This window comes from Burkholderia sp. A2 (assembly GCF_001729305.1).
GTDB lineage: Bacteria > Pseudomonadota > Gammaproteobacteria > Burkholderiales > Burkholderiaceae > Burkholderia > Burkholderia sola.
This window is the reverse complement of record NZ_LZXX01000090.1, coordinates 1-57671: the sequence shown is the minus strand read 5'-3', so window position 1 is coordinate 57671 and position 57671 is coordinate 1. Positions and strand designations below refer to the sequence as shown.

Annotated in this window: 46 protein-coding genes and 1 pseudogene (1 of these 47 running past the window's edge); 20 read left to right on the top strand and 27 right to left on the bottom strand. The window is 67.5% G+C overall.

Annotation, left to right across the window (positions count from 1 at the left end; all coding sequences use genetic code 11):
• The 7 genes and pseudogenes from A9Z05_RS12295 to A9Z05_RS12265 all read left to right on the top strand — a co-directional run.
• Positions 1-3247, top strand: partial view of an ABC transporter ATP-binding protein gene (locus tag A9Z05_RS12295; protein ID WP_069618329.1) — the 3' portion only. Its footprint begins 293 nt before the window's first position; the window shows 3247 of its 3540 coding nt (coding positions 294-3540); the start codon falls outside the window, past its left edge; it ends in the stop codon at positions 3245-3247.
• A 395-nt stretch (positions 3248-3642) separates the two neighbouring features.
• A pseudogene (locus A9Z05_RS12290) lies at positions 3643-3951 on the top strand (transporter substrate-binding domain-containing protein); the annotation flags it as partial.
• A gap of 68 nt (positions 3952-4019) precedes the next feature.
• Positions 4020-5069, top strand: a complete 1050-nt coding sequence (locus tag A9Z05_RS12285; RefSeq protein WP_069618328.1) for a C45 family peptidase — start codon at positions 4020-4022, stop codon at positions 5067-5069.
• 15 nt (positions 5070-5084) lie between these two features.
• Complete coding sequence (locus A9Z05_RS12280) at positions 5085-6419, top strand: aspartate aminotransferase family protein (RefSeq protein WP_069618327.1); 1335 nt, start codon at positions 5085-5087, stop codon at positions 6417-6419.
• Between the two features lie 24 nt (positions 6420-6443).
• Positions 6444-6998 carry a carboxymuconolactone decarboxylase family protein gene (locus A9Z05_RS12275; protein ID WP_069618326.1) on the top strand — a complete coding sequence of 185 codons (555 nt, stop codon included), beginning with the start codon at positions 6444-6446 and terminating at the stop codon, positions 6996-6998.
• Positions 6999-7206: 208 nt separating this feature from the next.
• A complete protein-coding gene (lpxO, locus tag A9Z05_RS12270) occupies positions 7207-8106 on the top strand; it encodes a lipid A hydroxylase LpxO (RefSeq protein ID WP_069618325.1) in 900 nt (299 codons plus the stop codon).
• A 166-nt stretch (positions 8107-8272) separates the two neighbouring features.
• On the top strand, positions 8273-9052 hold the full coding sequence (locus A9Z05_RS12265; RefSeq protein ID WP_069618324.1) for an extensin: 780 nt from the start codon (positions 8273-8275) through the stop codon (positions 9050-9052).
• Between the two features lie 95 nt (positions 9053-9147).
• Here the strand turns inward: A9Z05_RS12265 and ahpF are convergent, their stop codons facing one another.
• From ahpF to A9Z05_RS12240, 5 genes are all read right to left on the bottom strand, one after another.
• On the bottom strand, positions 9148-10746 hold the full coding sequence (ahpF, locus tag A9Z05_RS12260) for an alkyl hydroperoxide reductase subunit F (RefSeq protein WP_069618323.1): 1599 nt from the start codon (positions 10744-10746) through the stop codon (positions 9148-9150).
• A 123-nt stretch (positions 10747-10869) separates the two neighbouring features.
• A complete protein-coding gene (ahpC, locus tag A9Z05_RS12255) occupies positions 10870-11433 on the bottom strand; it encodes an alkyl hydroperoxide reductase subunit C (RefSeq protein WP_034179823.1) in 564 nt (187 codons plus the stop codon).
• A gap of 228 nt (positions 11434-11661) precedes the next feature.
• Positions 11662-12027, bottom strand: a complete 366-nt coding sequence (locus A9Z05_RS12250) for a type II toxin-antitoxin system VapC family toxin (protein WP_069618322.1) — start codon at positions 12025-12027, stop codon at positions 11662-11664.
• Positions 12021-12239 carry a CopG family transcriptional regulator gene (locus A9Z05_RS12245; protein WP_069618321.1) on the bottom strand — a complete coding sequence of 73 codons (219 nt, stop codon included), beginning with the start codon at positions 12237-12239 and terminating at the stop codon, positions 12021-12023. Before A9Z05_RS12245 ends, A9Z05_RS12250 begins: the two co-directional genes overlap by 7 nt.
• Before the next feature lie 90 nt (positions 12240-12329).
• Positions 12330-13226 carry a LysR substrate-binding domain-containing protein gene (locus tag A9Z05_RS12240; protein ID WP_069618320.1) on the bottom strand — a complete coding sequence of 299 codons (897 nt, stop codon included), beginning with the start codon at positions 13224-13226 and terminating at the stop codon, positions 12330-12332.
• A gap of 178 nt (positions 13227-13404) precedes the next feature.
• On the opposite strand from A9Z05_RS12240, the gene A9Z05_RS12235 reads away from it, so the two are divergent.
• Genes A9Z05_RS12235 through A9Z05_RS12225 form a run of 3 tightly spaced genes read left to right on the top strand, consistent with a single transcriptional unit; the run spans position 13405 to position 16372 of the window.
• Positions 13405-14571, top strand: coding sequence for a branched-chain amino acid ABC transporter substrate-binding protein (locus A9Z05_RS12235; RefSeq protein ID WP_069618319.1), 1167 nt, complete (start codon positions 13405-13407; stop codon positions 14569-14571).
• 30 nt (positions 14572-14601) lie between these two features.
• Positions 14602-15123 (top strand): L-2-amino-thiazoline-4-carboxylic acid hydrolase, encoded by a 522-nt coding sequence (locus A9Z05_RS12230; RefSeq protein WP_069618318.1) that lies wholly within the window; start codon positions 14602-14604, stop codon positions 15121-15123.
• Positions 15116-16372: a Zn-dependent hydrolase gene (locus tag A9Z05_RS12225; RefSeq protein WP_069618317.1), complete on the top strand. Its 1257-nt coding sequence runs from the start codon at positions 15116-15118 to the stop codon at positions 16370-16372. The genes A9Z05_RS12230 and A9Z05_RS12225 overlap by 8 nt, the downstream gene beginning before the upstream one ends.
• A 36-nt stretch (positions 16373-16408) precedes the next feature.
• On the opposite strand, the gene A9Z05_RS12220 is transcribed toward A9Z05_RS12225, so the two are convergent.
• From A9Z05_RS12220 to pgaA, 7 genes are all read right to left on the bottom strand, one after another.
• Entirely contained in the window at positions 16409-17245 is an 837-nt protein-coding gene (locus tag A9Z05_RS12220) for a cytochrome c (protein WP_069618316.1), read from the bottom strand.
• A 276-nt stretch (positions 17246-17521) separates the two neighbouring features.
• A complete protein-coding gene (locus A9Z05_RS12215) occupies positions 17522-18787 on the bottom strand; it encodes a hypothetical protein (protein WP_069618315.1) in 1266 nt (421 codons plus the stop codon).
• Positions 18784-20607, bottom strand: a complete 1824-nt coding sequence (glmS, locus tag A9Z05_RS12210) for a glutamine--fructose-6-phosphate transaminase (isomerizing) (protein WP_069618314.1) — start codon at positions 20605-20607, stop codon at positions 18784-18786. Before glmS ends, A9Z05_RS12215 begins: the two co-directional genes overlap by 4 nt.
• A gap of 119 nt (positions 20608-20726) precedes the next feature.
• The gene (locus A9Z05_RS12205; RefSeq protein ID WP_069618313.1) at positions 20727-21215 is read right to left on the bottom strand and encodes a Biofilm PGA synthesis auxiliary protein PgaD; all 489 of its coding nucleotides are present in this window, start codon (positions 21213-21215) and stop codon (positions 20727-20729) included.
• The gene (gene pgaC, locus A9Z05_RS12200; RefSeq protein WP_069618312.1) at positions 21193-22464 is read right to left on the bottom strand and encodes a poly-beta-1,6-N-acetyl-D-glucosamine synthase; all 1272 of its coding nucleotides are present in this window, start codon (positions 22462-22464) and stop codon (positions 21193-21195) included. Before pgaC ends, A9Z05_RS12205 begins: the two co-directional genes overlap by 23 nt.
• Complete coding sequence (gene pgaB / locus A9Z05_RS12195) at positions 22461-24554, bottom strand: poly-beta-1,6-N-acetyl-D-glucosamine N-deacetylase PgaB (RefSeq protein WP_069618648.1); 2094 nt, start codon at positions 24552-24554, stop codon at positions 22461-22463. Before pgaB ends, pgaC begins: the two co-directional genes overlap by 4 nt.
• 18 nt (positions 24555-24572) lie before the next feature.
• Positions 24573-26435 (bottom strand): poly-beta-1,6 N-acetyl-D-glucosamine export porin PgaA, encoded by a 1863-nt coding sequence (gene pgaA / locus A9Z05_RS12190; protein ID WP_256121965.1) that lies wholly within the window; start codon positions 26433-26435, stop codon positions 24573-24575.
• A 172-nt stretch (positions 26436-26607) separates the two neighbouring features.
• On the opposite strand from pgaA, the gene A9Z05_RS37740 reads away from it, so the two are divergent.
• Complete coding sequence (locus A9Z05_RS37740; RefSeq protein ID WP_256121964.1) at positions 26608-26937, top strand: hypothetical protein; 330 nt, start codon at positions 26608-26610, stop codon at positions 26935-26937.
• A gap of 253 nt (positions 26938-27190) precedes the next feature.
• Here the strand turns inward: A9Z05_RS37740 and A9Z05_RS12185 are convergent, their stop codons facing one another.
• From A9Z05_RS12185 to A9Z05_RS12175, 3 genes are all read right to left on the bottom strand, one after another.
• Positions 27191-27949, bottom strand: coding sequence for a hypothetical protein (locus A9Z05_RS12185; RefSeq protein ID WP_069618310.1), 759 nt, complete (start codon positions 27947-27949; stop codon positions 27191-27193).
• A 52-nt stretch (positions 27950-28001) separates the two neighbouring features.
• On the bottom strand, positions 28002-28427 hold the full coding sequence (locus A9Z05_RS12180) for a hypothetical protein (protein WP_069618309.1): 426 nt from the start codon (positions 28425-28427) through the stop codon (positions 28002-28004).
• Positions 28428-29058: 631 nt separating this feature from the next.
• Positions 29059-30054, bottom strand: a complete 996-nt coding sequence (locus tag A9Z05_RS12175; RefSeq protein ID WP_069618308.1) for a LysR substrate-binding domain-containing protein — start codon at positions 30052-30054, stop codon at positions 29059-29061.
• A 582-nt stretch (positions 30055-30636) separates the two neighbouring features.
• Between A9Z05_RS12175 and A9Z05_RS12170 the strand changes: the two genes are divergently transcribed.
• The 7 genes from A9Z05_RS12170 (at position 30637) to A9Z05_RS36890 (ending at position 41898) form a co-directional block, all read left to right on the top strand.
• The gene (locus A9Z05_RS12170; RefSeq protein ID WP_069618307.1) at positions 30637-32052 is read left to right on the top strand and encodes a circularly permuted type 2 ATP-grasp protein; all 1416 of its coding nucleotides are present in this window, start codon (positions 30637-30639) and stop codon (positions 32050-32052) included.
• Positions 32053-32116: 64 nt separating this feature from the next.
• The gene (locus tag A9Z05_RS12165) at positions 32117-33058 is read left to right on the top strand and encodes an alpha-E domain-containing protein (protein WP_069618306.1); all 942 of its coding nucleotides are present in this window, start codon (positions 32117-32119) and stop codon (positions 33056-33058) included.
• An 8-nt stretch (positions 33059-33066) separates the two neighbouring features.
• Positions 33067-34074: a transglutaminase family protein gene (locus A9Z05_RS12160; RefSeq protein ID WP_069618305.1), complete on the top strand. Its 1008-nt coding sequence runs from the start codon at positions 33067-33069 to the stop codon at positions 34072-34074.
• A 93-nt stretch (positions 34075-34167) separates the two neighbouring features.
• Complete coding sequence (locus A9Z05_RS12155; protein ID WP_069618304.1) at positions 34168-37581, top strand: DUF2126 domain-containing protein; 3414 nt, start codon at positions 34168-34170, stop codon at positions 37579-37581.
• Positions 37582-37795: 214 nt separating this feature from the next.
• Positions 37796-40402 (top strand): circularly permuted type 2 ATP-grasp protein, encoded by a 2607-nt coding sequence (locus A9Z05_RS12150; RefSeq protein ID WP_069618647.1) that lies wholly within the window; start codon positions 37796-37798, stop codon positions 40400-40402.
• Entirely contained in the window at positions 40396-41445 is a 1050-nt protein-coding gene (locus A9Z05_RS12145; RefSeq protein WP_069618303.1) for a transglutaminase family protein, read from the top strand. The genes A9Z05_RS12150 and A9Z05_RS12145 overlap by 7 nt, the downstream gene beginning before the upstream one ends.
• A 180-nt stretch (positions 41446-41625) precedes the next feature.
• Entirely contained in the window at positions 41626-41898 is a 273-nt protein-coding gene (locus A9Z05_RS36890) for a hypothetical protein (RefSeq protein ID WP_069618302.1), read from the top strand.
• A gap of 61 nt (positions 41899-41959) precedes the next feature.
• On the opposite strand, the gene pip is transcribed toward A9Z05_RS36890, so the two are convergent.
• Entirely contained in the window at positions 41960-42892 is a 933-nt protein-coding gene (gene pip / locus A9Z05_RS12135; protein ID WP_069618301.1) for a prolyl aminopeptidase, read from the bottom strand.
• Between the two features lie 331 nt (positions 42893-43223).
• Between pip and A9Z05_RS12130 the strand changes: the two genes are divergently transcribed.
• Entirely contained in the window at positions 43224-44375 is a 1152-nt protein-coding gene (locus A9Z05_RS12130; RefSeq protein WP_069618300.1) for an acyltransferase, read from the top strand.
• A gap of 28 nt (positions 44376-44403) precedes the next feature.
• Here A9Z05_RS12130 and A9Z05_RS12125 read toward each other — a convergent pair whose 3' ends face one another.
• From A9Z05_RS12125 to A9Z05_RS12080, 10 genes are all read right to left on the bottom strand, one after another.
• Positions 44404-45222, bottom strand: a complete 819-nt coding sequence (locus tag A9Z05_RS12125) for a multidrug ABC transporter ATPase (RefSeq protein WP_069618299.1) — start codon at positions 45220-45222, stop codon at positions 44404-44406.
• Positions 45223-45420: 198 nt separating this feature from the next.
• A complete protein-coding gene (locus A9Z05_RS36100; protein WP_141723404.1) occupies positions 45421-46134 on the bottom strand; it encodes a hypothetical protein in 714 nt (237 codons plus the stop codon).
• A gap of 140 nt (positions 46135-46274) precedes the next feature.
• On the bottom strand, positions 46275-46682 hold the full coding sequence (locus A9Z05_RS12115) for a hypothetical protein (RefSeq protein WP_069618297.1): 408 nt from the start codon (positions 46680-46682) through the stop codon (positions 46275-46277).
• Positions 46683-46872: 190 nt separating this feature from the next.
• Positions 46873-47937 carry a 2-aminoethylphosphonate aminotransferase gene (locus tag A9Z05_RS12110; protein WP_069618296.1) on the bottom strand — a complete coding sequence of 355 codons (1065 nt, stop codon included), beginning with the start codon at positions 47935-47937 and terminating at the stop codon, positions 46873-46875.
• On the bottom strand, positions 47937-49118 hold the full coding sequence (gene aepY, locus A9Z05_RS12105; protein WP_069618295.1) for a phosphonopyruvate decarboxylase: 1182 nt from the start codon (positions 49116-49118) through the stop codon (positions 47937-47939). Before aepY ends, A9Z05_RS12110 begins: the two co-directional genes overlap by 1 nt.
• Positions 49115-50800, bottom strand: coding sequence for a phosphoenolpyruvate mutase (gene aepX, locus A9Z05_RS12100; RefSeq protein WP_069618294.1), 1686 nt, complete (start codon positions 50798-50800; stop codon positions 49115-49117). Before aepX ends, aepY begins: the two co-directional genes overlap by 4 nt.
• Entirely contained in the window at positions 50797-51564 is a 768-nt protein-coding gene (locus A9Z05_RS12095) for an NTP transferase domain-containing protein (protein ID WP_069618293.1), read from the bottom strand. The genes aepX and A9Z05_RS12095 overlap by 4 nt, the downstream gene beginning before the upstream one ends.
• 35 nt (positions 51565-51599) lie before the next feature.
• On the bottom strand, positions 51600-52601 hold the full coding sequence (locus tag A9Z05_RS12090) for a TIGR00374 family protein (RefSeq protein WP_069618292.1): 1002 nt from the start codon (positions 52599-52601) through the stop codon (positions 51600-51602).
• Entirely contained in the window at positions 52598-53407 is an 810-nt protein-coding gene (locus tag A9Z05_RS12085) for a 2OG-Fe(II) oxygenase (RefSeq protein ID WP_069618291.1), read from the bottom strand. The genes A9Z05_RS12090 and A9Z05_RS12085 overlap by 4 nt, the downstream gene beginning before the upstream one ends.
• Complete coding sequence (locus A9Z05_RS12080; RefSeq protein ID WP_069618290.1) at positions 53404-54099, bottom strand: CDP-alcohol phosphatidyltransferase family protein; 696 nt, start codon at positions 54097-54099, stop codon at positions 53404-53406. The genes A9Z05_RS12085 and A9Z05_RS12080 overlap by 4 nt, the downstream gene beginning before the upstream one ends.
• 656 nt (positions 54100-54755) lie before the next feature.
• Here A9Z05_RS12080 and A9Z05_RS12075 point away from each other — a divergent pair.
• The gene (locus tag A9Z05_RS12075) at positions 54756-56270 is read left to right on the top strand and encodes an acetyl-CoA hydrolase/transferase family protein (protein ID WP_069618289.1); all 1515 of its coding nucleotides are present in this window, start codon (positions 54756-54758) and stop codon (positions 56268-56270) included.
• A 59-nt stretch (positions 56271-56329) separates the two neighbouring features.
• On the opposite strand, the gene A9Z05_RS12070 is transcribed toward A9Z05_RS12075, so the two are convergent.
• The coding region (locus A9Z05_RS12070; protein ID WP_141723403.1) for a DHA2 family efflux MFS transporter permease subunit at positions 56330-57671 on the bottom strand (1342 nt) is incomplete at its 5' end.

Sequence of the window (57671 nt, the reverse complement as noted above, 5' to 3'; positions counted from 1 at the left end):
GATCGCCGCGCTCGGCCCCGCATGGTTCAGCGGCGAACGCACGGGCGGCGTGATGCTCGCCGTCGTCGACGGCGTCGAGCAGTTGCAGACCTTCTTCGGCGTCTATCTGCCGCAGCTCGTGATCGCCGCGTGCGCGCCGCTGATGATCTTCGCGGTGCTCGCATGGTGGGACGTGCCGACGGCCGCGATCCTGCTGGTCGCGGCGCTCGTCACGCTCGCGCTGCCGCAGCTCGTGCATCGCGCCGACAAGCGCGCGGCGCTCGCGCGTTCGGCCGCGTTCAAGGCGTTCGGCGAGGAGTTTCTCGACGCGGTGCAGGGCCTGCCGACGCTGAAGGCGTTCGGGCAGAGCACCGCGTTCGGCGCGAAGCTGGCCGCGAAGGCGCGCGCGCTGTCCGACAGCACGTTCTGGGTGCTCGCGCTCGGGCTGCTGACGCGGCTGTTCACGGATCTCGGCACCGGCCTCGGCGCGGCCGCGGCGATCGCGGTGGGCGCGTGGCGTGTGCAGCACGGCGACATGAGCCTCGAGGCGCTGCTGATCGTGCTGATGGCCGGCAGCGAGATCTTCCGGCCGCTGCGCGACCTGCGTGCGGTGCTGCATCAGGGGATGATCGGCCAGTCGGCGGCGAATGCGATCCATGCGCTGCTCGACGCGGGCAGTCAGGCGCCGGCCGCCGACGCGCCGCGCGTGACGGGCCTGCGGCCGGAGATCGCGTTCGACGACGTCAGCTTCGCGTATCCGGGGCGCCGCGCGGACGCCCATGCGGCGCTGAGTTTCTCGGTGCGCGAAGGCGAGACGGTCGCGATCGTCGGGCCGAGCGGGGCCGGCAAGTCGACCATCGTGCGCCTGCTGCTGCGCCAGCACGACGCGCAGGGCGGCGCGGTCCGGATCGGCGGCCACGACGTGCGGACGCTCGATGCCGATCAGGTGCGCGAGATGATCGCGGTCGTCGCGCAGGATGCGACGTTGTTCGACGGCAGCGTCGCCGACAACTTGCGGCTCGGCCGCCCGGACGCGAGCGACGCGGACATGATCGCGGCCGCGCGCGCGGCCAACGCGCACGATTTCATCTCGGCGCTGCCCGACGGCTACGCGACGCGCATCGGCGAACGCGGGCTGATGCTGTCGGGCGGCCAGCGCCAGCGCATCGCGATTGCCCGCGCGCTGCTGCGCGATGCGCCGATCCTGCTGCTCGACGAGGCGCTGTCCTCCGTCGATGCGGAAAACGAAGCGTTGATCCAGCAGGCGCTCGACCGGCTCACGCGCGGGCGGACGACGCTCGTGCTCGCGCACCGGCTGTCCAGCGTGATCGGCGCCGATCGCATCCTGGTGCTCGATCAGGGGCAGGTCGTCGACGAAGGGACGCATGCGGCGCTGATCGCGCGCGACGGCCCGTATCGCCGGCTGATGGGGCCGCAGCTGGAAGCGGTCGCCGAATCCGTCGGCGCGACGGCGGCGGTCGGCGCGAGCGCGCGAGCGTCGTCGGGCCCGCAGGTGCGGCCGCTGAACGACGACGCGGCGACGATCGGCTGGCCGGAGACGGTGCAGACGCTGCTGCGCTTCGTGCGGCCGTGGAAGGGCAAGGTCGTGTTGACCGTGCTGTTCGGGATCGGCCGCGTGCTCGCGTTCATCGGCGTCGGCGTGATCGGTGCGCGGGTGGTCGGCGCGGTGCCGACCGGTCACGTCGGTACCGGGCTCGTGACCGCGCTGCTCGTGATCGCGCCGGTCGCGGCCGTGCTGCACTGGCTCGAATCGTGGCTCGCGCACGACATGGCGTATCGGCTGCTCGCGGAAATGCGCATCGCGCTGTTCGCGACGCTCGAACGGCTCGCGCCGGCCGGGCTGCTGCGCCGCCGTTCCGGCGATCTCGTGGCGCTCGCGACGCAGGACGTCGAGACCGTCGAATATTTCTACGCGCATACGCTCGCGCCCGCGTTCGTCGCGGTGCTCGTGCCGGCTGGCGTGCTGGTGCTGCTCGCGTCGGTCGCGTGGCCGCTCGCGCTCGTGCTGCTGCCGTTCCTGCTGTGGGCCGGGCTCGCGCCCGTGCTGGCCCGGCGCGACGTCGACCGGCTCGGCACCGGCGCGCGCGAAGCGCTCGGCCAGCTCGGCGCGCATCTGACCGAAACGATCCAGGGGCTCGCGGAACTCACCGCGTTCCAGGCGATCGCGCGCCGACGTGCGGCCTTCGTCGCCGAAGTCGATGCGTACCGCCGGCAGCGCGCGAAGCTGCTCGACGATCTGTCGACGCAAAGCGCCGCGCTGGAAGTCGCGAGCGGGCTCGGCGGGCTGGCCGTCGCGGCGCTCGGCGCGTGGTTGTGCGCACGCGGCGGGTTCCCGCGCGAGTCGTTGCCGCTGCTGGTGCTGATCGCGGTGGCCGCGTTCATGCCGGTGGCCGAGATCGGCCAGGTCGCGCGCCAGCTTGCCGACACGATCGCGTCGACGCGTCGCTTGCGCGCGCTGGAGAAGGAGCCCGTGACGGTGACGGACGGCGCGCACGCGATGCCGGGCAATTCGGCGGTGCGGTTCGACGCGGCGTCGTTCACGTATCCGGGACGCAGCGTGCCCGCGATCGACCGCGTGAGCTTCGAGGTGCCGGCCGGCAGCACGGTCGCGCTGGTCGGCGCATCGGGCGCCGGCAAGTCGACGATCGCGAGCCTGCTGCTGCGCTTCTGGGATCCGCAGCAGGGCCGCGTGACGCTCGGCGGCGTCGACCTGCGCGACCTGCGGCTCGACGATCTGCGGCAGCACATTGCGCTCGTTGCGCAGGATACCTACCTGTTCAACGATACGCTCGAAGCGAACATCCGGCTCGCCGCGAGCGACGCGTCCGACGCGGACGTGCGGCGCGCGATCGACCACGCGGCGCTCGGCGATTTCGTCGCGCGGCTGCCGGACGGGCTCGCGACGCGCGTCGGCGAGCGCGGCGTGCAGTTGTCGGGCGGCCAGCGTCAGCGTGTAGCGATCGCACGCGCGTTTCTGAAGGACGCGCCGGTGCTGATCCTCGACGAGGCGACGTCGCACCTCGACACGATCAGCGAGCAGCAGATCCGCGCGGCGCTGGAGGATCTGATGACGCGACGCACGTCGATCATCATCGCGCACCGCCTGTCGACCGTGCGCAACGCCGACCTGATCCTCGTGATCGAGCAGGGCGCGGTGATCGAGGCCGGCCGCCACGCGGAGCTGATGGCGCGGCACGGCGCGTATGCGCGGCTCGTGTCGCATCAGGCGAGCGGGGTCGCGGCGTGAACGACGAGGAATCGGCGCGCCGTCGTTCGGCGATGCCGCGCGCATTCCGCAACATGTGTTGAGACGGGCAGGCGGTTGCCGGCTTCGCGCGCACGGCCATCCCGGCACGGCGCGCCGTCTTCTTTCCACGTACCGCCATCCACCGCGCGCCACGCTCGCGCGGGGCGTTCTGCTCCGCCATTTTCCGGCATTCCTCCGATCTATCCGCACCGCGCGGCCCGGGCCTGTCTCGACGCATTTTTTTGTTGCGGACTTTTTTGTTGTCGTAGTATCGCCATTGACAACACTTGTTGCATTAAGGTCTAATTCAACATCGCATGTTGCGGTGCGGCTTGATGTCGTCGTTCCGCCGGCCCGTTGGCCGGTTACATCGCTCAATCATGCGGAGAGAAACCATGAGTCGCCGTTCCTTCCTGAAAGCCGTCGCGGTCGTCGCCGCGCTCGGCGCCAGCCTCGCGCACGCGGACACCAAGACGCTCGTCGTCGGGACCGATACGTCGTTCATGCCGTTCGAGTTCAAGCAGGGCGACAAGTACGTCGGCTTCGATCTCGATCTGTGGGCCGAGATCGCGAAGGACCAGGGCTGGAAATACACGATCCAGCCGATGGATTTCGCGGGCCTGATCCCCGCGCTGCAGACGCAGAACATCGACGTCGCGCTGTCCGGGATGACGATCAAGGGCCATCCGGTCGAGCTGATCGACCGGCCGCCGACGCCGCGCCTGAAGGAATTCCTGAAACACGTGTCCTGAACGGAACCGAACCCTCCGACATGCCGCTTTCCCTTTCCCCCGTCATCGCCGGCACGCCGTTCGACATCGGCGTGCGCCTGGGCGAGCTTGCCCGCCCGGTATTCGATGCGTACATGCAGCAGAGCAGTGCATGGCAGGCCGTGCGCCGCTGGCGCGGCCATCCGTTCGTCGATGCGCTGCGGCAGGCCGCGCTCGCCGCGTACCCCGATCTCGTCGCGGAACTGGACGGGATAGCGGCGGGCGTCGGCTGGCCGGCCGAGGACATCTTCCTGTGGAATTGCCGCGGCGAGCTGATCCACAACGCGCCGGACGGCTGCACGACGCTCGCCGCGCGCGACGCGAACGGCACGCGCTGGATCGCGCACAACGAGGACGGCGATCCGTACCTGCGCGAACGCTGCCTGCTCGTCGACGTGCAGCCGGCGGGCAAGCCGGGCTTCATCAGTTTCTACTACCCCGGCTCGCTGCCGGGCCATACGTTCGCCGCGAACCGCGCGGGCATCGCGCAGGCGATCAACAACCTGCGGATCCGCACGCCGGCGCCGGGCGTGCCGCGCATGATCCTCGCGCGTGCGGTGCTCGACGCGACGTCGCTCGACGCGGCGGCCGACGTGCTGCGATCGCATGCGCGCGCGAGCGGCTTTCATCACACGATCGGTGCGACCGGCGATGCGCGACTGCTGAGCATCGAGGCGAGCGTCGCGCGCTGTTCGGTCGTCGATGTCACGCGCCTCACCGGCCACGCGAATCATCTCGTGCATCCGGGGTGCGACGCGGATGCGCAGATCGTCACGCAGTCGTCGGCTGACCGCCAGCGCCGCGTCGACGCGTTGACGCCCGGCATCGACACGATCGACGAAGCCCCGCTGTTGCGCGTGCTCGGCGATCGGGCGCCGGAAGGGCTGCCGATCTACCGCGACGATCCGGCCGATCCCGACGACGAGAACACCCTGGCGACCGCGGTGTTCGCGATTCATGACACCGCGATCGACTTCACCGTCCATCAACACGGCGCGCAGCGCTTCGCGACGCGCATCGTGCCGTCCGGACACGCATCCAGCGCGTCCTGATCCATGAGGCCACGCATGACGACCGTTTTCCATCGCGCCCCGCGCGCCACCTTGCCCGTTGCCGTCGCAGGCGACGGCATCGAGATCATCGATTCGACCGGTAAACGCTACATCGACGCGTGCGGCGGCGCGGCCGTATCGTGTCTCGGCCACAGCAACCAGCGCGTGATCGACGCGATCAAGCGGCAGGCGCAGCAATTGCCTTACGCGCATACGTCGTTCTTCACGACCGACGTGGCGGAGGAACTGGCCGACCGGCTCGTTGACGGCGCGCCGGCCGGGCTCGACCACGTGTATTTCGTGTCGGGCGGCTCCGAGGCGATCGAGGCCGCGCTGAAGCTCGCACGCCAGTATTTCGTCGAGAAGGGCGAGCCGCAGCGCCGCCATTTCATCGCCCGGCGCCAGAGCTATCACGGCAATACGCTCGGCGCGCTCGCGATCGGCGGCAACGCATGGCGGCGCGAGCCGTTCCTGCCGCTGCTGATTGAAGCGCACCACGTGAGCCCGTGCTATGCGTACCGCGACCAGCAGGCGGGCGAAACCGACGAAGCGTACGCGCAGCGTCTGGCCGACGAGCTCGAACGGAAGATCGTCGAACTCGGCGCGGAAAACGTCGCGGCGTTCGTCGCGGAAACGGTGGTCGGCGCGACGGCCGGCGCGGTGCCGCCGGTGCGCACGTACCTGAAGAAGATTCGCGCGGTATGCGACAAGTACGGCGTGCTGCTGATCCTCGACGAGATCATGTCGGGGATGGGGCGCACGGGTTACCTGTATGCATGCGACGAAGACGGCGTCGCGCCCGATCTGCTGACGATCGCGAAGGGGCTCGGCGCGGGCTACCAGCCGATCGGGGCGACGCTCGTCAGCGACCGCATCTATCGCACGATCGTCGACGGCTCCGGCTTCTTCCAGCACGGGCACACGTACCTCGGCCACGCGACCGCGTGCGCGGCCGCGCTCGAAGTGCAGCGCGTGATTGCGGAAGACAAGCTGCTCGACAACGTGAAGGCGCGCGGCGAGCAACTGCGTGCGTCGTTGCGCGAGCACTACGGCGCGCATCCGCATGTCGGCGACGTGCGCGGCCGCGGGCTGTTCGTCGGCGTCGAACTCGTGCGCGATCGCGACACCAAGGCGACGTTCGACCCCGCGCTGAAGCTGCATGCGGCGGTCAAGCGCGAAGCGATGCAGCGCGGGTTGATGGTGTATCCGATGGGCGGTACGATCGACGGCGTGCACGGCGATCACATCCTGATCGCGCCGCCGTTCGTGTGCACCGCGCAGCAGATCGACACGATCGTCGAGCGGCTGTCCGGCGCGATCGGCGCGGCGCTCGCGTCGGCCGGCGCGTGAACCCGACCTCACCGATTCCTCACCATGACGGACAGACTGCCTCCTTTCGATCCCGCGTCGGCCACCGACGAACAGAAGGCCGTGCTCGCTGATATTCTCAGCGGCCCGCGCGGCAATCTGAACGGGCCGTTTCTCGGCTGGATCGCGAGCCCCGAGCTGGCCCAGCATGCGCAGAAGCTCGGCGCGTTCTGCCGCTATCGCACGGGGCTGCCGCTGCGCCTGTCGGAGCTCGCGATTCTCGTGACGGCCGCACGCTGGCGCTCGCAGGCCGAGTGGCACATCCATCATCCGATCGCGCTCGAGGCCGGCGTGCCGGCCGCGACGGCCGACGCGATCCGGCTTGGCGTCGCGCCCGCATTCGAAGCGGACGACGACGCGCTGATCCATGCGTTCGCCACCGAGCTGTACGATACGCGCCGCGTGAGCGATGCGACGTTCGCACGTGCGCGGGCGCGCTTCGGCCACGAGACCGTGGTGAATCTGGTTGCGCTGCTCGGCTATTACGCGTTCGTCGCGATGACGCTCAACACGTTCGATATGCGCGCAGACGGACAAACTGCTTTGCCGTTTCCGGAATAATCGCCGCAGGCGCGTGCGTCGGTAGCCTGCCGCGCCCGCATGCGGATTGCGTGGAAAAGCCCGGATACACGGGCTTTTCTGCGTTTCGGCACGGATCGATCGGCCATCGCGCCGCGCTGTGAGGTATACACCACACGACCTCACCGTCAGAGCAAGAAATTTTTCCCGTATCTAGAATTCCGGCAAACGGCTTACGGGGGAAATATCGATGCGCTGGGTCCTGTTGATCGTGTTCATTGCGTGTGTCGTGTACACGCATCGGCGCGGCAAGGTGCGGCACCGGTTGTTCAGGCAACTATCCGACCACTCGACCTTTACCGCACCGCTGAACTGCTTTTCGTACGCGTTTTCGTCGGTGCCGACTACGCCGTTTCTCGACACCGATCATTTTCCGGAGCTCGCGGTGCTGCAGCGCGAATGGCGCACGTTTCGCCGCGAAGCGCTCGCGTTGCGCGACGCGAGCCGGATCAAGGCGTCGGGGGAGTACAACGACATCGGCTTCAATTCGTTCTTTCGCCACGGCTGGAAGCGTTTCTACCTGAAGTGGTACGACGCGCCGCATCCGTCCGCGCAGGCGTTATGTCCGCGCTCGGTCGAGATCCTGTCGCGGATTCCGTCGATCAAGGCGGCCATGTTCGCGCAGTTGCCGCCGGGCGGGAAGCTCGGGCTGCATCGCGATCCGTATGCGGGCTCGCTGCGCTACCACCTCGGCCTCGATACGCCGAACGACGATGCGTGCCGGATCGTCGTCGACGGCGAGTCGTATGCGTGGCGCGACGGCGACGCCGTGATGTTCGACGAGACGTACCTGCACTGGGCCGAAAACCGCACCGTGCACGATCGCGTGATCCTGTTCTGCGACGTCGCGCGCCCGATGAAATATCGCTGGGCGCAACGCGTCAACGATGCGGTCGGGCAACTGCTGATGCGCGCGGCCGCATCGCCGAACGAAACGGGCGATCGCACGGGCGGGCTCAATCGCGCGTTCCGGTACCTGTATGCGATTCGCCGCGCCGGCAAGCGGCTGAAGGCGTGGAATCGCACCGTGTACTACATCGTCAAGTGGCTGCTGTTCGGCGGGATCGCGGTCGCGATCTTCTGCATCTGACCGGCGAGGGAGGGCGCTCCTTCTCGTCTGACGATAGCGCGGCGCGGCGTCGCACGGCGTCGACGGCCTGGCGCCGTCAACAATGCAACCAAATGTATTCGTGCGAGATCAACGCGGATTGGCCGCGTATGATGGCTTGTTCACGTCGATATGTCGGTGAGCAAGCATGACGAGTACCCGTAAAACCATGATGATCGCCGGCGGGCTCCTGGTCGCCGCGGCCGGCACCGCGTACGTGATGCTCCTGCGCGCGGACCACCGCGCGATCGAAGACGCCGGCATCGGCGATTCGGCCGCGCCTGTTGCCGCGGCGCCCGCGAGCAACGATCACGCGGTGCAGGGCGCGATCGCGCCGCCGGCACCGGCTGCTGCGACAGCACCGAAACAGGCGGCTGCCATGCCGCCTCCCGCCGTGCCAACACCCCCGCCGGCCCCAACCGCGCGCGTCGCCGCCGCGCCGGCTCCCGCTCCCGCGATTCCAGTCGTCAGCGACAAGCCGCAACGCGTGACGAAGCCGGCTGCGCCGCCGCCGAAGGTCAATGTCGTGACGGTGGATGCGCAGGATTCGACCCCATCGGCACCGGCCCCGGCCGCGAAATCCGTTCAGTCCATGCCACCCGCGCAAGTCACGCAACGCGCGCCGCGCAAGCGCGACGGCCTCGAACGCCACGCCGCTGCCGCGCCGGCGGCCGCGACGAAATCCGAAACGCCGGAGACCGCCGCGCTCGTCAGGGAATCGGCGAAGCTCGACCCGTCGTTGCCGCCGCCGTCGATGTCGTCGATTTCTGCGATGCCGGCGAGCACCGGTTCGTACCGGCACGGAAGTGGGTCGTCCGGCGCGAATCCGGTGGCGGCCGCGATGACCGAACAGCTGGTCAGGCAATCGAGCAGTTTCAAGTCGACGGCCCCTGCGCCGGCGGACGGCAGCCCGGGCGCGACCAAGTAACCGCGAACGCCTTCGGCATAAAAAGCGCCCCGCACGCCGACCAAAGCATGCGGGGCCAAGAGAGACAAACCTTGATGTCGTCGGGCTGACGTCCGTCAGGCTGCGACCGCTTCCTCGGCTTGCGATTGAGCGGTTGCCACCGGCGCCACGTCTTGCCGGATCAGGTGGTCGAATGCGCCGAGCGACGCCTTCGCGCCTTCGCCGACCGCGATCACGATCTGCTTGAACGGCACCGTCGTCACGTCGCCGGCCGCGAACACGCCCGGCACCGACGTCGCGCCGCGCGCATCGACGACGATCTCGCCATGCTTCGACAGTTCGACCGTGCCTTTCAGCCATTCGGTGTTCGGCACGAGGCCGATCTGCACGAACACGCCTTCGAGCTCGATACGCTGCGTGTCGCCCGAGCGCAGATCCTTGTACACGAGCCCGTTCAGCTTGCTGCCGTCGCCGGTCAGCTCGGTCGTCTGCGCCTGCGTGACGATCGTCACGTTCGGCAGGCTGCGCAGCTTGCGCTGCAGCACTTCATCCGCGCGCAGTTGCGCGCCGAATTCGATCAGCGTGACTTCCTTCACGATGCCGGCGAGGTCGATCGCGGCCTCGACGCCCGAGTTGCCGCCGCCGACCACCGCGACGCGCTTGCCCTTGAACAGCGGACCGTCGCAGTGGGGGCAGTACGCGACCCCGCGGTTGCGGTATTCGCGCTCGCCCGGCACGTTGATTTCGCGCCAGCGTGCGCCGGTCGCGAGGACGATCGTCTTCGCCTTCAGCACCGCGCCGTTCGCGAGGCGGATCTGGTGCACGTCGCCCGGAATCAGCGCGTCGGCGCGCTGCACGTCCATGATGTCGACGTCGTACTGCTTCACGTGCTGTTCGAGTGCGGTCGCGAACTTCGGCCCTTCGGTTTCCTGTACCGACACGAAGTTCTCGATCGCCATCGTGTCCAGCACCTGGCCGCCGAAACGCTCGGCCACGACGCCCGTCGCGATGCCCTTGCGTGCCGAGTAGATCGCCGCGGCGGCGCCTGCCGGGCCGCCGCCGACGATCAGCGTGTCGAACACCGGCTTGTTTTCGAGCGACTTCGCCGCGCGTTCGCTCGCGCCCGTGTCGAGCTTCGCGAGGATTTCCTTCACGCTGCTGCGGCCCTGCCCGAACGATGCGCCGTTCAGGAACATCGTCGGCACGGCCATGATCTGGCGCGACTCGACTTCATCCTGGAACAGTGCGCCGTCGATCGCGACGTGGCGGATGCGCGGGTTGATCAGCGACATCACGTTCAGCGCCTGCACGACTTCCGGGCAGTTCTGGCACGACAGCGAGAAATACGTTTCGAACGCGTAGTCGCCGTCGAGCGCGCGAATCTGTTCGATCACGTCGTCGTCGAGCTTGATCGGATGGCCGCCCGTCTGCAGCAGCGCGAGCACGAGCGACGTGAATTCATGGCCCATCGGGATGCCGGCGAAACGGATGCCGGCCGGCTTGCCGGGCTCGCCGATCGAGAACGACGGCTTGCGCTCGGCGTCGTCGCGGCGTTCGGCCACGGTCACGCGATCCGTCAGCGACGCAATCTCGGTCAGCAGCGCCAGCAGTTCCTGCGATTTCGCGCTGTCGTCGAGCGAGGCGACGAGTTCGATCGGGCGCGTGATCTTTTCGAGGTACGCTTTGAGTTGGTTCTTGAGATTGGCGTCGAGCATGGCGTTTCGGATTCCGTATTGATCATTCTGGTCGGGCACGTCGTGCCGGAGGAGGGCACGGGCCGCGCGAGGCGGCCCGTGGCGATGCGTGTCGCGCGCCCCGTACAAGGCGCGCTGCGACCCTTAGATCTTGCCGATCAGGTCGAGCGACGGGGTCAGCGTTTCCGCACCCGGCGTCCACTTGGCCGGGCACACTTCACCCGGGTGAGCGGCGATGTACTGCGCCGCCTGGACCTTGCGCAGCAGTTCGCCTGCGTCGCGGCCGATGCCGTTGTCGTGGATTTCGCACAGCTTGATCTCGCCTTCCGGATTGATCACGAACGTGCCGCGCAGCGCCATCCCTTCTTCCTCGATCAGCACGTCGAAGTTGCGCGACAGCGTGAGCGTCGGGTCGCCGATCATCGGGTACTTGATCTTGCCGATCGTGTCCGACGTGTCGTGCCATGCCTTGTGCGTGAAGTGCGTGTCGGTCGACACGCCGTAGATTTCGACACCCAGCTTCTGGAATTCCGCGTAACGGTCGGCGAGGTCGCCCAGTTCGGTCGGGCAGACGAACGTGAAGTCGGCCGGGTAGAACACGACGACGGACCACTTGCCCTTGAAGTTCTCTTCCGAGACGGGCACGAATTCGCCGTTGTGGTAAGCGGTTGCCTTGAACGGCTTGATTTGGGTGTTGATGATCGGCATCTGGACAATTCCTTTTCGTCAGTGGTGAGTGGAGTGTTGCCAGTATCCGGGTTCACCCTGAACTTGTGAAATTGCTTGTTTCAATCCGCGGCATCGGGATTTTCTATCTGCTTCCGTCCCTTGATTGGCGGGGGCGGGAGGAGGACGTTGACGTGGGTGGCGCCCGCTTGGCATGAGCGCGGGTCGGAGGGATGTGCTGGGAAGGCGTATGCGCTCGCGTACGCCGGCTTAGATCTGATACGGCACGCGAACGCCGGGTTCGGAGGGGGGAAAGTCCTTCGTGTTGCGCGATACGAGCAGCAGACCGTTCACTTGCGCCGATGCCCACACGATCGCGTCGGGCAGGCGTATGCGGCGGTCCTTGCGAATCGTCACGGCGCGATTCGCAACCGTGCTGTCGAGTGCGATGACATCGAACGACGAGAGCCATGCACGAATGGGTGCCTCGTCATTAGCGGACGTGCCGACGAGGACTTCCATCCACGAGATCATGCTGATTGCACGATAGTCGTAGCGGCCTAGCTCCGCACGGGCGGATTCCACGCCGCCCAGATAATCGATCAGGATGTTGGTGTCGAAAAGGGCTTTTACCATTCCGAGCGCAATTCCTCTTGATAGGCGAGCCCGTCGATCGTGCGATCTTTCCAGAGACCGAAGACGTCGTCGGCAAGCCGGTGCTTGTTCAGGGCAATGTAGGCGTCGATCGCGTCGCGAATGATGGCGGCGCGGGGACGGTGTTGAGTCTCGACGATGACGGCCAACTCGTCGAGTTGGCCATCCGACAGATCGACCAGAATCCGGCTCATGGCAACCTCCGATATATGATATGCATATCATATATGCCAAGTTGAAAGCACGCAAGGCTCCCGGCAGGACGACGCGTCTATGGGGCCCGCTCAAATCCCCGCCATCTTCCGCAACCACGCCGCCAGCCGCCGCGCCCCGTCCGGCATGTCCGCGTCCTCGCGCGTGCACAGGTAGTAGTCGCGCCCGTCGTCGAGCGCGTGATCGAACAGTTGCACGAGCTCGCCGTTCGCCAGTTCGCGCTGGACCAGCGGCGCGCGCAGCAACGCGGCGCCGAGATCCGCGCGGGCGGCGCTCAGCGTGAGCTGGCCGTCCTCGAACATCGGCCCCACCGCGTGCGACACGTGCCGCACGCCGGCGCCGTGCAGCCAGTTCACCCACGTGCTGCGATCCTCGTCGTGCACGAGCGGCGCGCGCGCGAGATCGGCCGGCGTGCGGAACGGCCCGTGACGCTTCAGGAACGACGGGCTGCACATCGGCACCATCGCGCCCGGCAGCAGCCGCTCGCAGCGATAGCCGGGCCAGTCGCCGGTGCCGAAGCGGATCGACAGATCCGACGCATCGCTTCGGTAGTTGCGGTGGTGCGCGTACAGCACCGTGACGTCGACGTCGGTGTTGTCGGCGAGGAACGCGTGAAGCCGCGGAATGAACCAGCCGATGCCGAGCAGCGGAATGAGGCTGACGGTGATCTGGCGCAGCGACGAACGGTCGCGCACGAAGCGCGTCGCGCTGCGCAACACCGAGAACGCCGCGCTGATCGAGCGGTAGTAGTCGCGTCCCTCGTCGGTGAGCGCGAGCAGCCGGCCTTCGCGTACCGTCAGCGGCGTCTGGATGAACGCCTCGAGCAGTTGCAGCTGATGGCTGACCGCCGACGGCGTGATGTCCAATTCGCCGGCCGCCGCGGTGACCGACCCGAGACGCGCAAACGCTTCGAACGCACGCACCGCGCGCAGCGGCGGATCGTGCGGCAATTGTTCGATATTTTTCATGTATCGAATTTTATAGAAAAGTCAGGGTAAGCAACAGAACAAAAATATTTCGTATTTACATGTAGATACGTTAATGTGTCGGGAACGGTATAAGCATCCAACAATTGGATATTTGGGGTTGGGATGTCGAATATTTAATATTTTTCATGTTTCAGATCCAACCGACCGATCCCCGCACATGAAAATCGCTTTCCTCTCCGTCAGCCTTGCCTTCTCGGCGGCCGCCCTGGTCGCCACCGTTCCCGCGTTCGCGCAGTCCGCGCCGCAGACCGTCCTGATCGGTCTCGCCGCGCCGCTCACCGGCCCGTCCGCGCGGATCGGCAAGGATCTGCAGAACGGCGCGCAACTCGCGATCGACGACGCGAACGCGAAGCATCCGACCATCGGCGGCAAGCCGGTCGTCTACAAGCTCGTCGCGGCCGACGACCAGTCCGACCCGCGTACGGCCGTCGCGGTCGCGCAGCAACTCGTCGACCAGCACGTGATCGGCGTCGTCGGTCACTGGAACACGGGCTGCAGCGTGCCGGCGTCGCGCGTGTACCGCGATGCGGGTATCCCGCAAATCGCGCCGGCGTCCACCGGCCATCAATACACGCAGCAGGGCTACGCGACGGCCTTTCGCATCATGGGTCACGACGATGCGGGCGGCCACTTCACCGGTGCGTACGCGGTGAAGACGCTGAAGGCGAAGCGCATCGCGGTGATCGACGATCGCACGTCGTTCGGCGCGGGGCTGGCCGACCAGTTCATCCAGGGCGTGCGGGCGAACGGCGGCGCGATCGTCGATCGCCAATACGTGAACGACAAGACCACCGACTTCAGCGGCGTGCTGACCGCGATCAAGGGCAAGCGCGCGGATCTCGTGTTCTTCGGCGGCCTCGACGCGCAGGCCGCGCCGATCGCGCGCCGGATGCGCCAGCTCGGCGTGAACGCGCCGCTGCTCGGTGCGGGCGGCTTCGTGAGCCAGACCTTCCTGTCGCTCGCGGGCAAGGACGGCGACGGCGTGACGGCGCTCGAGCCGGGCCTGCCGCTCGACCGGATGCCGGGCGGCAGCGCGTTCGACACGCAATACCAGGCTCGCTTTCACGCGCCGATCGAACTGCATGCGCCGTTCGCGTACGACGCGGCCGCCACGCTGATCGCGGCCGCGCAGAAGGCCGGCACGACTCAGCCGGCGAAGCTGGTCGCGGCCGTTCGTGCGATCGACCGGCCCGGCGTGACCGGGCGCATCGCGTTCGACGCCGAAGGCAACCTGAAGGACCCGGCTTTCACGATCTACCAGGTGCGCGGCGGCAAGTGGGCCGTCGTCGACGTGCTCGGCGGCTCGCGCACCGCGGCCAAGTAACGCCAAAACGACAAAACCAAGACGATTCCCATGACAGAAGCGAACCCGACATCCGCCGCACCCGAGGACACGCGCCTCGGAATCCTCGCGCGGCGCCGCATCGAGGCGGAAATCATCAAGCCGATCTACGAGATCATGAAGCGCGAGTTCGGCATCGAGCGCGCGCAGGCCGTGATCGCGGAAGCCGTGCGCGGCGCGGCCGTCGACGCGGGCCGTACGTTCGCCGCGCAGGAGCCGGACGGCACGAGCGTGAAGTCGTTCATCGCGCTGCAGGTGCTGTGGGAGAAGGACGATGCGCTCGACGTCGAGGTGCGGCGCGCGGACGACGCGCACTACGACTACGACGTGCATCGCTGCCGCTATGCGGAGATGTATCACGCGATGGGGCTCGGCGAGATCGGGCATCTGCTGAGTTGCGCGCGCGACAGCCATTTCATCCAGGGCTATGCGCCGGACATCGCGCTCACGCGCACGAGCACGATCATGCAGGGCGGCGAGCGCTGCGATTTCCGCTATGCGCTGCACGGCGCGCCGGAGAACGGCGATGCGTGACGCTACCGATACCGCGAGCGTGCCGCGCGTCGACGGCGACCGCCTGTGGGCGTCGCTCGAGCGGATGGCGCAGATCGGCGCGACGCCGAAGGGCGGCGTGTGCCGCCTCGCGCTGACCGATCTCGACCGCGAGTCGCGCGACCTGTTCGTGCAGTGGGCGCGCGACGCCGGCTGCACGGTGCGCATCGATCGGATGGGCAACGTGTTCGCGCGCCGCGCGGGTCGCCGTCCCGATGCCGCACCGGTCATGACGGGCTCGCACGCCGATTCGCAGCCGACCGGCGGCCGCTACGACGGCATCTACGGCGTGCTCGGCGGGCTCGAAGTCGTGCGCGCGCTGAACGACGCGGGCATCGAGACCGAGCGCCCGATCGACGTCGTGATCTGGACCAACGAGGAAGGTTCGCGCTTCGCGCCGGCGATGGTGTCGGCCGGCGTGTTCTCGGGCGTCTATACGCTCGAATACGGGCTGTCGCGCACCGACGGCGCGGGCCGGACGATCGGCGAGGAGCTCGAGCGGATCGGCTACGCGGGCACGGAGCCGGTCGGCGGCTATCCGGTGCACGCGGCGTATGAACTGCACATCGAGCAGGGCGCGATTCTCGAGCGGGCCGGCAAGACGATCGGCGTCGTGACCGCCGGGCAGGGGCAGCGCTGGTACGAGGTGACGCTCGCCGGCGTCGACGCGCACGCCGGTACGACACCGATGGCGTTCCGTCGCGACGCGCTGGTCGGCGCGGCGCGGATGATCTCGTTCATCGACGTGCTCGGCCGCCGTTACGCACCGGATGCGCGCGCAACGGTCGGGATGATCGAGGCCCGGCCGAATTCGCGCAACACGGTGCCGGGCGGCTGCTTCTTCACGGTCGAATTTCGTCACCCCGACGATGCGGTACTCGACGAACTGGACGCGGCGCTGCGAGCGGAACTCGCGCGCGTGGCCGACGAAGCCGGCCTCGGCGCGCAGGTCGAGCAGATCTTCACGTATGCGCCGGTGCCGTTCGCGCCGCGCTGCATCGACACGGTGCGTGACGCGGCGCGCTCGCTCGGGTTGTCGCACATGGACATCGTATCCGGCGCGGGCCATGACGCATGCTATGTCGCGCGGGTCGCGCCGACCGGCATGATCTTCGTGCCGTGCGTCGACGGGCTGAGCCACAACGAGGCCGAAGCGATTACCCCCGAATGGGCGACGGCCGGCGCCGACGTGCTGTTGCGCGCGGTGTTGCAGAGCGCACAGGAAGCGTAAGCGCGACGCGCGCGGCCGGGCAGCGGAGCACCCGCGTTACTTCGCTGCGTTGCGCCGCGCTCTATACGCGAGATACGCGACGATCTGGTCGAGTTCGCGGTCGCTCAGCTGATCGGGCGGAAACGCCGGCATGCTGCGGCCCGGCCAGTCGCGCACCGACGCCGGGTTGCGGATGTAGCGGCGCAGCGCGGCGGGCTGGAAGTAGTCGACCGGGTTCATCGGCGTGTTCAGGTCGGGGCCGGCGTGGCTGCTGCCCGCGCCGTCGATGCGATGACACGCGAGGCATTGCGTGACGAACAGCCGCTGGCCCGCGCGGGCCGGATCGTTCGCGGGCAATGCGGCATCGACCGCGAGCGACGGCCAGCGTGCGAGCGGCGACGATTCGATCGTGATGCGCACGATCTGGTACGGCCACTGCTCGCCGCGCACCGACGACGCGTCCGGCCCGAGCCAGACGAGATAGAACGGCCCCGCGCTGACTTGCTTGCCGGGCAGCTTCGGCCACGGACGGGCCGGATCCTCGATCGCGAGCCACGGGGTCGCGCCGGCCGGCGCGCGCCGGCGCACGAGATCGAGCGGCAATTGCGCGGCGAACCCGTCGGCCGCGCGCGTTTCGAGCACACCGTCGTCCGGCAGCGGCGTGTCGCCGAGCAGCGCGGCGAACGGCACCGCGCGGAACGTCATCGGCCGGCCGTATGCGATGTCGCGCGGCACGTGGATGTTGGCCGCATCGGCGCGCGCGAGCAGCGTCTGGCGGGTGACGGCGCGGGCCGTGCCGTCGGTGTCGAGTTCGAGCGTGGACTGGGCCGACGCGGGTCGCCCGAGCAGGCAAACCGTCAGCAGCACGAGCGAAAACCACTGGCGCTTCAGCATTCGTTCTCCGGGAAGGGGCGTTCCGGCGGCGGCAGGAGGCGGGACGCCGCGGCCGATGGAAGGAATCGGGCGACAGTCTATCCGGTACGGGCGGCGCTGGCGAATTCGGCACGGGAAAGGCGCGGCAGTTGTGGTCGGACAGGCGCGCCACAGCGGGCCCGACTGCCGAGTTGCCGAGGTGTTGCCGCCGCACCGTTCGGACGGCGGAAGACGAAGCGCACGGTGCGACGTGCGGCCCGCCCGTGTTCACGACGACATTGCGTTACCGGCCCGCCGTCAATGATTCGAACACGTTACTTCGTTCTTCGGCAGCGGCGTGTCCTGCTTCGGTTCGAAATCGGCTTCGCGCATTCCCGACGGCGTCAGCGACACGAAATGCATCGCCGTGCCGCACGCCGGGAAGCCGGCGACGCCGGTCGAGCCCCACGGAATCGGCGAACGCTGCACGCCGCTCACCGCGATGTCCGCCGGCGCGAGCGCGAGCGTCAGCAGCCGGCCGTCGCGGGTCGGCACGTACGCGTGCGTGCCGGAAACGCCGATGTCCGATTCGCGCACCGACGCGGGCAGGCAATCGAGCGTCGCCGTGCGGCGGCCGTCCGGTGCGATCAGCATCGCGACGCCGCGGTCGTCCGCCGTCGTCGTGACGACGACGAAACGGTCGATCTCCGGCACATAGGCGGCCGAATACACGTAGTACTGGATCGCGCCGTTCAGCGCCCCGAGTGTGTCCAGCTTCGCGGTGACCGGGTCGAACATCGCGTATTCGAGCGTCGCGTCCGTGCTGCCTTCGATGAATTTTTGCCACACCAGCAGCGCAGTGCGCGGCGAGCCCGCGATCACGGGCCACCATTCACGGCGGTGCGGCGCGACCGCGACATGGTTCAGCACGCGCCCGGCCGCGTCGTAGGTTTTCAGGTAGACGCCGTTGCCGCTGCCGAGGTTGTCGACCCCGCCGCCGTTGACCCAGTCGGCGGAATAGAACACGACGAAGCGGTCGCCGACCGTCGCGACGTGCCCCGAATGGCCGCCCGATTCGACGTCGTTCGGATAGGGCTTGATCGGCTTCAGGTCGCGGCGGTAGACGCCGTAGCGCTGGCTGACTTCCTGCGACGTGTTCCAGCCGTCCTCGAACGTGACGAAGATGTCGCCGCGCGCATTCTGCGCGATCGACACGGGTTCCTGCGCCTCGGGGCGGCTGATGAACGTGCGCACGCGCAGCGCGCGCCGCTTGTCGGGCAGCCATTCGCCGACGTACACGTCATGCGGCCAGTTGCCGCTGCGCAGCGCACCGCGCGGCACGATGCCCGAGCTGCTGAAGAATACCCAGCGTTTGCCGTCGCCGGCATCGGCCACGCCGATGCCGTGCATGAAGCGCCGCGGGTCGCCGGTGTCCCGCGGCGACGGGGCGCTCGACACGGTGACCGTGTGCACGGCCGGCGCGCCGGCGAGGGCCGGCGACGCCGCGCCGATGCCGCCCGCGCCGCAGAGCACGGTCGCCGCCAGCCGTGTGATCGCCTGTACCGGGCGCGTTCGCCGCCTCATTCGACGGTCACCGATTTCGCGAGGTTGCGCGGCTTGTCGACGTCGGCGCCGCGCGCGCAGCCGACGTGATACGCGAGCAGTTGCAGCGGGATCACGTTGACGATCGGCGACAGCAGATCGCCCGATTCGCGCACGCGGATCAGGTGCGTGTCGCGGTCGGCGTCGATCTCGAGCTGATTGCCGGCCAGCACGTAGAGCCGGCCGCCGCGCGCACGCACCTCGGCCATGTTGGACTTCAGCTTCTGGAACAGGCGGTCGTCCGGCGCGATCGTGACGACCGGCATCGCGCTCGTGACGAGCGCGAGCGGCCCGTGCTTCAGCTCGCCGGCCGCATAGCCTTCCGCGTGGATGTACGACACTTCCTTGAGCTTCAGCGCGCCTTCCAGCGCGATCGGGAAATGGATGCCGCGGCCGAGGAACAGCGCATTCTCGGTGCGCGCGAATTTCGCGGCCCAGCCCATGATCTGCGTTTCGAGCGCGAGCGCGTGGCCGATGCGGTCCGGCAGCGCGCGCAACTGCTTCAGGTGCGTCGCGACTTGCGCGGCATCGAGCCGGCCGCGCAGCTGCGCGAGCGTCAGCGTCAGCACGAACAGCGCGACGAGCTGCGTGGTGAATGCCTTGGTCGATGCGACGCCGAGCTCGATGCCGGCCCGCGTCAGGAACCGCAGCGGCGCGTTGCGCGCGATCGTGCTGGTCGCGACGTTGCAGATCGCCAACGACAGTTCCTGGCCCATCGCGCGTGCCTGTTCGATCGCGCCGATGGTGTCGGCTGTTTCGCCCGACTGCGAGATACCGACGACGAGCGTGCGCGGATCGGCCACCGTATCGCGGTAGCGGAATTCGCTGGCGATCTCGACCTGGGCGGGCACGCCCGCGATGCTTTCGAGCCAGTATTTCGCGGTCAGGCCCGCGTAGTAGCTGGTGCCGCAGCCGAGCAGCAACACGCTTTTCACCCGCGACAGCAGCGCGCGCGTGTTTTCCGTCGTGTCGAACAGCGACGGCGAGATCGTGTCGATGCCGGCGAGCGTGCTGTCGATCGCCTTCGGCTGCTCGAAGATTTCCTTCTGCATGAAGTGCTGGTACGGGCCGAGCGCGGCGTCGTCCGCGCGCGCCTTCACTTCGCACAACGGGCGCCGTGCGTCCTGCCCGCCCGCATCGACCACGGCGATGCGCTCCGGCGTGATCAGCGCGACGTCGCCGTCTTCCAGGTACACGAAGCGGTCGGTCAGGTCGCCGAGCGCCGCGCAGTCGGACGCGAGGTAGTTCTGCTCGGCGCCGATGCCGATCACGAGCGGCGAGCCGGCGCGCGCGGCGACGAGACGCTGCGGCTCGCGCGCGCCGAGTACCGCGATCGCGTATGCGCCGTGCAGCCGCTTGACGGCGCGCACCACCGCGTCGAACAGGTCGTCGCGATAGAGGCTGTGGATCAGGTGCGCGATGACCTCGGTGTCGGTCTGCCCGCGAAACGTGTAGCCGCGTTGCTTCAGTTCGGCGCGCAGCGTGTCGTGGTTCTCGATGATCCCGTTGTGCACGACGGCGATGGTGTCGCCCGACATGATCGGGTGCGCATTCATTTCAGACGGCGCGCCGTGCGTCGCCCAGCGCGTATGCGCGATGCAGGTCTGTGCTTCGAGACCGAGCGTCAGCACGCGATCCTGCAGGTCCGTCACGCGTCGCAGCGTGCGTTCGCTGCGCAGGCGGCCGTCGCCCTGCACGGCGATGCCGCACGAATCGTAGCCGCGATATTCGAGCCGGCTCAGCGCATTGACCAGTTGCGGCACCTGATTGTTCAGGCCGCTTGCTCCGACGATTCCGCACATGATTCACCTCGTCTCCATGAAGTTTTCCGGCTGGCGCGCGACGCGCGCCAGCGCGATGTCAGAAGCGGTGCCGCGTCGCGCGGCAGGCGTCGCGCCCGGCGCGGCACGTCTCCGGCCGGCTATTCGCGGGGCTGCGGCTCGGCATGGGCGACCCATTCGATGCCCGAAATCGATCCGTTCGCATCGTGCGACGCGACGAGAATGCGCGTCGTGCGCCGCGCGCCGCGCCGGCGCTCGCTCGCGAACGCGGTCGGTGGCACCGAGCGCACCTTCACGCTGGCCGAGCGCCGCATCATCTTCGATACGCGCAACCGGTACGCGAACGGATGCACGACGCGTCCCGCGATCAGCCACATGACGATCGTGCCGGCAATCAGCGCGATGCTCGTCACATAGAACACGATCTGTTCGATCGGCATCTCGGCCTCGTTGAACGGCAACAGGTAGCGATACGTGTAGATGCAGATCGATGCCCATACGCCCCCGACCAGCGCGGGCCGCACGAGACGGAACCACGCGACGAGCACGGGCCCGACGATGCTGCCGCGTTCGGCGATCATGTCGCGCGGTGCGCGCAGGGAGAGGTCAATAATCGGCGCGTTCTTCATGTTGAATGCCTCGGTCGGGACTGACCCAAACGGCGCGCTTGCCGCGGCCCCGCAGTACGACGGCGGGCAGGGCGACGACGGTGGTGATCATGCTGATCAGCCAGAACGCGACGGGGTACCAGATGGTGTCAAGGAAGTACATCAGGAGTTTTTCGTCGTAACGACGATCGATCATGCTGCCGACGATCAACTGCAGGATGCAGGTCGCGACCAGCAGCATCCCGTGCCAGTGCGGCACCACGGACACATGCCAGTTCGGCGGAAGCGGGTAGACGACGTCGATCAGCGCGAGCAGCAGGATGAACGACATCGAGTACGCCCATGCGATGCCGATCAGGTACTCCGCGAACAGCGGCCACATCATCATCTGCGTCGGCCGCATCAGCGTGCCGGCGTACTTCAGCAGTACCTGGATGCCGCCCTTCGACCAGCGCAGCCGCTGCCGGTAGAGCCCCGTGATCGTCTCGGGCATCAGGATCCAGCTGAGCGCGTGCGGCTCGTACACGACGCGCCAGTCGCGGCACTGCAGCTTCCAGCTGATGTCGATGTCCTCGGTCAGCATGTCCGAGCTCCAGTAGCCGACGTCGGCGAGCGCGGTCTTGCGGAACATCGTGATCACGCCCGACACCGTGAAGATGCGGCCGTACACCTGCTGCGTGCGCTTGATCAGCCCGACGATCGACGAGAATTCGCCGACCTGCATGCGGCCGAGCAGCGACGTGCGCGTGCGGATGCGCGGGTTGCCGGTCACCGCACCGACACCCGGGTCGGTCAGGAAGTGCTCGAGCATCCAGCCGATCGCATCGTGCGCGAGCAGCGCGTCGCCGTCGATGCACAGCAGGTACTCCGCGTTGGATACCGCGGCCGCGGTCGTGAGCCCGACCGCCTTGCCTTCGTTGCGCGCGTGATGGATCACGAGCAGCCGCGGGATCTCGACGGCCAGCTCGTTGAGGATCTCACCGGTGCGATCCTTGCTGCCGTCGTTGACCGCGATGATGTCGTAGTTCGGATACTGCATCCCGTTCAGATGGGCGATCACGCTGCGCGCGTTCGCGGCTTCGTTGAAGCACGGCACGACGATCGAGACTTTCGGGATGCCGCTCGACGCGATCGTGCGCGTCGACAGCTCGCGGCCTTCCTCGAGCAGGAAGTAGTGCACGACGCCGCCGATCATCCACAGATACGACATGAAGAACGGATAGTAGAAGACGAAATCCTGCAGGCGCTGGATGAGGCTATGGGAGGTCATGGCGTCTTGGTTCCCTGCGCGTGCTGCATCTGCATCAGCGCGTTGATCGAGGTCGGGTCGAGGCGCGACTTCAGCGACATCACGTCGCGCATCGCGTCGAGCTCCGGCTGGCCGTTCAGGAAGTTGTCGGGGTAGTAGCCGAAATTCACGGCGCCTTCGCTGCGCAGCCGCCGCATCTGCGCGAGCAGCGTGCTGGCGGGCACGTCCTTGTGCGCGTGCCAGTCGTACGACTGCAGTTCGAACACGGTGCGCTGCAGCCCGCGCTGCTTCGTGCGCACCGCCTTCACGAGCTGGTCCAGCCAGCCTTCCGGGTCCTTCGCCTGCTCCATGTACGGCATCGCCATCAGCGCGACGTAGTCGTAGGCGGCGAGGAAATCGTCGTAGTTCTGCGCATACCACGCCTCCGATTCGGGCTTGAGCACCGGCATCGCGAAGATGTTGCGCGCGGTCAGCACGTCGCCGACGTTCTGGTGGGCCAGCACGATCTGCTCGAGCTGCCGGGTCATGTCGATCAGGTGGCGCGTCTTCTGGCGCGTCCAGCGCTTCATCAGGTCGGGGTTCTCGCGGATCTTGCCGACGTCGGCCGGCAGCCCCCATTGCGAATAGGTGCGCAGCGCATGCCGGCCCGCGTCTTCGTAATCGTCGAGCGCCGCGTCGTCGCCGAACAGGATGCCGCTGAACGACGCGTGCTTGCTGAGATCCTCGTAGATCTGCTGGATCATCAGCCGCGCATCGGGATCGAACGGGCTCAGCCGGAACACGCGCGTGCCGTTCTCGCGGGCCGGCGCGCCGCCGAACGCGCTCACGGCCTCGAGGCCGCGCTGCTTGTCGGCCGGCGGCCGGAACGCGAGCACCGGCATCCATGCATACACCTGCACGTTGGCGCGCGTATTGAGTTGCCATGCGGCGCGCGAGAACAGGTCGGAACGCATCGGCAGGTGCCGGTTCGGGAAATACACCGCTTCGGCCACGCCGGTGCCCTTCGGGTCCGCATACGCCTGCAGGTACACCGATTTCGGCTGCATCCGGTAGATGCGCTCGATCAGCTTGCCGAGATTCGCTTCCTGCCGCGCGGGATCGGGATCGTAGACCTGGTCGAGGTCGACCTGCACGGTGCGCTCGGGCACGTCGACGTCGCCGCGGTTCGACGCCGGTTCGCGCATCGAGCGTTCGAATCCGCCGATGTCGACGTCGTACATCATCAGGATCCGTCTCAGCCGGTCGAGCGGCACGTCCGGCGTATTCGGGCCGGCGTCGAGGCTGAACTGGACGTCCATGCCGAGCGACGTCGAGATCTGGCGCACGGGCTGGTTTTCCGCGCCGTACGGCCACACCATCGAGCGTGCGACGATGCCGGTGCGTTCGCGGATCTGCCGTACGCACGTCTGCAGGTCGTCGTGCACGCGTGCGTGGAACTCGGCGTCGGTCTCATAGCGTTTCTGGTCTTGCAGGTAGAGATGCGACGTGGTCGCCGGCAACTCGTTGCCTTGCGGATTCGCGATCGCGCCGTGATGGAGGTTGTGCGTGTGGCAGCCGAGCTCGACGAATTCCGACTGCCCGAGCTTCTTCACCTCGTCCCACGACAGGAAGTAGTCGCGCGGCACCTGAACCTTGTCGCTGATGCGGATCGGCGTATCCGGCGGGGTGTCGATCCATGCGGTGACGAGACCCATCACGGCCGGATACTTGAAGCGCTCCAGCAGCGGCAGCACTTTCGTATAGTGGCTGCGGAAGCCGTCGTCGAACGTGAGCAGCACCGAGCGCGGCGGCAGCGGCTTGCCGCCGTGCCGCGACGCCTCGATCTGCTTGACCGTGATGGTGTGGTAGTTGTTGGTCTGCAACCACGAGAAGATCGCGGTGAGCGTGCCGGTGTCGACCGCGAACGGATCGACCACCGCCGTCGGCGACGAAAACGACGCCATCAGGTTGTCGCGCACGTCGTGCATGCAGATCACGCGAAACGTCTTGCCGTCGGCCGGATCGGACGGCGGCAGCAGATCGATCATCTTGGCGCCGGTCACGCCCGGGAACAGCGAACAGGCGGCAAACGTGCCGAGGCATCCGCACATGAAGGTCCGTCTGGATTGCAGCATTGCCCGATCTCCTTGCTAGAACGGCAGGTTGAGCGACAGGAAGCCGGTTTCGGAGCGCTCGCGCTGGCCGTCGTATGCGTGACTGCTGACCTCGACGCCGTAGCTCAGCGTGATGTCGTGCTTGAACGTCCACGCATGCTCGAGGCGCGCGCTCCACAGCGGGCTGGTGCCGAAGCCGCGCTCGTTGTACACGCCGCCCGACACCGACACGCGCTGTTGCAGCCCCATGTCGCCTTTCTTCCACAGCGTCAACTGATGCATCACGGTCGCGGCGGCCGCGTAGTCGCGACCGGGGCTGAAGTAGGGTGCGTCCCGGCGCGTGTTGCTGTCGGTACCGAGATTCAGCGAGACGTTGACGAGCTGGTTCGCGGCCGTGTACACGCGCTGCGTGGCGGTCGCCGCGATCTCCTGGTGGAAGTTCGAATCGCTGTAGCGGCTCACGCCGTAGCTCAGCCTGACCTGGCGTCGGTCGTTCTGGCGATACACGACCTCGACGTTCGCGGAGCGGCCCCAGATGTGCGCGGCATATGCCTTCCACGGCAGCGAGTTGTCGTTGGTGTCGAGCCCCGCGCTGACCGTCCAGTAATCGTTCAGCGCGTACGCGATCGTCCCGCGGCCGCCGGTTCGGCCGTCCCCGCCCATCGAGCGTGTGACTTCGCCCAGCACCGTGAGCGGCCCGTGCCGGTAGTCGCCGCCGATGCCCGTGCGCGTGCGGCTGAGGTTGCCGTCGTCGGTCTGCGCGAAACCGTAGAACGTGTGCGAAAACACGCGCCAGTTGTCGCCGAACGGTTGCGAATACACATAGCTGTCCGACGTGAAGCTGTTGTTGGCCAGTGCGCTGTTGCCGTGCTCGAAGCTGAGGTCGGTCGTGAACACCGGGCTGCGGTACGCGTTGTAGTCGCGCTTGAAGCCGCGCACGGCGCCGCTGTCCGGGAACGTCGTGCCGAGGGTCTGGTCGACGGTCTTCGCGGTCGCGTAGTCGTCCGCCACGAGCGATGCGCGGCCGAGGCCCGCGAGCATTTCGACGCTGTCCGGGTGATCGGTCAGCGACGCGCGATACATCGAGATCGCCTGGCGCGGATGCGACTGGCCCGACACGGCGTCGGCGTGCGCGGCGCGGATCTCCGCGTTGAACGGCACCTGCTTCTCGAGTTCTTCGAGCGCGGCGATCCCCTGGTCGACATGCCCCGTGAAGATCAGGTATTGCGCACGCAGCCGGTAGTAGCGCAGGTAGTCGCTTTCTCCCGGACCGACGTTGGTCACCTGCTTGGCCGGCGGCAGCGACTTCTCCATGTCGTCGAGCACCTGCTTCGCTTGCGGCGCGCGTGCCTGGTCGACGTACGACCAGAACAGCCCCTCCTGCAGCTCGATCGGACGCGTGCGCGCGCCGTACTGGAAGCCGCGGGTCGCGCGGTCCGTCGGCGACGCGGTCGCCTGCTGCAGCGCACGCGCGTAGACGGCGTTCGCCTTGGTCGGCTCGCTCAGGTACAGGTAGGCGTCGCCGACGGCCGCCAGCGCGTCGATCGAGATCTCCGCGTTCGACGGAATCGTCTCGAACGTTGCCACGGCCGGCTTCATGTCGCCGCGTGCCGCAAGGGCGACGACCCGATCGCCCGCGAGCGCCGTGCGGACCGGCGTGTACTCGGGTGTGGCCGGCATCCGCTTGTCGAGGTCGTCGGCCGCGCGCAGCGCGTTGTCGAGCCCGTCGAAGCGGTCCGAACTCGTCATCGAACGAGATTTGTCGCGTCCGCCGCGCACCTGCTGGCGAATCGACAGTTCTTCGAGTTGCGCGATGTCGACGGCGGAGAACGCATCGGGCCGGGCCTTCGCTTCGTCGAGCGCCTTGACCGCGCCGCCGCTCGCCGCGAGGCCGAACACGTCGTTGCGTACCGTCGCGACGTCGGCTGTGCGCAGATTCGGCGCTTGCGCATTCGGCGTCTCTACGTCGGGCCCTTGCGATCGCTGGATCGGCTCGCCGGGGAGCTGCGCGCCGGGTGACTGTGAATTCGGTTGCCGGGACGACGGTGGTTCGGCGCCGGATGGCTGCGTCATGGGCGTGGGCGAATTCGGCATCGGCGTGCCGGACGCCTGCGCGGTGAGTGTCGGCGTAGGCGGCGGTGTGGGCGGTGCGGTGGTCTCGGTTTGGGCGGGCGGCTGCGGTGCATCCGGCGTCCGCGCGCGCGGCGCCGACGTATCCGGCGGCGCGGTGTCGAATGCCTGCGCAAGCAGCATCGGCGCATTCGACGATGGCGCGCTCGGCTGCGGCGCGTCGGGGTCCACCATGACCGTGGTCGGCATCGCCGGGTTCGATCCCGGGGCAGATTCCTGCGCGATCTGCATCGACGCATCCGACGCCTGCGCGATCGGCGTCGGCGCTTGAGGGGGCTGCGCACCGTAACCCTGGGCGACCTGCGGCTCCGCGTCGCCTTCGGCGGCAAGGCCCGGGCCGGACGCGACGAGCAGGCACAGCAGCGGCGCATGCAGGAGGATCCGCCGGCTCGGCGGAACGACGGTGGTGCATTGTTGTTGACGATTGTTAGCCACGGTGTCTCCTCACTTTGAAACGTTCACCTCGGTTGCACGCCCGACGGCGTGCATCGCCGGGCGGCGAGGCCCGGCGGCATTCGCCTGGTTCACAGGCGATTGCGGATCGCTTGTCCAAGCAGCGCGCGCGATTCGCTGTTCTTCGGGTCGATGGCGAGCGCACGACTCGCGTTTTGCTCCACACAGCTCCATTCGTCGATCTGTGCGCACCAGCGTGCCTTGGCCAGCGCGCGGGCGCTTTCCAGCTCATCGTGCGTGACGCTGGTCGCTTCCATGTGCGACGTGCCGGCGAAATACGATTGCGGTTGCTGTTTCGGCACGGGGTCGGGGCGTTTTCTCGTGCGCGCCAGCGCCTGCGAACGGGACGTCCGGTGCGCGTCGCCGGGGCGCGCCGTGCGCCTGGCGGTCGACACGGCGTGCGGCTCGGCCGCGAGCCTTGTCGCCGGTACATGCGCGGGGCGCGTGGGTTTCACGTCGGACCGGGCCGTCGTTTGCGGCGATACGGGCGGTTCGGCTGCGGCCGACAGCGCCGGCGTCGCCGAGGCAGACGGCGGAACCGGCCCGGCCTGCGCGACCGTCGCCGTCGCGCCGGCGGGCGCTGCGGCGCCGGACGCGCTGCCGGTTGCCGCCACGATGAACTCGCGGTACTTGCCGGCGGCGTTTTCGATCACGCCGGCGATATCGTGCGTCACGCTCGCATGGCCGATCCTCGCGTCTCGCTCGACATACGCGAAGGCGCCGAAGATCGCGGCAAATGCGGCGACGCTGAGCGCCGCATTCTTTCCCGGACCCCACGAGGGTTTCGGCTCACGGGCGGGCGAGTCGTCCGGTCGTTCTGCACGAGGCATTCAAGGCTCCTTGATTCGATACGTTCGACGAATGACGCGATCGGCGCGACCGTCACCATCGCAACTGCGTCGTGAGCGTGCCCGTCTCGACAATCGCGAACTGGGTTGCTCCCTGATAAGTTCCTTCGACCCGGTAGCTCGCATCCGGCACGCTGAACAGGCAGCGCGACCCCGATGCATTGAATTCGACGAGCACGCGCCCGTGCCGGCGCAGGCGCACCTGCACGTTGGAGAGCGGCTGTCCGGTGCTCCCCGCCACGAACGACACGCCCAGGTTGTACGGGCGTCCGTCAGGCGGAAGCGGCGCGGTACCGTCGATCCGCGCGTCACCGCAGATATACGAAATCACGTACCGGTTCGCCCCCGGCCCGGACGCCGGCGACGGGGCCGCCGGTGTCTGCGCCATGGCGTTCATGCACAGCGTGGAGATGGCGACGCACAGGAAAGGGCGAGCACGCTGTCGAAGCGAAGGTGACATTGCAATCTCCCATCCGGAACCAATGACACGCATCGATTCCTGTCTAATTTGCCAACGTTCTTTTTGCGACACGCTATTGATACACGATGGTTTTTGAACCAACAACCGCGTGTGGCCCGAATGGGACGAGGTGAAAGATCCTATCTAAACAGGATAAAGAAGGATTGGTGAGGATTTATTAATACTGAATAAAGGCGATATTGCCGAACATGAAAATTGCTCGCCGGTAGCGATGATCGAGCACGCTTTGAATCATGTCGGAGGTATCGACTGTGGTACCGAAAAATAACGACTGATAAAAGACAGTATTGCGCGTGTGTTCAGGCCGGATCGATGAAGGTCAGGGTACAGGCCGCGAATTGCGAAATGAGGGTGCGACGTTTTTGATGATTGCGGCGGTTACAGGTAAATGGAAACTTGTGTAACAAGGTATTTCTGTCTGGAAACTCGGGCTGAATATTCTTACTTAATACGGAAAACAGTAAAAAATACGACATGAAACGCAAACGTTTGCGTTTTTATCGAGATCGCTTGCAAGTCGGCAAGGGTTTTATGGAGTCCGGCGGGATTATCGATTTCTATCGAAACAACGCGCATTCGCGCCGCGGACGTTCACGGCGCGAATGCGCGGTCAGCGGCTGCCGCCTGCGCTTCGCCGCGCGCTGCGCATCGCCGGCGCGACCGCCTCTTCGGTGCCGATCGCGCCGTCGAGCGCCGTGCGCGGCCGGTTCATGATATAGGCCCACAGCTGTTCGGCCGCGAGCCCGCGCTTGCGCGCCGATCGATACAGGCGGATTTCGAGCTCGGTGATCCAGTCGCCGGTGCCCGCGCACACGAGCGTGCCGTCCGCGAGCTCCTTCGCGACACAGCTTTCAGGAAGCCAGCCGATGCCGTGCCCGGCCACGACCATCCCTTTCAGCGCCTCGGACATGTGCGTCTCGAAACACCGGTGCAGCACGTACGGCTCGGTCGCGTTCAGCAGCAGCATCTCGACGATGTTGCCGAGAAACGCGCCCGACGAATACGCGAGCAGCGGCAGCGGCGCATCGGGCGTGCCGGGCAACTGGAACACCGGCTTGCCGCGCGCGTCGGGCGACGACACCGGCAGGATTCGCTCGACGCCGAGGCTGACGAACGGGAAATGGTTCGGATCGAGCACGATCGGCAGTTGCGGGTGGTGATAGCCGAGCAGCAGGTCGCATTCGCCTTCGACCAGTTGCTGCACGCCCTCCGGCACGTTCACCGCATTGACGCGGGCGGTCACGTGGCCGACCTCGCTATTGAGCTGCTTGAGCCATTCGGGAAACAGCGTGAAGACGAGCGTGTGCGCGACGGCGAAGCGCACGACCTGGTCGCTCGCCGCGAACTGGTCGTAGCCGTTCACGAGATTGCGCGCCGCATACATGCTGCGCAGGATGTCCGCGGCGAGCCCGCGGAACATCTGGCCGGCGGGCGTCAGCGCGACCGGATTGATGCTCCGGTCGACCAGCTTCGCGTCCATCCAGGTTTCGAGGGCGGCGATTCGTCTGCTGAACGCCGACTGCGTCAGGTGCCGGTGACGCGCGGCCCGGGAAAAACTCTTGGTATCCGCCAGGCTCAGGAAATCTTCCAGCCACTTTGCTTCCATTTCGATCTTCGCTTTTTATAGTCGGGCGCCTGAAAGGCGGCGCCGTCTGCTGCACCAACGTTCTAGCGTACCGCGCATCGCGCCGGTCGGGCCGATGTTTTTTTTCGATCGGTGTCAGTCGAAATATGCATGGGCGTTGTCGGCGGGATTACGGCTGCATAGCGTTGAGGGGCCGGACCGGTTAACCGGACGGTTCACCGCGTCGGACCGTCCCGGCCGCCCGGACGGCGCTTCCCCAGGGTCGGCTGCGCCGTGTGCGTGCCGGCCCACCCGTTCACGGCCGTGCCGGGGGCCCGGCTCGCCGTTTTTGGTGCAGTGCAGATTGCACATTCGTGACACGCGGGGGAACTATGTTCGTCGGACGCGGCGCAGCATCGGCCGTGCGCGCTCGCGGCGCACCGCAAGCGGCCGTCGCGTCCGGTGTTGCACCGTTATGGTGCGCGATGCCGCGCAGGCGTGCCTGGGCGGCGCAAAACAGGGGGATATCGAAGGGATCGAGCAAGGCACGTTCCTTGCAAAGCATTCAGTACGCCGGTCCGGCATGCGCAATGCCGGGGAAAACGATCGATGGAGAGAAGATCGATGAAGCCATTCGATGAAATGCTGCAATCCGGCGACATGGTGAGGGCGCCTTACGCGCGCCTGAAGCAATGGCTCGACACGCAGGATCCTGCGAGCCTCGCCCAGAAGGCCCACGATGCGGAAGGCGTGTTCCGCAAGACAGGCATCACGTTCGCCGTCTACGGCGACGCGGAGGCCGCCGAGCGGCTGATTCCGTTCGACATTGTCCCGCGCATCATCTCGGGGGCGGAATGGAGCCGGCTGTCGCTCGGCATCGAGCAGCGCGTGATGGCGCTGAACGCGTTCCTCGACGACATCTACCACCGCCAGGAAATCGTGCGCGCGGGCATCGTGCCGAAGCACCTGATCGCGCACAACGAGGCGTTCATCCCCGAGATGATCGACTTCCGGCCGCCCGGCAACGTTTACACGCACATCATCGGCGTCGACATCGTGCGTACCGGCGAGAACGCGTTCTACGTGCTGGAGGACAACGCGCGCACGCCGTCCGGCGTGTCGTACATGCTGGAAAACCGCGAGACGATGATGCAGCTCTTCCCCGAGCTGTTCCAGCAGGTGAAGGTGCGTCCGGTCGAAACCTATCCGCAGATGCTGCGCCAGTCGCTCGCGGCCGTGTGCCCGCCGGGCGGCAACGCCGACAATCCGACCATCGCGGTGCTCACGCCCGGCATCCACAATTCCGCGTACTACGAGCATTCGTTCCTCGCCGATCAAATGGGCGTGCACCTCGTCGAGGGCAGCGACCTGCAGGTGATCGACGGCCGCGTCGCGATGCGCACGACCGAAGGCTTCCAGCCGATCGACGTGCTGTACCGCCGCGTCGACGACGCGTTCCTCGATCCGCTCACGTTCCGCCCGGATTCGGTGCTCGGCGTGGCCGGCATCATGGACGTGTACCGCGCGGGCAACATCACGATCGCGAATGCGCCCGGCACCGGCATCGCCGACGACAAGGCGATCTACTCGTACATGCCGGAGATCGTCGAGTTCTATACCGGCCGCAAGGCGCTGCTGGAAAACGTGCCGACCTGGCGCTGCGGCGAGGCCGACAGCCTCAAGTACGTGCTCGCGCATCTCGACGAACTGGTCGTGAAGGAGGTGCACGGCTCGGGCGGCTACGGGATGCTGGTCGGCCCGTGCGCGTCGAAGGCCGAACTCGACGCGTTTTCCGCGAAGCTGCGCGCCCGTCCCGCGAACTACATCGCGCAACCGACGCTCGCGCTGTCCACGACGCCGATCCTGACCGACGCCGGCCTCGCGCCGCGCCACGTCGACCTGCGGCCGTTCGTGCTGGTGTCGGACCGGATCCGCATCACGCCGGGCGGGCTCACGCGCGTCGCGCTGCAGGAAGGATCGCTCGTCGTCAACTCGAGCCAGGGCGGCGGCACCAAGGACACCTGGGTGCTGGCCGACTGAGCCGGGCACGACCGCGCGCGCCGGAGCCGGCGCGCGAACCGAACGAAGACGGAGTGGACACGAGATGCTTCTGGGACGTACTGCAAGCGGTCTCTACTGGATGTACCGCTATATCGAGCGCGCGGAGAACATCGCGCGCATCGTCGATGCCGGGCTGCGGATGGCGCTCACGCGCACGGCCGACGCGCCGGCCGAATGGTCGTCGGTGCTCGTCAGCTCGGGCGCGGACGACGGCTACCGGCAGAAATACGACGCGTATGCGGCCGATACCGTGACCGACTACCTGCTGCGCGACCGCGACAACCCGTCGAGCGTGCTGTCGTGCATCGAGGCCGCGCGCTCGAACGCGCGGATGGTGCGCACGGCATTGACGCGCGAGGCGTGGGAAAGCGTGAACGGCGCGTGGCTCGCGCTGCGCCGCGCGTTCGCGCGGCCGGTGCCGGAAAGCGAGTTGCCGGCCGTGCTCGACCAGGTGAAACGCGAAACCGCGCTGATTCTCGGCAGCTTCTACAGCACGATGCTGCGCAACGAGATCTTCGATTTCGCGCAGATCGGGGCATTCGTCGAACGCGCGGACAACACCGCGCGGATCATCGACGTGAAATACCACCTGCTGCTGCCGTCGGTATCGCACGTCGGCACGATCCTCGACAACTACCAATGGGAGACGATCCTGCGCTGCGTGGCCGCGCATCGTTCGTATCGCTGGGTGTACGACGTGCAGTACAAGCCGCTGAACATTGCCGACTACCTGATCCTGAACGGCCGCATGCCGCGTTCGCTGCGCTATTGCTACGGGCGCGTCGTGTCCAGCCTGAACCTGCTCGCGAAGGATTACGGCGTGACACACCCGTGTCACGACACGGCCACGAAGATCCTGCAAATGCTGTCCGATACGTCGGTCGAGCGGATTTTCAAGAGCGGCCTGCACGAGTTCCTGACCGACTTCATCGGCCGCAACAACAGCCTCGGGCTCGAAATCGCCCAGGCTTACAACTTCGACTGAGACTTGCCATGCGACTCGCCATCCGACACATTTCGCGTTATCAGTTCGACGATCAGGCCACCCACGCACTGCAACGGTTGCGGCTGCGCCCGCAGTCGGGCCCCGGGCAGACGGTGCGCGCGTGGCAGGTCACGATCGACGGCGTCGAGCCGACGCTGTCATACGCCGACGGGCTCGGCAACCGGATCGACCTCGTGCGCCACGATCGCGGCGCGAAGGCCGAGATCGTCGTCGTGGCGGCCGGCGTCGTCGAGACGCAGGACCGCGCGGGCATTCTCGGGAATTCCGAAGGCTATGCGCCGCCGTGGATCTTCGAGCGCGAAACGGCGCTCACGAAGGCCGGCGACACCGTGCGCGCGCTCACCGAGGCGCTGCCGATCGAGCCGCACGGCCTCGACGCATTGCACTGGCTGATGACGGAAGTGCACGGCCGCATCGCGTACGCGCCGAACCTGGCCGCCGACGCGCCCGTCGATGCGGAAACCGCGCTGCAAAGCGGCGAGGGCACGAGCCGCGACCATGCGCACGCGTTCATCGCGGCCGCCCGTGTGCTGAAGATCCCCGCGCGCTACATCTCGGGCTACGTGCTGGCCGACAGCGCGATGCAGCGCATCGCCGATGCAAAGCAGAATGGGGTCGACGTCGAGGACGAGGAAGCGCTCGCGCTGCAGAGCGGCGACGGGATGCAGCAGGCGCTCGGTGCATCGCATGCCGCGCAGTCGCAGTCGCAAGGGCAATCGCAGTCGCAATCCCAGGGGCAGCCGCACGCGGCGCTCGGCGCGCAGCCGCAAGCCACGGCGCTGATGCAGCAACCGGCCGGCCATGCATGGGCCGAGGCCTATGTCGAAGGGCTCGGCTGGGTCGGCTTCGACCCGTTCATGAACCGTTGCCCGGACGAACGCTACGTGCGCATCGCGGTCGGCCTCGACCATCGCGACGCGCAGCCGGTGACCGGGCTCGGCGCGACGGCCGTCGGCGTCGAGATCAGCGTCGTGCAGACGCCGGAACTCGTCTGACCCGCGGCGCGCCTTCGCCGAATCCGCCATGCCGGGCCGCCGCGTCGCAAGCGACGCGGCGTGCGCGGCCGGCCCAACCCGACTCGAGCTCCCATGTCCATCCACGTCGCGCTGCATCACACCACCCGCTATCGCTACGACCGGCTCGTCAACCTCGGCCCGCAGGTCGTGCGACTGCGGCCCGCGCCGCATTGCCGGACGCCGATCCTCGCGTATTCGATGACGGTCGAGCCCGCGCAGCACTTCATCAACTGGCAGCAGGATCCGTTCTCGAACTATCTCGCGCGGCTCGTGTTTCCGGAGCGCACCGAGCACTTCGAGATCACGATCGATCTCGTCGCCGAGATGTCGGTGTACAACCCGTTCGACTTCTTTCTCGAAGCGAGCGCGGAGCAATACCCGTTCAGCTATGACGACGCGCTGAAGACCGAGCTCGCGCCGTATCTCGCGTGCGATCCGCAGACGAGCGCCGCGCCGCTGTTTCGCGCGTATCTCGACGGCGTCGACCGCACGCCGGCCGGCACCGTGAACTTTCTCGTCGCGCTGAACCAGCAGCTTCAGCGCGACATCGGTTACCTGGTGCGGATGGAGCCGGGCGTGCAGACGCCCGCGCAGACGCTCGAACTCGCGTCCGGCTCGTGCCGCGACAGCGCGTGGCTGCTCGTGCAGCTGTGCCGCCATCTCGGCATTGCCGCGCGCTTCGTGTCGGGCTACCTGATCCAGTTGACCCCCGACGTGAAATCGCTCGACGGCCCGAGCGGCACCTCGGTCGATTTCACCGACCTGCACGCATGGTGCGAGGTCTATCTGCCGGGCGCCGGCTGGATCGGCTTCGATCCGACGTCGGGCCTGCTCGCCGGGGAAGGGCATATTCCCCTCGCGTGCACGCCGCAGCCGACGAGCGCCGCGCCGGTCGAAGGGTTGATCGACGAGTGCGAGGTGTCGTTCGAGCACGAGATGAGCGTGACGCGCGTGTACGAGTCGCCGCGTGTGACGAAGCCGTATACCGAATCGCAGTGGGAGGGCGTGCTCGCGCTCGGCGCGCAGGTCGACGGCGCACTGGCCGCCGGCGACGTGCGGCTCACGCAGGGCGGCGAGCCGACCTTCGTGTCGATCGACGACCGCGACGGCGCCGAGTGGAACACCGATGCGCTCGGCCCGACCAAGCGCGGCTACGCGACCGAACTCGTGCAGCGGCTGCGCGCCGAATACGGCGACGGCGGCTTCCTGCATTTCGGGCAGGGCAAGTGGTACCCCGGCGAGCAATTGCCGCGCTGGGCGTTGTCGATCTTCTGGCGCGCGGACGGCCAGCCCGTGTGGCACGATCCGTCGCTGTTCGCCGACGAGCGCGAGCCGTCATCGCACACCACCGACGACGCGAAGCGCTTCATCGATGCACTCGCCGCGCGGCTGAACCTGACCAGCGAATTCATCCAGCCCGGCTACGAGGACGTCTGGTATTACCTGTGGCGCGAGCGCCGGCTGCCCGTCAACGTCGATCCGTTCGACGCGCGCCTCGACGACGAGCTCGAACGCGCGCGGCTGCGCAAGGTGTTCGAGCAGCAGCTCGACAGCGTGGTCGGCTACGTGCTGCCGGTCAAGCGCGTGGATGACGCGCCGGGCCTCGACGGCCCGCGCTGGCAGACGGGCCCGTGGTTCTTCCGCGACGAGCGGATGTACCTCGTGCCCGGCGATTCGCCGATGGGCTATCGGCTGCCGCTCGATTCGCTGCCGTGGGCGGCCCGCGCCGACTATCCGTATCTCGTCGAGCGCGATCCGTTCGCGCCGCGCGACGCGCTGCCGGACGCCGCCGCCATTCGCGCCCGCTACGCGGGCCCGGCCGACGCGCCGCGCTATCTGGCGGGCGTGCATCGCGAAGCGTCCGCGCAGACCGTGATGCAGTGGCGCGACGACGGCACGACCGCGCGCGGCCGCCCGGGCGCCGCGGACCCGCATCGCCGGCCGGAGCGCTTCGAATCGGCCGCGTGGATCACGCGCACCGCGCTGTGCGTCGAAGTGCGCAACGGCATCCTGTACCTGTTCATGCCGCCGCTCGCCGCGCTCGAGGATTATCTCGACCTGCTCGGCGCGATCGAGCTGACCGCGCATGCACTCGGCGTGAAGCTCGTGCTCGAAGGCTATCCGCCGCCGCGCGACGCCCGGCTGAAGCTGCTGCAGGTGACGCCGGATCCCGGCGTGATCGAGGTGAACATCCATCCGGCCGCGAGCTTCGACGAACTCGTCGACCACACCGAATTCCTGTACGACGCCGCGTGGCAATCGCGGTTGTGCAGCGAGAAGTTCATGGTCGACGGTCGGCACGTCGGCACGGGCGGCGGCAATCACTTCGTGCTCGGCGGCGCGACGCCGGCCGACAGCCCGTTCCTGCGCCGCCCGGACCTGCTCGCGAGCCTGATCGCGTACTGGCACAACCATCCGTCGCTGTCGTACCTGTTCTCGGGGCTGTTCATCGGGCCGACGAGCCAGGCGCCGCGTGTCGACGAGGCACGCAACGACCAGCTCTACGAGCTCGACATCGCGTTCGCGGAGATCCAGCGCAACAAGCTGCTGTTCGGGCAGGACATGCCGCCGTGGCTCGTCGACCGCGTGCTGCGCAACCTGCTGATCGACGTGACGGGCAATACGCACCGCAGCGAGTTCTGCATCGACAAGCTGTATTCGCCCGATTCGTCCACCGGCCGGCTCGGCCTGCTCGAACTGCGCGCGTTCGAGATGCCGCCGCATGCGCGGATGAGCATCGTGCAGCAACTGCTGCTGCGTGCGCTGGTCGCGCGCTTCTGGGCTGCGCCGTACACGACGCCGCTCACGCGCTGGGGCACCGCGCTGCACGACCGGTTCATGCTGCCGGAATTTCTCCAGATGGATTTCGACGACGTGCTGGCCGAGCTGCGCGACGCCGGTTTCGCGTTCGACCCGGCGTGGTTCGCGCCGCACTTCGAATTCCGTTTTCCGCTGTTCGGGCAGATCGCGGTGAACGGGATGGAACTGTCGTTGCGCGGCGCGCTGGAACCGTGGCACGTGATGGGCGAGGAGGGCGCGCCCGGCGGCACGGTGCGCTACGTCGATTCGTCGGTCGAACGGCTCGAAGTGCGCGTGACGGGGCTGAACGACAACCGGCACGTCGTGACCGTCAACGGCCGCGCGTTGCCGCTGCAGCCGACCGGCACCGTCGGCGAATACGTCGCGGGCGTGCGCTACAAGGCGTGGTCGCCGCCGTCGGCGCTGCATCCGACCATCGGCGTGCACGCGCCGCTCACGTTCGACATCGTCGATACGTGGCTGCAACGCTCGCTCGGCGGCTGCCGGTATCACGTCGCGCATCCGGGCGGGCGCAACTACGCGACGTTCCCGGTCAATGCGTACGAAGCCGAGAGCCGCCGGCTCGCGCGCTTCGTCGAGATCGGGCACACGCCGGGGCGGATGGACGTCGCCGCTGCCTCGCCGAGCCGTGAATTCCCGTTCACGCTCGACTTGCGGCGGCCGTGATCGATCGATGACTGGACGGACGACGATGCGCGGTTCGCGACCGCCCGGCGCACCGGCCGGTCGCGGCCCCGCCGGAATGCTAGGATGCGGGCAGAATGCGGTTCCGCACGGCGGCTTGCCGCCTGAATGGCGGCGCGCATGCGCGGCCGCACCCTGACGACGGAACGACATCGTGCCGCCCATTGACCTCGACCATCCCGCCGCCTTCGACGCGATGCCCACGCTTTTCGATACCGGCGCGCAGCCGGACGCCGCCGAACTGGCCGCCGCGCTCGCGGCGCCGGCCGCCGCCGGTCGCTACGACGAACTGCGCGGCAGCGCGGCCGGCCTGCACGCGCCTGCGCTTGCGCCCGCGTGGCGCAGCTTCTTCACGTCGATCGGCAGCGACGGCGTGGCCGACCTCGACCGCCGCGCCGACGCACTGCACCGGCGCATGCGCGAGAACGGCCTGTTCTACCAGTTGCACGAGCAGCGCGCCGGCGACGGCGCCGTCGGCCCGTGGTCGCTCGACCTGCTGCCGCTGATCGTCACGCCCGAGGACTGGGTCGGGATCGAGCGCGGCGTGCTGCAGCGCGTGCGGCTGCTCAACGCGACGCTGGTCGACCTGTACGGGCCGCAGACGATCCTGGAGCGCGGGCTGCTGCCGCCCGCGCTCGTGACCGGCCACCCGGGCTATCTGCGTGCGATGCGCGGCGCGCGCGTGCCGGGCGACACGTGGCTGCACGTCGTCGCGTTCGATCTCGCGCGCGGCCCGGACGGCCAATGGCGGATCGTCGCGCAGCACACGCAGGGCCCGGCCGGGCTCGGCTACCTGCTCGAGAACCGGCTGATCGTGTCGCGGCTCTTTCCGCGCGGGTTTCGCGGGCTGCGCGTGCAGCGGCTTGCGTCCGCGTACCGTGCGCTGCTGCAAAGCATGCAGTCGCTCAGCCCCGCCGCGAAGAATTCGCGGATCGTGCTGCTGACGCCGGGGCCGCACAGCGCGACCTATTTCGAGCATGCGTATCTCGCGCGCTATCTCGGCCTCACGCTCGTCGAAGGCGGGGACCTGACCGCGCGCGACAACCGCGTGTTCCTGAAGACGCTGAGCGGGCTCGAACCGGTGCACGGCATCCTGCGGCGCGTCGACGATGCGTGGCTCGATCCGCTCGAACTGCGGCCCGATTCGATGCTCGGCGTGCCGGGGTTGTTGCAGGCCGTGCGCGCCGGCAACGTGCTGCTCGCGAACGCGCCGGGCTCGGGCTTCCTCGAGTCGCCGGCGATGCTCGGCTTCATGCCGCGTCTCGCGGAAGCGCTGCTCGGCGAAACGCTGACGCTGCCGGCCGTGCATTCGTGGTGGTGCGGCGAGGCGGCCGCGTGCGACGACGCGCTGCCGCAGCTCGCGCGCGGCATCGTGAAGGCATCCTATCCACCCGACGTGCAGGAAGGCGGTGCATTCGAGCCGGTGATCGGCGCGCGGCTCACGCAGGCGCAACTGGCGGAATGGCGCGCGCGGATTCTCGCGCAGCCCGAACATTACACGGTGCAGGCCGACCTGCCCCTGTCGCAGGCGCCGACCTGGCCGCGGCCCGATGCGCCCGACGGCAACGACAGCGCGCGCATCGTGCCGAAGCCGCTGCTGCTGCGCGTGTTCGCGCTCGCCGACGGCGCGCAGCGCTGGCGGCTTCTGCCGGGCGGGCTGTCGCGGGTCGGCACGCGCGATACGCTGTTCAATGCGCCGATGCCGCGCGGCGGCAGCACCGTCGACACGTGGGTGATGACCGAGGGCATCGTCGATTCGACGACGCTGCTGCAGACGCACCTCGGCCCCGACGACCTCGTCGAACGGCCGCGCGCGATCGCGAGTCGGGCGGCCGAGAACCTGTTCTGGCTCGGCCGCTACACCGAGCGGGCGACCAACCTGATGCGCCTGGCGCGCGCCGCGCTCGAACGGCTGCGCGGCGAAGACGACGTCGACAGCCCCGCGCATCTGGAACTGATCGACACGTTGTGCCGCGACACCGGGCTGATCGCGGCCGATGCGCCGCACGCCGTCGATGCGCCGCGCGCGTTCCAGCATGAGCTGGCGACGTCGCTGACGCGCGGCGCCGACCGCACGTCGGGGATCGCGTCGTGCCTGTTCGGCATGCGCGGCGCGGCTGCCGCAATCCGCGAACGGCTGTCGAGCGATCAGTGGCGGCTGATCGACGACGCGACCCAACTGTTCGCGGACAGCGCAGGGCAGCCGGAAGCGGAGGAGCAGATCGGCAACGAGGCGCTGCAATTGCTGGAACGCGTCGGCCTGCTGCTCGGCGCGATCACTGGTGCGCAGACCGACAACATGACACGCGACGACGGCTGGCGATTGCTGTCGATCGGCCGGCAGATCGACCGGCTCGACTTCCTGTGCAGCGTACTGAAGTTCGCGTTCGACGAAGGCGCCGTGCATCGGCAGGACGGCTTCGAGCTCGTGCTCGAACTGTTCGACAGCACGATCACGTTCCGCTCGCGCTTCCAGCGGGGCTTCGACGTCGCGCCGCTGCTGTCGCTCGTCGTGCTCGATACCGACAACCCGCGCTCGCTCGGCTGGGTCGTGCAGGCGCTGCGCGGCCGGCTGACGAAGGTCGAACGCGGCGAAGGCTATGCGCTGTCCGAACTGGCCGAGACGGTTCCGGACATACCCGCGTGGTCGCTGCACGAGCTGTGCGAGACCGCCGAAGACGGCCGGCACGACAAGCTGCTCGCCGCGCTCGACACGACGGTGAAGGCCGTCTGGGAGCTGTCGAACCGGATCGGCGAGCGCTATTTCAGCCACGTGCGCGAGGCGGGCAGGACGCTATGGTGACGACGAAGGGCGCACCGAAAACACCGGCCGGTTCAGGCAACGCACGGCAGGCGCCGCCGGCGGCTCCGGCCGCAACGGATGCGCCGGCCGCCGTCGCGCCGGGCCGGTTGCTGCGTGTCACGCACGACACCGAATACCGTTACGCGGCGCGTGTCGAATCCGCGCAGCACCAGGCACGCTTGCAGCCGCTCGCGACGCCGCGCCAGCAGGTGCTGTCGTTCTCGCTCGACATCGAACCCGCACCGGAATCGGTTTGTACCGAAGTCGACGCGTTCGGCAATGCACGCGCGTCGTTCGCGCTGAACCTGCCGCACGACACGCTGCTGGTGCGCAGCCGCAGCACCGTGCGCGTGACGCCGCCCGTGTGGTCGCTCGGCGCGCGCGGCGCGCCGCCGCCTGCGATCGCGAACCCGGACGCCGCGCATGCCACCGAATGGGAGGCCGTGCGCGACCGCCTGCGGTTCCGCGCGGGGCAGCCTTACGATCCGGCGAGCGAGTTCGTGTTCGCGTCGCCGCACGTGGCGTGCGATCCCGAACTCGCCGCGTACGCGGCCGCGAGCTTCACGCCGCAACGGCCGCTCGTGCAGGCGGCGTGGGACCTGATGCGGCGCGTGCATGCCGATTTCGCGTACACGCCGAACAGCACCGACATCACGACGTCGGCGCTCGATGCGCTGCGGTTGCGCAAGGGTGTCTGCCAGGATTTCGCGCACGTGATGATCGGCGCGCTGCGCTCGCTCGGGCTCGCCGCGCGTTATGTCAGCGGCTACCTGCTCACGCAGCCGCCGCCCGGGCAGCCGCGGTTGATCGGCGCCGACGCGTCGCATGCGTGGGTCGACGTGTACGACCCGGCGTGGCCTGAGGATGGCGGCTGGCTGCAACTCGATCCGACCAACGATCGTGCGCCCGGCGACGACTACGTGATGCTGTCGGTCGGCCGCGATTATGCCGACGTGACGCCGCTGCGTGGCGTGATCCGCGGCGGCGGCGCGGATCAGGAACTGAAGGTTGGCGTGACGGTCGAGCCGCTCGATGCGCCGTAATGCGATGCGGCCCGTTCGGGCGATTCGCCGTTTAAGTCTTCGTTAATACTGCACGCCTAGCATGGTGATGCCGGCGAACGGCTCGGACCCCGGTCCGGCGCGCCGGCGGCACGCGCGGGTGCGTCGACGTCACGGCGCCGCACCGTCACGCGTCGCCATTTCCATGCAACGGCGGCGGACATGATCAAGAATTTCGACTATACGCTCGGCAACGAGAAGATCGAGCTTTGTGCGAGCTTCGGCGCGGGCCCGGCATTCCGCCGCGTGCTCGTGAGCCGTGCGGATTCGATGGAGACGCTGGTGGTGCTCGACGCACGCGGACTGTCGGGCCTGCTGAAGGTGGCGACCGAAGAACCGGAAGGGCTGCTCGACGACGCGATCCGCAAGGTCGGCGACGAACAGCTCGTCGAGCAGGCGATCAGCGGCCGGACGATCGTCGAAGCCGCGCTTTGATCGCGCGGCGTATGAACGTGCCGGTAGGCACGGAAACACGCGCCGCGTCGCATTACGTCGCTCAGGCGGCGAACCGGTCCGTCGCCGCGATCAGCGCCTCCAGAATCCCCGGCTCGTTGTATGCGTGTCCGGCGCCGGGCACGATTTCGAACGTCGCCTCTGGCCACGCCTTCGACAGCTCCCATGCGGTGCGTGCCGGCGTCGCGATGTCGTAGCGGCCCTGCACGATCACGCCCGGAATGCCGGCGAGGCGATGCGCGTCGCGCAGCAACTGGCCTTCCTCGACGAAACCCTTGTTCACGAAGTAGTGGTTTTCGATCCGCGCGAACGCGAGCGCGTAATGCCCGTCCGCGAAGTGTGCGGCGAGCGCGGGATCGGGCAGCAGCGTGATCGTGCGGCCCTCCCAGATGCTCCACGCGCGTGCGGCTTCCAGCTTCGCGGCTTCGTCGTCGCCGGTCAGCCGGCGATGGTAGGCGGCCATCAGGTCGCCGCGCTCGGCTTCCGGAATCGGTGCGAGGAAGTCTTCCCAGTGATCGGGGAACAGCCATGACGCGCCTTCCTGGTAGTACCACAGCAATTCCGCGCGACGCATCGTGAAGATGCCGCGCACGATCAGCGCGCTCACGCGTTCGGGCTGGGTTTCCGCGTACGCGATTGCCAGCGCGCTGCCCCACGAGCCGCCGAACACCAGCCATTGCTCGGCGCCGACCATCTCGCGCAGGCGTTCGATATCGGCGACCAGATCCCACGTCGTGTTGTTCTCGAGGCTCGCATGCGGCGTCGAGCGCCCGCAGCCGCGCTGGTCGAACAGCAGGATGTCGTAGCGCTCGGGATCGAACAGGCGGCGATGGTCGGGGCCGCAGCCGGCGCCGGGGCCGCCGTGCAGGAACACGGCGGGCTTGCCGGCCGGGTTGCCGCAGCGCTCCCAGTAGATGCGGTGGCCGTCGCCGGTGTCGAGGTGGCCGTGGGCGTAAGGTTCGATCGGTGGGTACACAGGCAGGCTCCGGGTGAGGGTCGACAGGAGGCGGACAAGGCGCGGACTGGTGTGCGGGCGGGTACGGGACTGCGGGTGTTGCTGCGCCGCAAAAATCGTTGCATGGGCATCGGACCGGCCACCGCCGGACAAGGCCTGTCATTATGCCCATTCGTCGCGCAGGGCGTGGGCGCGCCGTGGCGCGGCGTCGCCTCGCCGGCGACATGTGTCACGCGGATTTTTGAAGCAATTTCATTCCGATATTTTTCATACAAAATCCGGCGGCAGGTCGGCGGGCCGATTGGACGCCGGCCCATTCCCGCTCCTTCACCGTGCCAACGGAAACCAGCCGATGAACCATCGCGTCACGCAGTTGACCGGGTTGCGCGCCGTCGCGGTCGCGATGGTCGTCGTCGGTCATGCCGAGCATGTGCTGCCCGGCGGCTATACCGGCTGGTACGCGCCGTTGCGGCTGATCGCCGACGGCCGGCTCGGCGTGCTGATCTTCTTCGTGCTGAGCGGTTTCCTGATCACCAACGTGCTGCGCGCCGAGTTCGCGCGCACGGGCGGTATCGCGCTGACGTCGTTCTACGTGCGCCGCGCGCTGCGAATCTGGCCGGCCTGCTACGTGTATCTCGCGGTCGTCGCGATCATGGCGTTCGCCGGCGGTTTCGACGTCGAGCGCCGGCAGTGGCTCTATGCGGCGCTGCACCTGTGGAATTACTCGGCGTGGTTCGGGCTGACCGGCGACAACGCGCTGCATCCGGACGGCGCGTGGTACCTCGGCCATTTCTGGTCGCTCGCGCTCGAGGAGCAGTTCTACTGGTTCTGGCCGCTGCTGTTCGTGTTCGGCATCCGCCGCGCCGGCACGCGCTGGCTGGCCGCGCTGATCCTGATCGTGCCGCTGGTGCGTGCGACTACGTATTTCCTCGCGCCCGCGCTGCGCGGACAACTCGGAATGATGCTGCACACGGGTATCGATCCGATCCTGATCGGCTGCTATGCGTCGCTCAACCGCGAACGTCTCGAAGCGTGGGTCGCTTCGTGGCGGAACGAGGCGCGCATCGTGACGGCGCTCGTCTTCGTCGTGCTGCTCGGCATGCCGCTCGCCGAACACCGGCTCGGCGGCTTCTGGAATGCGACGTATGGCGTGACGCTCGAAGCCGCGCTGATCGCGATCGTGATCGTCGTGCTGAATTTCCGCGGCGAGTTCTGGTGCGCGCGCTGGTTGCGCGCCAGGCCGGTGGTGTTCGTCGGCACGATCTCGTTCAGCCTCTATCTGTGGCAGCAGCCTTTTGCGAACCCGCGATTGCCTGTGCCGCATGGGTTCCCGCTCGGTATCGTGTGGGCATTGATGGCCGCGACCGCCAGCTATTTCCTCGTCGAGAAACCGTTCCTGCGGCTGAAGGATCGCTATACGGCGCGCGAGGCGCGACGCGTGCGGGACGACGCGTTGCGGATGCCGGCGCCGACCGAGGCGATCGGGCCGAAGGTGGTGGAGTAGGCGGGCGGAGTGGCGATTCGCCCTGGCCTTACTTGAAGCGTTTCTTCGCGGCCGGCGAATACCAGAAGTTCCGGAACATGTCGATTCCATAGGACTTGCCGTCGTAGTGGACGATCGTGCGCGCCGTGCGCTTGCCCGTATCCGAGTAAGCACCGTTCTTGCGCTGCGTCTTCGTGATGTGCGCCGTGATCGATAGATCGGCGAAGCCATGGCTCGACGTTTTCTCGACGGCGATCGTCATGCGGGCCTCTTCGCTGCGCGCATCGCCTGAACCCGGGCCGCAGGCGTCGCCTTCGACGCTGACCCAGCCGTACAGATTCGTACCGAACACCGGGCGGATACGGCCGCCTTCGCGCACCCACAGCGTCAACTCTTCACTGGCGTTGGCATCCGGGCAACTTGGCCCGCGCGCGCTGCTTGTGAACACGACGCCGAACGCGCGCACGTCGGGCGACAAACGGTAGGGCGCCGTGTCGATCCGGTAGCTGTATTCGCCGATCTCAGTCGCCGCATCCTCTTCGACCACCGACCGATCGGCCGCCACGACCTTGCCACCCTCGACGAGCGCGACGACCTGCAGCTTTTTGCTTTCGTCCGGGTTCTTGCTCTTCGGCAGCGAATCGAACGCGACGGCCGCGATCGTCGTTTCCGGTGCATTCGGCATGGCCTTGCACGCCGACGCAACGACGAGCCGGTCCGCGTCGCGCGTGGCGATGCGTGCGCTCGCGATGCCGGCCCAGCGGGCGACGGCGGTGACGGTTTCGTCGCTGCAAGACTGGCTGTCGGCGGCGTGAACCATGGGGGCGGCGGCGAGCGCCAGCAGCGGGGCGAAGCGAAGGATTCTCATTGTCGTGATCGGAGATGTTGTTTTCATTGATATGCGTGAGAGTCGCTTACCGACCCGTTGCCGTCATTCGCGCCTCCAACGCTGCGACGACCGCTTCCAAAGGCGCAATGGCTATTGGGCGACCTCACCAGCTGCCGCCATTGAAAGGCGTCGAAGACGCCGGTGTGCCGGAGCTGGTAGAAATGCCGTTCTTCTTCGTTAGGTTCCGCCGATTCGGCCATAGATTGCAGAGCCTGCAAGACCGACAAGCAGTCCAACAATAACGGTCCAGCGGACCTGCTCGTCCGTGCTATGCCGCCGAGCGCCTTGACCAATTGCCATAGAAACCATCGGGAAGTACCGGGCCTTCAGTCGAGACACGCCAAAAATGACCACTAAAGCTGGTGCCACGTACAAGAGGAGTTTCGCTAGCAATTGCAGAGCCTCTGAAAACGTGCGCTCGGGGTGTTTTGGCACCTCACTCGGCAGCATGAACTGCATGATCAGCGAAAAAATCACGAAAATAGCGACCCACACTATCCAGAGATCGAGGGTTGCGACAGGTGAGTACCAAGCGCGCATGCCTGAAAACGAATCCAGAACTCTCGTACGTGCTGCAGCGACTTCTTGTTCTTCGCCGCGAACAGACAGAGCAGCTCGAGCACCGTAACTCCTTCCAACGGTCACGGAAATGCTTCGGTCCGGAGCTCTAGAACTACCAAATATCTCAACGGTCTTGACCGCCGCCCGAATGGAGTTTTCGTAGGCAAGAAGATCGTCTAGCTTCTGAAATTTTCGCTCGATTCCATCCGCGCAGGAGACTGTCGCAGACGCCCCAGCAGAAAAGTCCTCGACGTGCCTCCAAAGGCGCCCGATTGAGTCGCCATCAACGATGATTGCCGACGAGTACTCGCCGGTCGCGTGAACTTGCATAGCTTTCGATAAAAGTTCTGTGAGACCAACATGAGCGGCAGCTAGCCTATGGATGCCCCGCGATGTAGTTTAACTTGAGGCCGAGGTGGTCACCAGCGGGGCGACCGTCTGCTTCTGGCCGATCCGAGGCGTTGGCTTCGTTAAGTCTGCGAGGTCTTGGCGAACCTGTACTGCTCGTTCCACCATCGCACGAGTTCTCCGTGCTGCTGATGCGTGATCCATGACACGTTCTCCTCGGCGTCTGCGCTTCCACCGAAAATCAGTGGCTTTACCAGCCATTTGACCTTTCCAGCGAGTCGCGGATCAGGCTCGAGGTCACCCGGAACCGGAAGATTGAACGATGCAAGGTAACGTGTATCCAGCGGAACACAGGGGATCGTGAAAGTCGCCCCAGCCTCATCTTCGACGATGAAATCTTGCCAACCTCGGAGCCCCAGAAGTGAGAAGCCGGGAAGCGCCGTGTTGAATCCGCAGGCGCTCGCCGTGGCCGATGCCTCTTCGTCTACAAATAGGACGATGTAATCGTCTCCGTGCCAGCCTTCAACCATATCGTTCTACACCTCAGTTACAGGGCGCCGACTTCGAGCCTATCGGAGTATGAGCGACTCCTTTGAGGCTGGGTCGTCGGATGGCAGCGTCTGGCCGAATGCCGACAACGTGTTCCATGCCCCAAGAATGTGCAAATGACAACAAAAAAGGCCCTTGCGGGCCTTTCGTCGACGAAGTTACGGACAACGCTTACCGCGTCAGCGCCGTAAACCCTTCCAGCAACCGCTCGACATCGGCCGCCTGAATCGCGCCCATCGTCGAGATCCGGAACAGTTCCTTCGACAGCCCGCCTTGCCCCGCATAAATCACGAAGCCACGTGCCTTCAGCCCGTCGTGCAGTGCTTCGTACGTCACACCCGGCGGCAGCCGATACGCACGCAGCACGACCGACGACGCACCTTCCGGCAGCACCAGCGGCATCCCGCGCGCCGCAAGCCCGGCCTGCGCCTGATCGGCAAGCGCCTTGTAATGCGCATGCCGCGCGCGCCAGCCGCCGGCCTCATCGAACTCACGCAGCGCCTCGACGAGCGCGTAATACGCATGCACCGACGGCGTAAACGGCGTATTCCGCTGATCTTGCAGCTTCGCAAGCCGGCCGAGATCGAGGTAGTAAGTCCGGCTCGCGGCCTTCACGAGCGCGCTGCGGCGCACGATCACGAACGCCGCGCCCGGCACGCCGTGCAGGCACTTGTTCGCGGTCGCGGCAACCGCATCGATGACGCCGCCTGCAAAATCGATCGCTTCCGCGCCGAAGCTGCTGACGCCATCGACCAGCATCTTCACGCCGCGCGCACGACAGACTTCGGCGATCGCATCGAGATCGTTCAGCCGGCCCGTCGTCGTTTCATGATGAATCACGGCGACATGCGAGTACCCACCCGCATCGAGCTTGGCGGCGATCTGCGCAAGATCAGGCGCCTGCATCCACTCATGCTTGAGCACGTCATGGGCGATGCCGTACTGCGTGGCGATCTGCGTGATCCGCTCGCCGTACACGCCGTTCTCGATCACGAGCAGCTTGCCGTCCTGCGGCACGAGCGCCGCGATCATGCTCTCGACGGCGGCCGTGCCAGAACCCGTCATCAGCACGGCGGCCCATTCGGCCGGATCGAGCTCGTACGCGGCGACGAGGCGCGCGCGCGCTTCATCCTGCAGGTCGAAGAATTCGCCTTCGCGATGGCACAGATCGGGTTGCAGCAGGCTGCGGCGCACGCGCTCGGTGAGCGTGACCGGGCCGGGATTCAGCAGCAGCATCAATGGGCTCCTTCAACGTGGGCTTCGGTCTGCTCGGCGCCGATGTGCCGCATCAGACGGGTCTTGACCTCGACCGGCGTGACGGTCGGGCGGGGCAGGCCGTCGGGCACGCCCGTGCGGATCGCCACGCGAACGAACTGCGCGCCGTCGCTGGTCGAGGCGAGCGTCGCATCGAGCACGTCGAGCGTGTCGCCTTCGACCGCCGATGCGTAACCGCAGGCGGCCGCGACACCCGCGAACGACACATGCTGCGACACCGTTGCCTGGCCGCCCGTCGATTCGTGTGCGCCGTTGTCGAGCAGCACGTGCGTGAGGTTGGCCGGGCCATAGGTGCCGAGCGTCGCGAACACGCCCATGCGCATCAGCGCGGCGCCGTCGCCGTCGACGGCGACCACGCGCAGGTCGGGGCGCGCAAGCGCGAGGCCGAGCGCGAGCGGCGTCACGCAGCCCATCGAACCGACCATGTAAAGCTGGTTCGGGCGATCGTCGAGCGCGTAGAGTTCGCGGCCGCAGAAACCGGTCGATGCGAGCACGACGGTCGAATCGACCGGCGTATGCGCGATCACGCGCTGCAGTGCGTCGTGACGGGTCGGCCACGCGTCGGCCGACGCGGCGCGCGGCGACGATTGCGCGGCGACGTGCGCTCGCGGCTTCGCGGCCGGGTTCGCCTTCAGTTCATACGGCGCGACGCTGCCTTTCTGCATCACGAGCGCGTACGGGCGGCCCGTCGCGTCCATGTGCGCGATCGCGCGGTCGAGCGCCGGGCCGACCTGTTCGGGGTCGGTCGGGAACGTCTCCCACGGGATCTCCATCGTGTCGAGCATCGCCGGCGTGATCGGGCCCATCAGCGCGTGCTGCGGCTCGTCGGCCACGCCCGGCTGGCCGCGCCACGTGACGATCAGCAACTGCGGCAGGCGGAACGTCCAGGTGAGCGACGTGAGCGGGCTCACCGCGTTGCCGAGCCCCGAGTTCTGCATCATCGCGATCCCGCGCTTGCCGCCGAGCGTCGCGCCCGCGATCAGCGCGACCGCGTCGCCTTCGTTCGCGGCCGACACGTAGTGCAGCGTCGGGTCCTGCAGCACGTAATTGATGAACGGCGTCAGGTACGAGCAGGGCACGCCCGCGTACCAGTCGAAGCCGCGTTCGCGCGCGGCCTCGACGAACTGGGCCGCTTCGATCATTGCGCGCCCCCGTTGCCGGCGCCCGGTTCGGACAGCGGCGTCTGGCCGTGCGCGAAGTCGCCCGCGCGACGGAAGTCTTCCAGGTCGTTGACGCCGCGCCAGTGGCCGTGCACGTACTGCACCTCGATCTTCTCGCCGGCGGCGATCAGCTCGTTCAGCAGCGACGGGATGTCGAGCGTGTCGAAATCAGGGCGTGCCTGCAGCGTCGCGAGCGTCGCCTTCAGGCGGTCGACGCCGGCGCCGCGCACGTTCAGGAGACCGATCCAGCGGCCGTGCGGCGTGCCCGCCGCGACGTCGCTCGACACGTGTTGCAGATAGGTCTTCTGGCCGAACAGGCCGCGATCGTCGGCCGCCGAGCAGAGGGCGAAGTCGCGCACGCTCTGATTGGTCTCGGTGAGCGACGAATCGACCACCACGCTGAACTCGGCCTCGCTCTCCGCGAGGTCGCGCACGATGTAGCTGCGGAACAGCAGGTCGCCGTACGAGATTACGGTGTCGCCGGTCAGGCGTTCGGCCGCGCATGCGAGCGACGCGAGCTCGCCGGTCTGCGCGTGGCGCTCGTTGACGACGAGCTTGATGCCCGACGTATCGATCGCATCGGCGCGATAGCCGCCAACCACGGTGATGTCGTTCACGCCGTGCGTCTTGAACCCGTCGACGAGCCAGCGCAGCAGCGGCTTGCCGGCGACCGGCAGCATGACCTTCGGTTTGTCTTCGGTCACGGCTTCGAGGCCCTTGCCGCGGCTCGCGGCGAGCACGATCGCGGCATTCGACGCGCGCGACGACGACGACAGGTAGATACGCTCGGCGGCCGAGTACTCGTCGGCGTCCTGCAGGCGGAAGATCTCGTTGACCGATGCAACGCGGTCCTCGACGTTGATCAGCGTTTCGCTTTCGTGGATCTCGCGCGCGGTCGCCTGCATCGCGGACGCCGACGCGCGGATCAGGTGATTCGCCCAGATCACGGTGCTGATGCCGGCCTGGCGGAACACGTCGGTCGGCGTGCTGTAGTACTTGGTTGGCACGATCACGAGCGGCGCCTTGCCGCTCCATTCGCGCGCGAACTGCAGGATCTCGTCGGGGCGCGACAGCTTGCTGTGGATCAGGATCGCGTCGGCGCCGGCTTCCGCATACGCGTTCGCGCGGCGCAGCGCCTCGTCCATCCCCCAGCCCGCGATCAGCGCCTCGACGCGCGCGACGATCGAGAAGTCGGGATCGGTCTGCGAATCCTTGCCGGCCTTGATCTTGCCGCAGAACTCGTCGATTTCCGCGAGCGGCTGGCGCTCGCCGCCGATGAAGCTGTTCGTCTTCGGAAACTGCTTGTCCTCGATGCACACGCCCGCGATGCCGCGCTGTTCGAGCTTCTTCACGAGGCGGCGCACGTTGTTGAAGTTGCCGTAGCCGGTGTCGCCGTCGAGCAGGATCGGCAGGTCGCTCGCGTCGGCCATGAACTCGAGCACGTCGACGACCTGGGTCCAGCTCGCTTCGTTGTTGTCGCGCACGCCGAACTGCGCGGAGATCGCGAGGCCCGACGCCCAGATGCCCTTGAAGCCGGCTTCGCGGACGATCCGCGCGGACAGGCCGTTGTGTGCTTCCATCAGGAATTCGAGATCGCTGCTGACGAGCATGCGGCGCAGGCGCGCGCTGCGCGATTCGGTGAAGTTGGGTTCGCGTGCGTTCATCGTGCGGCTCCGGCGGTGGTGCGTTGAATCAGGGGAAGGATGTCTTGCGTCGCGCGTGCGACGTCGTTCGGAAAGTCGATCTCGATCCACGGCGAGCCGGTGACGTCGGCGACGTCGAACGAATGGCCGCCTTCGAGCAGCAGGTCGCGCACGGCTTCCTCGTGCGGCATGTTCGCGCGGCCGCTGTCGACATAGCCCGCGACGATCGCCGCGAGGCGGCGCGCGGTGCCTTCGGTGAAGCGGAAGAAGCCGACCGATTCGCCGATCGTGTCGTAGTCGAGGTCGACCGCGAGCTGCTTGCGCAGCTCGACCGGCACGCCGTTCTTCAGGCACAGCTTGACGGGTTCGTCGCCCGCCTCGAAGTCGCGGTCGATCAGCAGGCGGTCGACGGCCTTGTCGGCATCGGCCACCAGCGCGTGCAGGATGTTCTCGTCGTACAGCACGTCCGCGTCCATCAGCAGCACGTCGCCGCCGCGCGTCATCGCATCGGCGACGGTATGCACGGTCAGCACGCTGCCGAGGTCGTAGCGGTCGTTGATCACGATCTCTGCGGTGCGGCCGAGGCGCTTCAGTTCCTGCTCGACCTTCTCGTGCTGGAAGCCGAGCCCGAGCACGATGTCATCGACGCCCGCGGCGTCGAGCACGCGCAGATGGCGCTCGAGCAGCGACACGTCGTCGAAGCGCAGCAGGCACTTCGGGAACTGCGCCTCGGGCGGTTGTTGCAGGCGCAAGCCGAGGCCTGCCGCAAGAATGATGGCTCGCATGGGTTCTCCAACCAAAAAGCCGGCGATCTGAACGATCAGTCGGCGAGCGGCTGCGGCGCACGGCGCCGCTGCCAGTTTCTTTCACTGAAATGCAGATAGAGCAGGCCGGGCAGGCCGAGCGCGAGTTCGCGCGCGCGCTTCGCGAGCGACAGCGCGAGCGCCGCGTCGGGCGGCAGGCCGACCAGCGGCGCGAGCAGCAGATAGCCGCCTTCCTGCGCGCCGAGCGAGCCCGGGATCGCGAAGGCCGCCCCGCGAATCGCCTGGCCGACGCTTTCGAGCAGCAGCGCGTCGAGCCAGCTGACCGGGTGCCCGAGGAAGTGCAGCGCGAGCCACACTTCCGCGGTGCCGACGATCCAGCCGACGAGGCTGAGTGCGAAGGTCTTCGCGACTTTCGCGCGATCGCGATACAGCGCGCCGACCGCGCCGTCGATCGCGTCGGCGCGCGTGGCCAGCGACGACCAGTCGCGCGGGCCGAGCAGCTTCGACGCGAGGCGCAGGCCGCGGCCGAACAGCCCGCGCCGCTGCGCCGCGTAGAACGCGACGGCGAGGGCGCCGAGCACGCCGGTCGCGATCAGCGCGGGCGTGCGCAGATACGCGACCGATTCGTGCGTCGCATACAGGCTGAACGCGGCGATGCCGATCAGCGCGAACGCCATCTGCGCGAGCGCCTGCATCGTCGTGCCGACGGTCACGGCGGCGGCCGCGTCGGCCATCCGCGTGCCGCGTTGCGCGAGGTGGCGCACCATCAGCACGGGGCCGCCGATCTGCCCGGCGGGCAGCAGGCTGTTCACCGATTCGCCGACCCAGCGCGCGCGCAGCGCGTTGCCGAGTTCGGCGCCGGGCTGCCCGCGGCGGAACATCACGGAGATCGCGACCGCGTCGATCGCGAGCGGCACGACGTGGAACGCCGCGACGAGCGCGAGGCCCCAGCCGGCCGCGAGGAACGTGGACGCCACGGCGCCGACGCCCTGCCAGGCCAGCAGTGCGATGAAGAGTGCGGTCCCGAGGGACAGCAGGATGAGGCCCGCGCGTGTCATGACCCGCTCGCGCGCCGCGTGGCCAGTTGCTTGAACACCTGGCGGAAACCGAAATACGCGATCGCGTCCTTCATGTTCGAGATGAAGCGCTTCCACGGCCGCATGCCGGGGTTCGTCACGTATTCGAACGTGAGCGACACGCGCATCTCGTTCTGGCCGAGCGGCGTGATGCGGTGGCGCAGCTTGTCGCCATCGAACAGCACGATGCCGCCGTCGGCGATCTGCACGGAGCCCGGTTCGTCGGCGACGTCCGGGTTGCGCGTATGCAGTTCGTAGTCGAGCCGGCACGACGATTCGTCGATCACGCCGATCAGCAGCGTGTAGCGGCGGCCGTCGTAGTACGACGTGTCGTAGTGCCAGCCGATGTGGTCGCCGGGCTTCGTGTAGTAATACAGCGCGTACGCGTGTGGATCGTCGTCCGGCGACAGCATCAGCTTGTCGCCCGTGATTTTCTCGAGGAAGCCGATCAGCGCCTTCGAGCGATACAGTTCGGCGATGTACGGCGCCTCCTCGTCGATCGTATGACGGCTCACGCTGCCGCCCTGCTTGTGGCCGGGCAGGTAATTGCGGTTCAGGCCGGCCTGCATCGCGCGGGCCGCGTTCGCGAGCTTCGCGTGCGCGTCGGCCGGCAGGAAGGTGTCGAGGTAGAGGAACGAGCCCTGGCGCGTGTAGTCGCCGCGCAGGCGGTCGAGGTCGAGCTGGCCGACGCGGTCGGCCACGGTGCGATCGGGATCGGCCGCGGCTGCGCGCACGGGCGCGGGGCGTGCCGGGCTCAGCACGGAATCGTCGCGCGTGCTAGGAGTCATTTGGAAGCCTGGATTTCGGTTGGGTTCTGCGCGGCCGGGTTCTGCGGGAGGTTGCCGCGCCGCACGATGCGCCACCAGTCGATCACGACCCAGGCGGCGAACAGCGGGGCGCCGATCGACGCCGCGAGCAGGAACGGCTCGACGCCGTCGACGAGCGTCACGATCGGCAGCAGGTACAGCACGTCCTCGGTCTCGAAGCCGCCGGCGAATGCCTGCTTGGTGCCGGCCTTGCCGGCGATCGATTCGATCCGCATGCGCAGGAAGAAGATCAGCGCGACGGCCGCGCCGGCGACCGCGCCGAGCAGCACCGGCGACGCGGCCATCTGGCCGCCCTGGGCGACGATGCCGACGCCCATGCTGACGAACAGCGCGACCGTGACGAGCGCATCGGCCGCGAGGTCGTAAAAATGACCGATCTTGCTGGACTTGCCGCTGATGCGCGCGAGTTCGCCGTCGGTGTGGTCGACGAAGTTCGACAGCACGATCAGGAACGCGCCTGCATTGCTCCAGCCGAAGCCGCCGTGCGCGAGGCACCAGGCGCCGGCGAGGCCGATCAGCAGACGAAGGGTGGTAAGGTGATTCGGCGTGATCGGCGTATCGACGAGCGGCCGGACAAGCGAGCGCGCGAGCCGCGCATCCCAGGTGCGTGGCGGGGGCGGCTCGGGGCGTTTGACGGTTTTTCTTTGGTCCATCGGCGAAATATATACGGAATTGTAATTTGTTGCTTTTTATTCGATCAATGTCCTGACATGCGGGAGTGTTACCGCGTCTTGCGGGCATCGGCCGGTTCAAAAGCGCAACCGCGAACGAGGCGGCCGACCGGGCGGCCGGACCCGCCTTCCAGTGTGGTTCGCGTCACGCGGCTGTCAAGGCCGGACGGGCCTCGCAGGCCGGCTCGGCGGTGTTTTTCGCGCGCCGCCCGGCCGGGGTCGCGCAGCCCATGCGACCTTGATTTCCATCAGCGCCGGGACAGCCGCATCGGGCGACAATCGGCCGCGCCGGATGGGTAGCGGCGATTACCGAACCGAACGTCGTCAAGGTCGATGCAAACCGGTCGATTGGCGCGCGACGGCAGACGATCGCGAACCGGCGATTGGCCCGATGCTTTCGCACACCTTTCGTCGGCATCCGGTGCGGGCGGATCGCCTGTCACAGAACGGTCGTTCGATACCCGGCAAATCCGGCAAGGATCTTTTGCATCCAGCGGACATTTCGCGGCGATGGCCTCTGCGATACTCCGACCGTGCCCGTGGTGCCGGGCCGCCCCTCGCGGCCCCAAGGGCTTCGCGTCGCTCAGGAGACACCCCCCGCGACGTCAACGACAGACCAAAGCGTCAGATAACCAGCCATGTCTTCATCACGCATCCTCGCTCCCGCCCTGCGTTCGCTCGTCCGCACCGCCGACGAAGCCGCCGCGCTGATCCGCCCCGGCATGACCGTCGCCATGAGTGGCTTCACCGGGTCGGGCTATCCGAAGGCCGTGCCGGCCGCGCTGGCCGCCCACATCGACGCGGCGCACGCGCGCGGCGAGGACTTCCGGATCAACGTGCTGACGGGCGCGTCGACCGCACCGGAACTCGACGGTGCGCTCGCCCGCACCAACGGCATCTCGATGCGGCTGCCGTACCAGTCCGACCCCACGCTGCGAGACAAGATCAACGGCGGCGAAGTCGATTACCAGGACGTCCACCTGAGCCACGTCGCGCAATACGCGTGGTTCGGGCTGTACGGCGATCTCGACGTCGCGATCGTCGAAGTCGCGGGCATCCGCGAGGACGGGCTGCTGATTCCGTCCGCGTCGATCGGCAACAACAAGACCTGGCTCGAGCGCGCGAAGCACGTGATCCTCGAAGTGAATGCGCGCCAGCCGCTCGGCCTCGACGGGATGCACGACATCTATTACGGCACCGCGCTGCCGCCGCACCGCAAGCCGATTCCGCTGACGAAGAGCGACGACCGGATCGGCGAGCCGTACCTGCGTTGCCCGGCCGACAAGATCGTCGCGATCGTCGAGACCGACGCGCCCGATCGCAGCAATGCATTCTCCGCGCCGGATGCCACGTCCAAGCAGATCGCGCTGCAGCTGATCGACTTCCTGCGCCACGAAGTGAAGCGCGGCCGCCTGCCGGAAAACCTGCTGCCGCTGCAGTCGGGCGTCGGCAACATCACGAACGCGGTGCTGGCGGAACTCAGCTCGGCCGGCTTCTCGAACCTGACGGCCTACACCGAGGTGATCCAGGACGGCATGCTCGACCTGCTCGACGACGGTACGCTGAGCTTCGCGTCGGCCACCGCGCTGTCGCTGAGCCCGGCCGCCGTGCAGCGTTTCGCCGACGAGATCGCGACGTTCCGCGAGAAGATCGTGCTGCGCCCGCAGGAGATCAGCAACCATCCGGAACTCGTGCGCCGCCTCGGCTGCATCGCGATGAACGGGATGATCGAGGCCGACATCTACGGCAACGTGAACTCGACGCACGTGATGGGCACGAAGATCCAGAACGGCATCGGCGGCTCGGGCGATTTCGCGCGCAACGGCTACCTGTCGTGCTTCATGTCGGCGAGTACCGCGAAGGGCGGCGCGATCTCGCGGATCGTGCCGATGGCGAGCCACGTCGACCATACCGAGCACGACGTCGCGGTCGTCGTCACCGAACAGGGGCTGGCCGACCTGCGCGGCCTGTCGCCGAAGCAGCGCGCGCGCAAGATCATCGCGACCTGCGCGCACCCGGACTACCGGCCCATGCTCGAGGACTACTTCGAGCGCGCGTCGCGCGACAGCTTCGGCAAGCACACGCCGCATCTGCTCGCCGAGGCGCTGTCGTGGCACGAGCGCTACGTGCGCACCGGCTCGATGAAGGCCTGACGTATCGGCCCGCGACGGGCGTGCGTCGTGCGCACGTCCTTCGCCTCTCCCTCGCGTCGTCAGTCCATCGCCGCATGCGCGACGTCGACGCTCGCCGCTTTCTGCGGCGGGCGGATCAGCAGCAACAGCGGGACCATCAGCAGCGTCGCGACGAACATCAGCTTGAAGTCGTTCAGGTACGCGATCATCGTCGCCTGCTGGTTGATCGTGCGGTCGAGCAGCGCGATGTCGACGCGGCTGCCGGCCAGCGCCTGCACGGCGGGGTTGAACGGCGTGATGTGGGTCGCGAGGTCGGCATGCGCGACCTGCGTATTGCGCGTCATCAGCGTCTGCACGATCGAGATGCCGATACTGCTGCCGATGTTGCGCATCAGGCTGTAGGTGGCCGTGCCGTCCGCGCGCAGCTCGGGCGGCAGCGTCGAGAACGACAGCGCGCTCAGCGGCACGAACACGAGCCCGAGGCCGAAGCCCTGGATCACGCCGGGCCACACGATGTCCGCCTCGGACAGCACGATCGTGTACTGCATCATCTGCCACAGCGCGAGCGCGGAAATCGCCAGCCCGGCGAACAGCAACGTTCGCGCGTCCACGTATTTCAACAATCGTCCGACGAACAGCATCGCGATCATCGTGCCGGCGCCGCTCGGCGCGGTGACGAGGCCCGTCGTCGCGACCGGGTAGCCCATCAGGTTCTGCAGCATCGGCGGCAGCAGCGCGCGGGTCGCGTACAGCACCGCGCCTACCACGAAGATGAACAGCGTGCCGGTCGCGAAATTCGGGTCGCGCAGCAGTTCCGACTTGAAGAACGACGCCTTGCCGACGGTCGCCGTATGCACGAGGAAGAACGCGAAGCCGAGCGCCGCGACGAGCGCCTCGATGCGGATCTCGTATGAGCCGAACCAGTCGAGCTGTTCGCCGCGGTCGAGCATCGCCTGGAATGCGCCGATCGCGAGCGCGAGCGTCGCGAAGCCGAATGCGTCGAATTTCACGTGCGGACGCGGCGGGCGCCCTGGCAGGAAGGTCATCACGCCGGCGAGCGCGAACGCGCCGATCGGCACGTTGATGAAGAACACCCAGCGCCAGTTGTAGCTGTCGGTGAGCCAGCCGCCGAGCGTCGGGCCGAGGATCGGGCCGACCATCACGCCCATCCCCCAGATCGCCATCGCCTGGCCCTGTTTCTCGCGCGGGTTGATGTCGAGCAGGATCGACTGCGACAGCGGCACCAGCGCGGCGCCGAACACGCCTTGCAGCAATCGCGCGCCGACGATCTGCACGAGCGTCTCCGACAGCCCGCACAGCGCCGACGCCACCGTGAAGCCCGCGATCGACACGATCAGCAGCCGCTTCACGCTCAGCCGATCGGACAGCCAGCCGGTGAGCGGCGTCGCGATCGCCGCCGCG

What these genes read in the sequence shown, in the direction of transcription:
- A9Z05_RS12080 (WP_069618290.1), bottom strand. Translation starts at nt 54,099, where the DNA reads ATGGACCAAAGAAAAACCGTCAAACGCCCCGAGCCGCCCCCGCCACGC.
- glmS (WP_069618314.1), bottom strand. Translation starts at nt 20,607, where the DNA reads ATGTGCGGAATCGTCGGAGCAAGCGGCCTGAACAATCAGGTGCCGCAA.
- lpxO (WP_069618325.1), top strand. Translation starts at nt 7,207, where the DNA reads ATGCGCTGGGTCCTGTTGATCGTGTTCATTGCGTGTGTCGTGTACACG.
- A9Z05_RS12230 (WP_069618318.1), top strand. Translation starts at nt 14,602, where the DNA reads ATGACAGAAGCGAACCCGACATCCGCCGCACCCGAGGACACGCGCCTC.
- A9Z05_RS12175 (WP_069618308.1), bottom strand. Translation starts at nt 30,054, where the DNA reads ATGGAAGCAAAGTGGCTGGAAGATTTCCTGAGCCTGGCGGATACCAAG.
- A9Z05_RS12095 (WP_069618293.1), bottom strand. Translation starts at nt 51,564, where the DNA reads ATGCGAGCCATCATTCTTGCGGCAGGCCTCGGCTTGCGCCTGCAACAA.
- A9Z05_RS12150 (WP_069618647.1), top strand. Translation starts at nt 37,796, where the DNA reads ATGCCCACGCTTTTCGATACCGGCGCGCAGCCGGACGCCGCCGAACTG.
- A9Z05_RS12180 (WP_069618309.1), bottom strand. Translation starts at nt 28,427, where the DNA reads ATGTCACCTTCGCTTCGACAGCGTGCTCGCCCTTTCCTGTGCGTCGCC.
- A9Z05_RS12275 (WP_069618326.1), top strand. Translation starts at nt 6,444, where the DNA reads ATGACGGACAGACTGCCTCCTTTCGATCCCGCGTCGGCCACCGACGAA.
- A9Z05_RS12225 (WP_069618317.1), top strand. Translation starts at nt 15,116, where the DNA reads ATGCGTGACGCTACCGATACCGCGAGCGTGCCGCGCGTCGACGGCGAC.
- pgaC (WP_069618312.1), bottom strand. Translation starts at nt 22,464, where the DNA reads ATGACCTCCCATAGCCTCATCCAGCGCCTGCAGGATTTCGTCTTCTAC.
- A9Z05_RS12285 (WP_069618328.1), top strand. Translation starts at nt 4,020, where the DNA reads ATGCCGCTTTCCCTTTCCCCCGTCATCGCCGGCACGCCGTTCGACATC.
- A9Z05_RS12215 (WP_069618315.1), bottom strand. Translation starts at nt 18,787, where the DNA reads ATGAGGCGGCGAACGCGCCCGGTACAGGCGATCACACGGCTGGCGGCG.
- A9Z05_RS12090 (WP_069618292.1), bottom strand. Translation starts at nt 52,601, where the DNA reads ATGACACGCGCGGGCCTCATCCTGCTGTCCCTCGGGACCGCACTCTTC.
- aepY (WP_069618295.1), bottom strand. Translation starts at nt 49,118, where the DNA reads ATGATCGAAGCGGCCCAGTTCGTCGAGGCCGCGCGCGAACGCGGCTTC.
- A9Z05_RS12205 (WP_069618313.1), bottom strand. Translation starts at nt 21,215, where the DNA reads ATGAAGAACGCGCCGATTATTGACCTCTCCCTGCGCGCACCGCGCGAC.
- A9Z05_RS12240 (WP_069618320.1), bottom strand. Translation starts at nt 13,226, where the DNA reads ATGAAAAATATCGAACAATTGCCGCACGATCCGCCGCTGCGCGCGGTG.
- A9Z05_RS12145 (WP_069618303.1), top strand. Translation starts at nt 40,396, where the DNA reads ATGGTGACGACGAAGGGCGCACCGAAAACACCGGCCGGTTCAGGCAAC.
- A9Z05_RS12245 (WP_069618321.1), bottom strand. Translation starts at nt 12,239, where the DNA reads ATGAGCCGGATTCTGGTCGATCTGTCGGATGGCCAACTCGACGAGTTG.
- A9Z05_RS12220 (WP_069618316.1), bottom strand. Translation starts at nt 17,245, where the DNA reads ATGCTGAAGCGCCAGTGGTTTTCGCTCGTGCTGCTGACGGTTTGCCTG.
- A9Z05_RS12155 (WP_069618304.1), top strand. Translation starts at nt 34,168, where the DNA reads ATGTCCATCCACGTCGCGCTGCATCACACCACCCGCTATCGCTACGAC.
- A9Z05_RS12250 (WP_069618322.1), bottom strand. Translation starts at nt 12,027, where the DNA reads ATGGTAAAAGCCCTTTTCGACACCAACATCCTGATCGATTATCTGGGC.
- A9Z05_RS37740 (WP_256121964.1), top strand. Translation starts at nt 26,608, where the DNA reads ATGGGCGTGGGCGAATTCGGCATCGGCGTGCCGGACGCCTGCGCGGTG.
- A9Z05_RS12075 (WP_069618289.1), top strand. Translation starts at nt 54,756, where the DNA reads ATGTCTTCATCACGCATCCTCGCTCCCGCCCTGCGTTCGCTCGTCCGC.
- A9Z05_RS12235 (WP_069618319.1), top strand. Translation starts at nt 13,405, where the DNA reads ATGAAAATCGCTTTCCTCTCCGTCAGCCTTGCCTTCTCGGCGGCCGCC.
- A9Z05_RS12130 (WP_069618300.1), top strand. Translation starts at nt 43,224, where the DNA reads ATGAACCATCGCGTCACGCAGTTGACCGGGTTGCGCGCCGTCGCGGTC.
- A9Z05_RS12115 (WP_069618297.1), bottom strand. Translation starts at nt 46,682, where the DNA reads ATGGTTGAAGGCTGGCACGGAGACGATTACATCGTCCTATTTGTAGAC.
- ahpF (WP_069618323.1), bottom strand. Translation starts at nt 10,746, where the DNA reads ATGCTCGACGCCAATCTCAAGAACCAACTCAAAGCGTACCTCGAAAAG.
- A9Z05_RS12110 (WP_069618296.1), bottom strand. Translation starts at nt 47,937, where the DNA reads ATGCTGCTGCTGAATCCCGGCCCGGTCACGCTCACCGAGCGCGTGCGC.
- ahpC (WP_034179823.1), bottom strand. Translation starts at nt 11,433, where the DNA reads ATGCCGATCATCAACACCCAAATCAAGCCGTTCAAGGCAACCGCTTAC.
- A9Z05_RS36100 (WP_141723404.1), bottom strand. Translation starts at nt 46,134, where the DNA reads ATGCAAGTTCACGCGACCGGCGAGTACTCGTCGGCAATCATCGTTGAT.
- A9Z05_RS12165 (WP_069618306.1), top strand. Translation starts at nt 32,117, where the DNA reads ATGCTTCTGGGACGTACTGCAAGCGGTCTCTACTGGATGTACCGCTAT.
- A9Z05_RS12185 (WP_069618310.1), bottom strand. Translation starts at nt 27,949, where the DNA reads ATGCCTCGTGCAGAACGACCGGACGACTCGCCCGCCCGTGAGCCGAAA.
- A9Z05_RS12085 (WP_069618291.1), bottom strand. Translation starts at nt 53,407, where the DNA reads ATGACTCCTAGCACGCGCGACGATTCCGTGCTGAGCCCGGCACGCCCC.
- A9Z05_RS12125 (WP_069618299.1), bottom strand. Translation starts at nt 45,222, where the DNA reads ATGAGAATCCTTCGCTTCGCCCCGCTGCTGGCGCTCGCCGCCGCCCCC.
- A9Z05_RS12280 (WP_069618327.1), top strand. Translation starts at nt 5,085, where the DNA reads ATGACGACCGTTTTCCATCGCGCCCCGCGCGCCACCTTGCCCGTTGCC.
- A9Z05_RS12265 (WP_069618324.1), top strand. Translation starts at nt 8,273, where the DNA reads ATGACGAGTACCCGTAAAACCATGATGATCGCCGGCGGGCTCCTGGTC.
- A9Z05_RS12160 (WP_069618305.1), top strand. Translation starts at nt 33,067, where the DNA reads ATGCGACTCGCCATCCGACACATTTCGCGTTATCAGTTCGACGATCAG.
- aepX (WP_069618294.1), bottom strand. Translation starts at nt 50,800, where the DNA reads ATGAACGCACGCGAACCCAACTTCACCGAATCGCGCAGCGCGCGCCTG.
- A9Z05_RS12170 (WP_069618307.1), top strand. Translation starts at nt 30,637, where the DNA reads ATGAAGCCATTCGATGAAATGCTGCAATCCGGCGACATGGTGAGGGCG.
- A9Z05_RS36890 (WP_069618302.1), top strand. Translation starts at nt 41,626, where the DNA reads ATGATCAAGAATTTCGACTATACGCTCGGCAACGAGAAGATCGAGCTT.